Source organism: Mycobacterium sp. C31M (genome assembly GCF_053345865.1).
This window is the reverse complement of the sequence record NZ_JBKFAX010000002.1, coordinates 1-56247: the sequence shown is the minus strand read 5'-3', so window position 1 is coordinate 56247 and position 56247 is coordinate 1. Positions and strand designations below refer to the sequence as shown.

Annotated in this window: 56 protein-coding genes, 1 tRNA gene and 1 other RNA gene (1 of these 58 only partly in view); 25 read left to right on the top strand and 33 right to left on the bottom strand. The window is 66.8% G+C overall.

Annotated elements, in window-relative coordinates:
* The 4 genes in view from treS to ACLBYA_RS02685 are tightly spaced (at most 52 nt apart) and all read right to left on the bottom strand, a layout consistent with a single transcriptional unit that may run on beyond the window.
* On the bottom strand, positions 1 to 739 hold the 5' portion of the coding sequence (treS, locus tag ACLBYA_RS02700; protein WP_447707832.1) for a maltose alpha-D-glucosyltransferase. 1520 nt of this gene lie to the left of the window's left edge; the window shows 739 of its 2259 coding nt (coding positions 1-739); the start codon lies at positions 737 to 739; the stop codon falls past the left edge of the window.
* Between the two features lie 52 nt (positions 740 to 791).
* The gene (locus tag ACLBYA_RS02695; protein ID WP_447707831.1) at positions 792 to 1868 is read right to left on the bottom strand and encodes a DUF4185 domain-containing protein; all 1077 of its coding nucleotides are present in this window, start codon (positions 1866 to 1868) and stop codon (positions 792 to 794) included.
* The gene (locus ACLBYA_RS02690) at positions 1865 to 2899 is read right to left on the bottom strand and encodes an aspartate-semialdehyde dehydrogenase (RefSeq protein ID WP_447707830.1); all 1035 of its coding nucleotides are present in this window, start codon (positions 2897 to 2899) and stop codon (positions 1865 to 1867) included. Before ACLBYA_RS02690 ends, ACLBYA_RS02695 begins: the two co-directional genes overlap by 4 nt.
* 35 nt (positions 2900 to 2934) lie before the next feature.
* Complete coding sequence (locus ACLBYA_RS02685; protein ID WP_447707829.1) at positions 2935 to 4200, bottom strand: aspartate kinase; 1266 nt, start codon at positions 4198 to 4200, stop codon at positions 2935 to 2937.
* 257 nt (positions 4201 to 4457) lie between these two features.
* On the opposite strand from ACLBYA_RS02685, the gene glnT reads away from it, so the two are divergent.
* From glnT to ACLBYA_RS02655, 6 genes are read left to right on the top strand one after another with little or no spacing between them, the layout of a single operon-like run.
* Entirely contained in the window at positions 4458 to 5762 is a 1305-nt protein-coding gene (gene glnT, locus ACLBYA_RS02680) for a type III glutamate--ammonia ligase (protein WP_447707828.1), read from the top strand.
* Between the two features lie 19 nt (positions 5763 to 5781).
* Entirely contained in the window at positions 5782 to 6651 is an 870-nt protein-coding gene (locus ACLBYA_RS02675; protein WP_447707827.1) for a glutamine amidotransferase, read from the top strand.
* A complete protein-coding gene (locus ACLBYA_RS02670) occupies positions 6639 to 7322 on the top strand; it encodes a GltB/FmdC/FwdC-like GXGXG domain-containing protein (protein ID WP_447707826.1) in 684 nt (227 codons plus the stop codon). Before ACLBYA_RS02675 ends, ACLBYA_RS02670 begins: the two co-directional genes overlap by 13 nt.
* Before the next feature lie 11 nt (positions 7323 to 7333).
* Positions 7334 to 8668: an FMN-binding glutamate synthase family protein gene (locus ACLBYA_RS02665; protein ID WP_447707825.1), complete on the top strand. Its 1335-nt coding sequence runs from the start codon at positions 7334 to 7336 to the stop codon at positions 8666 to 8668.
* Entirely contained in the window at positions 8665 to 9861 is a 1197-nt protein-coding gene (locus tag ACLBYA_RS02660) for an NAD(P)/FAD-dependent oxidoreductase (protein WP_447707824.1), read from the top strand. The genes ACLBYA_RS02665 and ACLBYA_RS02660 overlap by 4 nt, the downstream gene beginning before the upstream one ends.
* A gap of 20 nt (positions 9862 to 9881) precedes the next feature.
* Positions 9882 to 10529 (top strand): helix-turn-helix domain-containing protein, encoded by a 648-nt coding sequence (locus ACLBYA_RS02655; RefSeq protein ID WP_447707823.1) that lies wholly within the window; start codon positions 9882 to 9884, stop codon positions 10527 to 10529.
* On the opposite strand, the gene ACLBYA_RS02650 is transcribed toward ACLBYA_RS02655, so the two are convergent.
* The 9 genes from ACLBYA_RS02650 to ACLBYA_RS02610 all read right to left on the bottom strand — a co-directional run bounded on the left by ACLBYA_RS02650 (position 10520) and on the right by ACLBYA_RS02610 (position 17423).
* Complete coding sequence (locus ACLBYA_RS02650) at positions 10520 to 10654, bottom strand: hypothetical protein (RefSeq protein ID WP_447707822.1); 135 nt, start codon at positions 10652 to 10654, stop codon at positions 10520 to 10522. The genes ACLBYA_RS02655 and ACLBYA_RS02650 overlap by 10 nt on opposite strands.
* Before the next feature lie 43 nt (positions 10655 to 10697).
* Positions 10698 to 11129 carry a hypothetical protein gene (locus tag ACLBYA_RS02645; protein WP_447707821.1) on the bottom strand — a complete coding sequence of 144 codons (432 nt, stop codon included), beginning with the start codon at positions 11127 to 11129 and terminating at the stop codon, positions 10698 to 10700.
* Between the two features lie 33 nt (positions 11130 to 11162).
* Positions 11163 to 11399 (bottom strand): hypothetical protein, encoded by a 237-nt coding sequence (locus ACLBYA_RS02640; protein ID WP_447707820.1) that lies wholly within the window; start codon positions 11397 to 11399, stop codon positions 11163 to 11165.
* Positions 11400 to 11570: 171 nt separating this feature from the next.
* Positions 11571 to 12383, bottom strand: a complete 813-nt coding sequence (locus ACLBYA_RS02635; RefSeq protein WP_447707819.1) for an Imm61 family immunity protein — start codon at positions 12381 to 12383, stop codon at positions 11571 to 11573.
* 153 nt (positions 12384 to 12536) lie between these two features.
* On the bottom strand, positions 12537 to 12926 hold the full coding sequence (locus ACLBYA_RS02630) for a hypothetical protein (RefSeq protein ID WP_447707818.1): 390 nt from the start codon (positions 12924 to 12926) through the stop codon (positions 12537 to 12539).
* 55 nt (positions 12927 to 12981) lie between these two features.
* Entirely contained in the window at positions 12982 to 13542 is a 561-nt protein-coding gene (locus ACLBYA_RS02625; protein ID WP_447707817.1) for a hypothetical protein, read from the bottom strand.
* 14 nt (positions 13543 to 13556) lie between these two features.
* The gene (locus tag ACLBYA_RS02620; protein WP_447707816.1) at positions 13557 to 16118 is read right to left on the bottom strand and encodes an ADP-ribosyltransferase; all 2562 of its coding nucleotides are present in this window, start codon (positions 16116 to 16118) and stop codon (positions 13557 to 13559) included.
* A 235-nt stretch (positions 16119 to 16353) separates the two neighbouring features.
* Positions 16354 to 16644 carry a WXG100 family type VII secretion target gene (locus ACLBYA_RS02615; RefSeq protein ID WP_447707815.1) on the bottom strand — a complete coding sequence of 97 codons (291 nt, stop codon included), beginning with the start codon at positions 16642 to 16644 and terminating at the stop codon, positions 16354 to 16356.
* The gene (locus ACLBYA_RS02610; RefSeq protein ID WP_447707814.1) at positions 16644 to 17423 is read right to left on the bottom strand and encodes a WXG100 family type VII secretion target; all 780 of its coding nucleotides are present in this window, start codon (positions 17421 to 17423) and stop codon (positions 16644 to 16646) included. The genes ACLBYA_RS02615 and ACLBYA_RS02610 overlap by 1 nt, the downstream gene beginning before the upstream one ends.
* A gap of 235 nt (positions 17424 to 17658) precedes the next feature.
* Between ACLBYA_RS02610 and leuA the strand changes: the two genes are divergently transcribed.
* Complete coding sequence (leuA, locus tag ACLBYA_RS02605; protein WP_447707813.1) at positions 17659 to 19503, top strand: 2-isopropylmalate synthase; 1845 nt, start codon at positions 17659 to 17661, stop codon at positions 19501 to 19503.
* Positions 19504 to 19506: 3 nt separating this feature from the next.
* Here the strand turns inward: leuA and ponA2 are convergent, their stop codons facing one another.
* The 3 genes from ponA2 to ACLBYA_RS02590 all read right to left on the bottom strand — a co-directional run bounded on the left by ponA2 (position 19507) and on the right by ACLBYA_RS02590 (position 23918).
* Positions 19507 to 21951 carry a transglycosylase/D,D-transpeptidase PonA2 gene (ponA2, locus tag ACLBYA_RS02600; protein WP_447707812.1) on the bottom strand — a complete coding sequence of 815 codons (2445 nt, stop codon included), beginning with the start codon at positions 21949 to 21951 and terminating at the stop codon, positions 19507 to 19509.
* 71 nt (positions 21952 to 22022) lie between these two features.
* Positions 22023 to 22907 carry a PE-PPE domain-containing protein gene (locus ACLBYA_RS02595; protein ID WP_447707811.1) on the bottom strand — a complete coding sequence of 295 codons (885 nt, stop codon included), beginning with the start codon at positions 22905 to 22907 and terminating at the stop codon, positions 22023 to 22025.
* Between the two features lie 21 nt (positions 22908 to 22928).
* Positions 22929 to 23918 carry a DEDDh family exonuclease gene (locus ACLBYA_RS02590; protein WP_447707810.1) on the bottom strand — a complete coding sequence of 330 codons (990 nt, stop codon included), beginning with the start codon at positions 23916 to 23918 and terminating at the stop codon, positions 22929 to 22931.
* Between the two features lie 74 nt (positions 23919 to 23992).
* Between ACLBYA_RS02590 and ACLBYA_RS02585 the strand changes: the two genes are divergently transcribed.
* Positions 23993 to 25213, top strand: coding sequence for a MurT ligase domain-containing protein (locus ACLBYA_RS02585; RefSeq protein WP_447707809.1), 1221 nt, complete (start codon positions 23993 to 23995; stop codon positions 25211 to 25213).
* Positions 25210 to 25914, top strand: coding sequence for a type 1 glutamine amidotransferase (locus ACLBYA_RS02580; RefSeq protein ID WP_447707808.1), 705 nt, complete (start codon positions 25210 to 25212; stop codon positions 25912 to 25914). Before ACLBYA_RS02585 ends, ACLBYA_RS02580 begins: the two co-directional genes overlap by 4 nt.
* On the opposite strand, the gene ACLBYA_RS02575 is transcribed toward ACLBYA_RS02580, so the two are convergent.
* The 3 genes from ACLBYA_RS02575 to ACLBYA_RS02565 form a co-directional block, all read right to left on the bottom strand.
* Positions 25911 to 26828, bottom strand: a complete 918-nt coding sequence (locus ACLBYA_RS02575; protein ID WP_447707807.1) for a hypothetical protein — start codon at positions 26826 to 26828, stop codon at positions 25911 to 25913. The genes ACLBYA_RS02580 and ACLBYA_RS02575 overlap by 4 nt on opposite strands.
* 105 nt (positions 26829 to 26933) lie before the next feature.
* Positions 26934 to 27545 (bottom strand): recombination mediator RecR, encoded by a 612-nt coding sequence (gene recR / locus ACLBYA_RS02570; RefSeq protein WP_447707806.1) that lies wholly within the window; start codon positions 27543 to 27545, stop codon positions 26934 to 26936.
* 1 nt (position 27546) lies between these two features.
* Positions 27547 to 27882 (bottom strand): YbaB/EbfC family nucleoid-associated protein, encoded by a 336-nt coding sequence (locus ACLBYA_RS02565; RefSeq protein ID WP_447707805.1) that lies wholly within the window; start codon positions 27880 to 27882, stop codon positions 27547 to 27549.
* A 109-nt stretch (positions 27883 to 27991) separates the two neighbouring features.
* Here ACLBYA_RS02565 and ACLBYA_RS02560 point away from each other — a divergent pair, with 109 nt between their 5' ends.
* Entirely contained in the window at positions 27992 to 28741 is a 750-nt protein-coding gene (locus tag ACLBYA_RS02560; RefSeq protein WP_447707804.1) for an Rv3717 family N-acetylmuramoyl-L-alanine amidase, read from the top strand.
* Here the strand turns inward: ACLBYA_RS02560 and ACLBYA_RS02555 are convergent.
* Positions 28738 to 29175: an SRPBCC family protein gene (locus ACLBYA_RS02555; protein ID WP_447707803.1), complete on the bottom strand. Its 438-nt coding sequence runs from the start codon at positions 29173 to 29175 to the stop codon at positions 28738 to 28740. The two genes, ACLBYA_RS02560 and ACLBYA_RS02555, sit on opposite strands and share 4 nt — an antisense overlap.
* A gap of 70 nt (positions 29176 to 29245) precedes the next feature.
* On the opposite strand from ACLBYA_RS02555, the gene ACLBYA_RS02550 reads away from it, so the two are divergent.
* Both ACLBYA_RS02550 and ACLBYA_RS02545 read left to right on the top strand, forming a co-directional pair.
* The gene (locus ACLBYA_RS02550) at positions 29246 to 30625 is read left to right on the top strand and encodes an FAD-binding protein (RefSeq protein ID WP_447707802.1); all 1380 of its coding nucleotides are present in this window, start codon (positions 29246 to 29248) and stop codon (positions 30623 to 30625) included.
* On the top strand, positions 30622 to 31929 hold the full coding sequence (locus ACLBYA_RS02545; protein WP_447707801.1) for a class I SAM-dependent methyltransferase: 1308 nt from the start codon (positions 30622 to 30624) through the stop codon (positions 31927 to 31929). The genes ACLBYA_RS02550 and ACLBYA_RS02545 overlap by 4 nt, the downstream gene beginning before the upstream one ends.
* On the opposite strand, the gene ACLBYA_RS02540 is transcribed toward ACLBYA_RS02545, so the two are convergent.
* From ACLBYA_RS02540 to ffs, 4 genes are all read right to left on the bottom strand, one after another.
* Positions 31868 to 32929 (bottom strand): GGDEF domain-containing protein, encoded by a 1062-nt coding sequence (locus tag ACLBYA_RS02540; RefSeq protein WP_447707800.1) that lies wholly within the window; start codon positions 32927 to 32929, stop codon positions 31868 to 31870. The genes ACLBYA_RS02545 and ACLBYA_RS02540 overlap by 62 nt on opposite strands.
* A gap of 141 nt (positions 32930 to 33070) precedes the next feature.
* A complete protein-coding gene (locus ACLBYA_RS02535) occupies positions 33071 to 34987 on the bottom strand; it encodes a DNA polymerase III subunits gamma/tau (RefSeq protein ID WP_447707799.1) in 1917 nt (638 codons plus the stop codon).
* A 28-nt stretch (positions 34988 to 35015) separates the two neighbouring features.
* A complete protein-coding gene (locus ACLBYA_RS02530) occupies positions 35016 to 36296 on the bottom strand; it encodes an aminotransferase class I/II-fold pyridoxal phosphate-dependent enzyme (RefSeq protein ID WP_447707798.1) in 1281 nt (426 codons plus the stop codon).
* 42 nt (positions 36297 to 36338) lie between these two features.
* Positions 36339 to 36435: signal recognition particle sRNA small type (gene ffs / locus ACLBYA_RS02525), an RNA gene on the bottom strand.
* Between the two features lie 70 nt (positions 36436 to 36505).
* Between ffs and ACLBYA_RS02520 the strand changes: the two genes are divergently transcribed.
* The 4 genes from ACLBYA_RS02520 (at position 36506) to ACLBYA_RS02505 (ending at position 39586) form a co-directional block, all read left to right on the top strand.
* A tRNA-Ser gene (locus tag ACLBYA_RS02520) sits at positions 36506 to 36591 on the top strand.
* 74 nt (positions 36592 to 36665) lie between these two features.
* Positions 36666 to 37376, top strand: coding sequence for a hypothetical protein (locus tag ACLBYA_RS02515; RefSeq protein ID WP_447707797.1), 711 nt, complete (start codon positions 36666 to 36668; stop codon positions 37374 to 37376).
* 96 nt (positions 37377 to 37472) lie between these two features.
* Positions 37473 to 38495: a S1C family serine protease gene (locus tag ACLBYA_RS02510; RefSeq protein ID WP_447707796.1), complete on the top strand. Its 1023-nt coding sequence runs from the start codon at positions 37473 to 37475 to the stop codon at positions 38493 to 38495.
* An 827-nt stretch (positions 38496 to 39322) separates the two neighbouring features.
* Positions 39323 to 39586: a hypothetical protein gene (locus tag ACLBYA_RS02505; protein ID WP_447707795.1), complete on the top strand. Its 264-nt coding sequence runs from the start codon at positions 39323 to 39325 to the stop codon at positions 39584 to 39586.
* Here the strand turns inward: ACLBYA_RS02505 and ligD are convergent.
* The 7 genes from ligD to ACLBYA_RS02470 are packed head-to-tail and all read right to left on the bottom strand — an operon-like array spanning position 39583 to position 46292.
* On the bottom strand, positions 39583 to 40635 hold the full coding sequence (ligD, locus tag ACLBYA_RS02500; protein ID WP_447707794.1) for a non-homologous end-joining DNA ligase: 1053 nt from the start codon (positions 40633 to 40635) through the stop codon (positions 39583 to 39585). The two genes, ACLBYA_RS02505 and ligD, sit on opposite strands and share 4 nt — an antisense overlap.
* A gap of 1 nt (position 40636) precedes the next feature.
* Entirely contained in the window at positions 40637 to 41719 is a 1083-nt protein-coding gene (locus ACLBYA_RS02495) for an ATP-dependent DNA ligase (protein ID WP_447708214.1), read from the bottom strand.
* A gap of 42 nt (positions 41720 to 41761) precedes the next feature.
* On the bottom strand, positions 41762 to 43126 hold the full coding sequence (locus tag ACLBYA_RS02490) for a TRAP transporter large permease (RefSeq protein WP_447707793.1): 1365 nt from the start codon (positions 43124 to 43126) through the stop codon (positions 41762 to 41764).
* The gene (locus ACLBYA_RS02485) at positions 43123 to 43641 is read right to left on the bottom strand and encodes a TRAP transporter small permease subunit (RefSeq protein ID WP_447707792.1); all 519 of its coding nucleotides are present in this window, start codon (positions 43639 to 43641) and stop codon (positions 43123 to 43125) included. Before ACLBYA_RS02485 ends, ACLBYA_RS02490 begins: the two co-directional genes overlap by 4 nt.
* A complete protein-coding gene (gene dctP / locus ACLBYA_RS02480; protein WP_447707791.1) occupies positions 43638 to 44717 on the bottom strand; it encodes a TRAP transporter substrate-binding protein DctP in 1080 nt (359 codons plus the stop codon). Before dctP ends, ACLBYA_RS02485 begins: the two co-directional genes overlap by 4 nt.
* Position 44718: 1 nt before the next feature.
* Positions 44719 to 45516, bottom strand: coding sequence for a carbon-nitrogen hydrolase family protein (locus ACLBYA_RS02475; protein ID WP_447707790.1), 798 nt, complete (start codon positions 45514 to 45516; stop codon positions 44719 to 44721).
* Positions 45513 to 46292 carry an HpcH/HpaI aldolase family protein gene (locus tag ACLBYA_RS02470; protein ID WP_447707789.1) on the bottom strand — a complete coding sequence of 260 codons (780 nt, stop codon included), beginning with the start codon at positions 46290 to 46292 and terminating at the stop codon, positions 45513 to 45515. The genes ACLBYA_RS02475 and ACLBYA_RS02470 overlap by 4 nt, the downstream gene beginning before the upstream one ends.
* A gap of 94 nt (positions 46293 to 46386) precedes the next feature.
* Between ACLBYA_RS02470 and ACLBYA_RS02465 the strand changes: the two genes are divergently transcribed.
* The 4 genes from ACLBYA_RS02465 (at position 46387) to ACLBYA_RS02450 (ending at position 49108) form a co-directional block, all read left to right on the top strand.
* Positions 46387 to 47085, top strand: a complete 699-nt coding sequence (locus ACLBYA_RS02465) for a GntR family transcriptional regulator (RefSeq protein WP_447707788.1) — start codon at positions 46387 to 46389, stop codon at positions 47083 to 47085.
* Positions 47086 to 47287: 202 nt separating this feature from the next.
* Entirely contained in the window at positions 47288 to 47734 is a 447-nt protein-coding gene (locus ACLBYA_RS02460; protein ID WP_447707787.1) for a DinB family protein, read from the top strand.
* Complete coding sequence (locus ACLBYA_RS02455; RefSeq protein WP_447707786.1) at positions 47731 to 48414, top strand: alpha/beta fold hydrolase; 684 nt, start codon at positions 47731 to 47733, stop codon at positions 48412 to 48414. The genes ACLBYA_RS02460 and ACLBYA_RS02455 overlap by 4 nt, the downstream gene beginning before the upstream one ends.
* Positions 48415 to 48421: 7 nt before the next feature.
* Positions 48422 to 49108, top strand: coding sequence for a GntR family transcriptional regulator (locus ACLBYA_RS02450; protein ID WP_447707785.1), 687 nt, complete (start codon positions 48422 to 48424; stop codon positions 49106 to 49108).
* Here the strand turns inward: ACLBYA_RS02450 and ACLBYA_RS02445 are convergent.
* Positions 49096 to 50745 carry an alpha-keto acid decarboxylase family protein gene (locus ACLBYA_RS02445; protein ID WP_447707784.1) on the bottom strand — a complete coding sequence of 550 codons (1650 nt, stop codon included), beginning with the start codon at positions 50743 to 50745 and terminating at the stop codon, positions 49096 to 49098. The two genes, ACLBYA_RS02450 and ACLBYA_RS02445, sit on opposite strands and share 13 nt — an antisense overlap.
* Positions 50746 to 50855: 110 nt before the next feature.
* Here ACLBYA_RS02445 and ACLBYA_RS02440 point away from each other — a divergent pair, with 110 nt between their 5' ends.
* Positions 50856 to 51926, top strand: a complete 1071-nt coding sequence (locus ACLBYA_RS02440) for a threonine aldolase family protein (protein ID WP_447708213.1) — start codon at positions 50856 to 50858, stop codon at positions 51924 to 51926.
* Here the strand turns inward: ACLBYA_RS02440 and ACLBYA_RS02435 are convergent.
* Complete coding sequence (locus ACLBYA_RS02435) at positions 51923 to 53230, bottom strand: aspartate aminotransferase family protein (RefSeq protein ID WP_447707783.1); 1308 nt, start codon at positions 53228 to 53230, stop codon at positions 51923 to 51925. The two genes, ACLBYA_RS02440 and ACLBYA_RS02435, sit on opposite strands and share 4 nt — an antisense overlap.
* 19 nt (positions 53231 to 53249) lie before the next feature.
* Between ACLBYA_RS02435 and ACLBYA_RS02430 the strand changes: the two genes are divergently transcribed.
* The 4 genes from ACLBYA_RS02430 to ACLBYA_RS02415 form a co-directional block, all read left to right on the top strand.
* On the top strand, positions 53250 to 54341 hold the full coding sequence (locus tag ACLBYA_RS02430; protein WP_447707782.1) for an ATP-dependent DNA ligase: 1092 nt from the start codon (positions 53250 to 53252) through the stop codon (positions 54339 to 54341).
* Positions 54342 to 54407: 66 nt separating this feature from the next.
* Positions 54408 to 55052 carry an MBL fold metallo-hydrolase gene (locus ACLBYA_RS02425; protein ID WP_447707781.1) on the top strand — a complete coding sequence of 215 codons (645 nt, stop codon included), beginning with the start codon at positions 54408 to 54410 and terminating at the stop codon, positions 55050 to 55052.
* Complete coding sequence (gluQRS, locus tag ACLBYA_RS02420; RefSeq protein ID WP_447707780.1) at positions 55049 to 55915, top strand: tRNA glutamyl-Q(34) synthetase GluQRS; 867 nt, start codon at positions 55049 to 55051, stop codon at positions 55913 to 55915. The genes ACLBYA_RS02425 and gluQRS overlap by 4 nt, the downstream gene beginning before the upstream one ends.
* 65 nt (positions 55916 to 55980) lie before the next feature.
* Positions 55981 to 56247: transporter substrate-binding domain-containing protein (locus ACLBYA_RS02415; RefSeq protein WP_447708212.1), on the top strand; the 267-nt coding region annotated here is incomplete at its 3' end.

The following is a 56247-nucleotide window of genomic DNA, read 5'->3' as shown; positions in this document are numbered from 1 at the left end:
CCGCGGGCACCGCCGGTAGCTGATCCCAGTCCTGCGGATCGATCTCGACCATGTGGTAGATGCCGGGATAGTCGGCGTATTTCATCTCGGCGAGCCGGAAGTCCGCACCCTTGCCGGTGTGCCCGGGGACGATGTCGTCGATGATGGTGCCGCCGTACCAGTTGGCGGTACCGCACATCTGGCGGAACTCGTCCTCGGTGCCGAACGCCGGGTCGATCTGGGTGCTGATGCGGTCGAAGTGCCCGTCCACGCTCGGGGTGAGTTGCCATCCGGAGATGCCGCCGGCCCGTTTCACCGGGCCGGTGTGCACGGCCTGAATTCCGATCTCCGCGAACGCCTTCCACATCTCCTCGTCGGCCATCGCCTTGAGGAACGACTCGTCGGGTCGGGTGATCAACGACAGCGGGTACGCCGTGAACCAAACCGATGCGGTGTCGACGGCTGCCCGCGGGTTGGGTCGGGCGAACGGGTTCTGCCACATCGAGCCCTGACCGGAGAACTGCTGGCTGATCTCGTTGGCGTCGGCCAGCATCGACTGCGACAGCAGCCAGGAGACATAGGCCGGGTTGTCGCCGGTGGGTGAGCCGTCCTGGGACAGCGACCGCCGGACGAACGGGGTGCGCACCCGGGGCCGCGACCGCAACGTCCGCGGCCTGGCCGGGTGCAGATGTTCATCGAAGGTGATCTCGGCAGGCTCGTTGACCTGCCCGTCCGCTGGCTCAGCTGCCTGCGATGACATCTGTCTCCTTCCGCGCGCATCGGCCACCACCTGACACCCTGTATTGCCATTCTTACCGGGCGCTGAAACGTGTCGCTGGTTTCACCGGGTTCACCGCGTACTGCAGCACCCGGTACGGCGTGCCCCCGCGTGGTGTCGTGTTCCACTGGCTGACGAACACCCGCAGCTCGTCGAGCGTGGAGGCCGGGGAGATGTAGCCGCCGTACGGCTGGGCCAACCGGTTGTCGTGCGGCGCGGGCAGATCCTCGGGCCGGTCCGGCCAGGGCCCGGCGAGTACCACGGTGGTCACCGGAGCGGATCCGAGCTGGGTCGGGTCGTTGGCGACCCGCACCTCCATGTTTCCGGTGCCTGCGTTGAAGTACGACAGCACGGTCCTGCCGTCGATCTGCCGGATGCTCATCTCGCCGACCGGGTCAGTCCACAGCGGGGTCGGCGGGTGACCCCAGCCGTCCACCGTCGACCAGCCCTGCCAGGCGGCCCGGTCGGTGAAGTCCTGCGGCGCCACCCGGTACAGGGTGACCGGAGCACTGCGGTCGAAGTTGTCGGCGACGATGTACACCCAGCCACGTTCGGAATCCGGGGTCGGGACGGGGTCGTAGTAACCACTGATCTGCGACTGGTCACCGCCGGTCCGTTCGGAGTCGGCCACGGTGGGCCAATTTCCTTTGGCAGCATCGGCTTTCACCAATCTCGAGCCCGTCGGTCGGAGCTGGTTGGTGGTTGTCACCAGCAGGTAGTTCTCCCGGTTGATCGACACCACCCCGGCGGGCAACTGGGAGGCGCCCGGCGGGGTCGGGTCCGCCAGCAGCGGCTCGTCGACGCCGGATACCCCGGTGATCCGCAGATCGCCGGTGATCGAGTCGGGGTCGACATGCAGCGCCACCGGCGAGTACCAGCCGCCGAACCCGACGGCCTGCCCGGCGAAACTGTCCCCGCACACCTGCAGGAGCCGGCTCGGAAACTCCATGAACTCACACAGATCGGTAGCGCCGATCCCGTAATCACCGGTGGACGTGCCGGTTCCGGCGACAGGACCGAGCATGACCACCTGGCCGGGCGCCAGCTCGGCGTGGGCCGGTGGAGCGAGCAGCACGGCAGCCACCAGAGCCGCTGCCGCGCCGCGGATCACAACTGGGCGGCCAGCAGCTCGGCGATCTGGATGGTGTTGAGCGCGGCGCCCTTGCGGAGGTTGTCACCGGAGACGAACAGTGCCAGACCGCGTCCCTCGGGCACACCCGGGTCCTGCCGGATGCGACCGACCAACGAGTCGTCGGCACCGGCGGCAGCCAACGGGGTGGGCACGTCGACCAGGCTCACGCCAGGGGCAGCAGCCAGGATCTCCCTGGCCCGGGCCACCGAAAGCGGTTGGGCGAACTCGGCATTGATGGACAGCGAGTGCCCGGTGAAGACCGGAACACGCACACAGGTACCGCTGACGGCCAACTCGGGGATGCCGAGGATCTTGCGGCTCTCGTTGCGCAGCTTCTGGTCCTCGTCGGTCTCACCGGAACCGTCATCGACCAGGGCGCCGGCCAGCGGGACCACGTTGAAGGCAATGGGCGCAACGTATTTCACCGGCGCCGGGTAGTCCAGCGCGGATCCGTCGTGCACCAGTTGCTCGACACCGTCGATAACCGCGCGGGCCTGGCCGGCCAGCTCCTCGACACCGGCCAGTCCGGACCCGGACACGGCCTGGTAGCTGGACACGATCAGCCGGGTCAGGCCGGCCTCGTCGTGCAGCGGCTTGAGCACCGGCATCGCGGCCATCGTGGTGCAGTTCGGGTTGGCGATGATGCCCTTCGGACGCACACCGGCGTCGCGCGCGAAGTTGACCTCGCTGACGACCAGCGGGACCTCGGGATCCTTGCGCCACGCCGAGGAGTTGTCCACCACGACGGCACCGGCGGCGGCGAACCGCGGCGCCTGCACCCGCGACATCGTCGCGCCGGCGGAGAACAGGGCGATGTCCAGCCCGGACGGGTCGGCGGTCTCGCTGTTCTCGACCTCGATCTCCTGGCCACGGAAGGTCAGCTTCTTGCCCTCCGAGCGGGCCGAGGCGAAGAACCGCACCGAACTCGCCGGGAAGTTGCGCTCTTCGAGCAGCGCCCGCATGACCTGGCCGACCTGTCCGGTCGCGCCCACCACACCGATGTTCACCACTTTATTCACCCCGTCGCTTCGCTCGCTCCACGGTCCTAGATCCCGGTCCCCGCGTACACCACGGCTTCCTCGTCACCACCGAGACCGAAGGCCTCGTGCAGCACGGCGACGGCCTTGTCCAGATCGGTGTCCTTGATCAGCACCGAGATGCGGATCTCGGAGGTGGAGATCAGGTCGATGTTGATACCGGCCTCGGCCAGCGTCTCGCAGAAGGTGGCGGTGACGCCGGGGTGGGTGCGCATACCCGCGCCGACCAGGGACACCTTACCGATGTGATCGTCGTAGAGCACCTGGGTGAAGCCGATCTCGCCCTGCAGCGAGGCGAGCTTCTGCACCGCGGTCGGGCCGTTCTCCCGCGAGCAGGTAAAGGTGATGTCGGTCTTGCCGTCCTCGATCTTGGAGATGTTCTGCAGCACCATGTCGATGTTCACGTCGACATCGGAGACCGCGCGGAACACCTTGGCGGCGTATCCGGGTACGTCGGGCAGCCCGACGACGGTGACCTTGGCCTCGCTGCGGTCGTGGGCGACTCCGGTCAGAATGGCGTCTTCCATGGGGATGTCCTCGATCGATCCGTTGACGATGGTTCCGGGCTTATCCGAGTACGACGAGCGGACGTGTATCGGAACGTTGTAGCGGCGCGCGTATTCCACGCAGCGCAGCATCAGCACCTTGGCGCCACAGGCTGCCATCTCCAGCATCTCCTCGAAGGAGACGCGGTCCAGGTGGCGGGCGTTGGGCACGATGCGCGGGTCGGCGGTGAAGATGCCGTCGACGTCGGTGTAGATCTCGCAGACGTCGGCGTTCAGCGCGGCGGCCAGGGCGACGGCGGTGGTGTCCGAGCCGCCGCGGCCCATGGTGGTGACGTCCTTGCTGTCCTGGCTGACGCCCTGGAAGCCGGCGACGAGCACGATGACGCCCTCGTCCAGCGCATCGCGCAGGCGGCCCGGGGTGACGTCGATGATCTTGGCGTTGCCATGGGTGCCGGTGGTGACGATGCCGGCCTGCGATCCGGTGAACGAGCGGGCCTGCGCACCGAGGGACTCGATGGCCATCGCGACCAGGGCGTTGGAGATCCGCTCACCGGCAGTCAGCAGCATGTCCATCTCGCGGGCCGGCGGGGCCGGGGACACCTGGCGGGCCAGGTCCAGCAGGTCGTCGGTGGTGTCCCCCATCGCCGAGCAGACCACGACGACGTCGTTACCCGCCTTCTTGGTTTCGACGATGCGCTCGGCGACGCGTCGGATCCGGTCGGCGTCCGCCACCGAAGATCCGCCGTATTTCTGCACGACGAGCGCCACTGTTTACCTCTCAACCAGCCGGGGATGTCCTGACAAGGATAAGGGGTCGACGCGCATCGTTAATTCGGCCCGTCGGGGCCAATGCAGGTCCGAGGATGCAGTCGACCGTTTACGCAGCCGAAACGCGGCGATGCCCCGCCCGTAACGGCGGCATCGGTTACTGCCTATGGCAGCTACGCCGGTGAGCCTCGTCGGCTCGCATGAGTTTCATACTGTGATACCTTGATTCCTAACAAGAGACGAAAGTTCCGGTACCCATGACCTCCGAACTCGCCACCCTGGCCGAACAGACCGGCACCCGCTTCATCCTCGCGCTGTTCGTCGATCTGCGCGGAAAGCCTTGCGCCAAACTCGTTCCCGTCGAAGCCGTCGAGCAGCTGGCCACCGAGGGCGTCGGCTTCGCCGGCTACGCCGTCGGCGCCATGGGACAGGAACCCAAGGACCCGGACCTGATCGCCGTGCCGGACCCGTCCTCGTTCACCCCCATCCCGTTCATCAAGGACGGACTGGCGCTGGTGCATTGCGACCCACACGTCGAGGGCAAGCCGTGGCCGTTCGCGCCCCGGGTCATCCTCAAGAACCTGGTCGCCCAGGCTGCGGACGCCGGATTCGAACCGTGGGTGGGTGCTGAGGTCGAGTACTTCCTCCTGCGTCGCGCCGCCGACGGTTCCCTGGTGACCGCCGATGCCGATGACACCGCCGCGCAGCCCTGTTACGACGCGCGCGGGGTCACCCGGATGTACGAGCACCTCACCGATATCTCGGTGGCGATGAACACCCTGGGCTGGTCCAACTACGCCAACGACCATGAGGACGGCAACGGCCAGTTCGAGCAGAACTTCGCGTTCGCCGAGGCTCTGGTGACCGCGGACCGGGTGGTGACGCTGCGCTATCTGCTGTCGATGATCGCCGCCGAACGCGACATGATCGCCACCTTCATGCCCAAGCCGTTCGGTGACCGCACCGGCAGCGGCCTGCACTTCCACCTGTCGCTGACCAGCGGCGGCAATCCGGTGTTCCCCGCCGAGTCGGATGAGAAGGGCCTGGGTCTGTCGGAGACCGCTTACGGTTTCATCGCCGGGATCCTGGACCATGCGTGTGCGCTGCAGTCGGTGATCGCCCCGACGGTCAACTCCTACAAGCGAACCGGGGCCACCACCACCGCCTCGGGGGCGTCATGGGCACCGCGTAAACCCAGCTACGGCGGCAACGACCGTACCCACTACATCCGGGTGCCCGATGGCCAGCGCGTCGAACTGCGCGGCGGGGACGGTTCGGCCAACCCGTATCTGGCGATCGCCGCCGCGTTGGGTGCCGGCCTGGACGGCATCAAACGCAGCCTGGACCCCGGCGCCGTCGGCGCCCAGGGACCGTCGAACCTGCCGCCGACCCTGCTGCACGCGATCGACGAACTGGATTCCGATCCGGTGGTGGCCGGCGTGCTCGACGCCGCCGGTGACGGTGTGGCCGCGTACTTCGCGAACATCAAGCGCGAGGAGTTCTTCACCTACCACGGCCAAGTCACGCCGTGGGAGATCGATTCATACCTGACGGCATTCTGAGAAGGGGAGACAACAACGTATGTGCGGGATCGTGGGGTTGCACCTGCGCACCCCGGAGCTGTATCCCCGGCTGGGGGAACTGCTTTCGGAGATGCTCGGGGAGATGTCGGACCGGGGTGCGGACTCGGCCGGGATCGCGGTGTACGGCGATCCGGTGTGGTCGCCACCGGGGCGTGGCTGTGTCTCGGTGACCGATCTCGCCGAAACCCCGGACCTGGGGCCCGATGTCGATGTGGTGGCCGTTGATTCGACCTATCTGTTGTCGGCCGAGGCTTCGTCGGAGGATCTGCTGGCACGGGTGCGCAGCGGCCATCCACAGGCCCTGATCGCCGGGTTCGGCGCGGATCTGGCGGTGCTCAAAGGTGTCGGACATCCGCGTGCGCTGACCGAAGCCTGGGGGCTTGCCGGCGCGCAGGGCTGGCAGGGTGTCGGGCACACCCGGATGGCCACCGAGTCGGCGGTGACGCCGTCGGGATGCCACCCCTATACCGTCGGTCCGCAGCAGTGCCTGGTGCACAACGGATCGTTCGCCAATCACGCCACCATCCGCCGCGACCTTCGTCGCGAGGGCGTGGTGTTCGACAGTGAGAACGACACCGAGGTCGGCGCCCGGTTCGTCGCACAGCAGTTGGCGGCCGGCCGCGATGTGGAGACCGCGCTCAAGGAGTTGTGCGCCACCTTTGACGGCTTCTACACGCTGCTGGTGTCCAACCACGATTCGTTCGCCGTGGTACGCGACGCGATCGCATGCAAGCCCGCCGTCATCGCCGAGACCGCCGACTGGGTGGCGATGGCCAGCGAGTACCGGGCCCTGTCCGGGCTGCCCGGTGTCGAGTCGGCCAAGATCTGGGAACCGGAGCCGGAGGTGGTGTACGCATGGACGCGGTAACTGGATTCGATTTGGCCACCACAGGGTTGCGTGAGGTCAACGCGGCACTGCACAAGCCGGGCATCACCGGATCCTTTGTCATCGACAAGCCCGCCGGTGCCCACAATATCGCCGTCGGCGTCAACGCACCTGTGCAGGTCACCGTCAACGGACATGTCGGTTACTACGCCGCCGGGATGAACCAGCACGCCGAGATCACCATCAACGGCAACGCCGGCACCGGGGTCGGCGAGAACATGATGAGCGGCACGGTCCGCGTGACCGGCAACGCCTCACAGTCCGCGGGCGCCACCGCGCACGGCGGCCTGTTGGTGATCGAGGGTGACGCCGCGGCACGTTGCGGTATCTCGATGAAGGGTGTCGACATCGTCGTCGGCGGCAGCATCGGACACATGAGCGCGTTCATGGCCCAGGCCGGGCGCCTGGTGGTGCGCGGCGATGCCGGAGAGGCCCTGGGTGACTCGATCTATGAGGCACGCCTGTACGTGCGAGGTGCGGTGGCCTCCTTGGGTGCGGACTGCATCAAGAAGGACATGCGGCCCGAACACCATGCCGAACTGGCCGAGTTGCTCACCGCCGCAGGGTATTCCGATGACACCGCGGAATACTCCCGCTACGGGTCGGCCCGCAACCTCTATCACTTCCACGTCGACAACGCCGGCTCCTATTAGAAAGCCACCCGATGACAAGCATCTCCGATCAGCGCGCCCAGCAGGGCCTGCGCGAATCCGCCACCTTCGACCGCACCACGATCGCCGCGATCCAGCGGGCCGCCGAGACCGGGATCTACGACATCCGCGGCTGGGGCGCCAAGCGTGCACTGCCGCATTTCGACGATCTGCTGTTCCTGGGCGCCTCGATGTCGCGCTACCCGTTGGAGGGCTACCGGGAACGCTGTGGCACCGATGTGGTGCTCGGTGGGCGGCACGCCAAACATCCACTGCACCTGGATATTCCGGTCACCATCGCGGGCATGAGCTTCGGTGCGCTGTCCGGTCCGGCCAAGGAGGCCCTCGGGCGCGGGGCCAGTGAGGCGGGCACCTCGACAACCACCGGTGACGGCGGCATGACCCCGGAGGAGCGCGGTCAGTCCAAGAACCTGGTGTACCAATACCTGCCGTCGCGCTACGGGATGAACCCCGATGACCTGCGCAAGGCCGATGCCATCGAGGTCGTGCTGGGCCAGGGCGCCAAACCCGGCGGTGGCGGCATGTTGTTGGGGCAGAAGATCTCCCCGCGGGTCGCCGGGATGCGCACCCTGCCCGAGGGAATCGATCAGCGCAGCGCGTGCCGGCACCCGGACTGGACCGGACCCGACGATCTGACCATCAAGATCAACGAACTGCGTGAGATCACCGACTGGGAAAAGCCCATCTACGTCAAGGTCGGTGCCACCCGCACCTACTACGACGTGAAACTCGCCGTGCACGCCGGTGCCGATGTCGTCGTGGTCGACGGGATGCAGGGCGGCACCGCCGCCACCCAGGAGGTGTTCATCGAACACGTCGGCATCCCCACCCTGGCTGCGATTCCGCAGGCCGTGCAGGCGCTGCAGGAACTCGACGTGCACAGAAAAGTTCAGTTGATAGTCAGCGGCGGCATCCGCAACGGCGCCGATGTCGCCAAAGCGCTGGCCATGGGCGCCGATGCGGTCGCGATCGGTACCGCCGCACTGATCGCGTTGGGCGACAACCACCCTCGTTATCAGGCCGAGTACGAGAAGATCGGCTCCGCGGCCGGGTTCTACGACGATTTCCAGGACGGGCGCGACCCGTCGGGCATCTCCACCCAGGACCCCGAACTGGCGGCCCGCTTCGACCCCATCGAGGGCGGCCGACGGTTGGCCAACTACCTGCGGGTGCTCACCATGGAGGCCCAAACCATCGCCCGTGCCTGCGGCAAGGCCCACGTCACTCATCTGGAGCCCGAGGACCTCGTCGCCGTCACCATCGAGGCAGCCGCCATGGCCCGGGTACCGCTGGCCGGCACCAACTGGATCCCGGGAGCAGGGCTTTGAGCACCACAGCCGACGTCGTCATCGTCGGCGGCGGACTCGAGGGAGCTGCGACAGCCTGGGCATTGAGCCAGCGCGGTGTCACCGATGTCTTTGTCGCCGAACGCAGTACCGTCGGCGCGGGGATGACCGGCAAGTCCAGCGGGATCGTGCGGTGCCACTACGGGGTCAGCTCACTGGCCGCGATGGCAACCTCCAGCCTGGACGTCTTCGAGAAGCCGCAACAGTTTCTCGGCGACGAGGCAACCGATATCGGCTTCCGCCAGACCGGCTACGTCGTCGGTGTCGGTGAACCCAATGTCGACGCGCTGCGCAAGAGCCTGGCCGCACAGCGGTCCGTCGGCGTGCAGACCGAGGAGATCGACAAGGCCGAGGTCGCCAAGATGTGGCCGACTGCCGACCTGAGCCCGTTCGCGGCCTTCGGTTGGGAATCCCGTGGCGGATACGGCGACGCGTATCAGACGGCACAGGCCTTTGCGGTGTCCGCACGTAATGCCGGCGTACGAATCAAGCAGGGCGCCAACGTCACCGACCTGCTGTTCGACGGCGACCGGGTCACCGGCATCCGGCTCGCCGATGGTTCCGAGGTGTCGGCGGGGACCGTCGTCGTCGCCACCGGGGTGTGGACCAAACCGTTCCTGGCCCGCTACGGGGTTGACGTGCCGATCCGGGTGGTCCGCGAACAGATCGTCACCATTGCCCCCGGGATGGAGCTCGGCCCGGTGCCGGTGTTCTCCGATCTGGTGTCGCTGCAGTATGTGCGGCCCGAGCTCGGCGGCGAGATCCTTTTCGGGAACAGCGATCTCGCGCACTGCGAGGACGCCGACCCGGACGACTACCTGAACCGGGCCACCGACAGCTTCGTGGATCTGACCGTCGAGAAGGTGGGCACCCGGTTCCCGGGGCTGACCGATGCGGCGATCACCGGCAGCTACGCCGGCTGCTACGACGTCACCCCGGACTGGAACCCGGTGATCTCCGCCGGCGGGCCCGACGGGCTGATCGTGGCGGCCGGGTTCAGCGGCCACGGATTCAAGATCGCACCCGCGGTGGGGCGCCTGACCGCCGACCTGGTGACCGACGGTGCCAGCTCCGACCCGCGCATTCCGGAGACCGACTTTCTGCTGTCCCGGTTCGCCGATGGCACACTGCTCAGAAGCCCGTATCCGTACGTCGGTGCCGGGGAGATGCGTTAGACGAGCGTTGGGGGTCGGCCTTGAGTGACGTTCCACTCCTCCGTAACCAGTCCGGGACCGCGCGTGAGCGGGACCCGCACGAACCGGTCGAGGAGCTGGAGTTCGAGGCCGCGATCGGGCGCAACGTGCGTCAACTGCGGCAACAGCACGGTCTGACGGTGGCCGAGATGGCGGCGCGGGTCGGCATCTCCAAGGCCATGATGTCCAAGATCGAGAACGCCCAGACCAGCTGCAGCCTGTCCACGCTGGCGCTGCTGGCCCGCGGTCTGGACGTCCCGGTGACCAGCCTTTTCCGCGGGGCCGACGTGGAGCGGCCCGCGGCGTTCGTCAAGGCCGGCACCGGGCCCGAGATCGTGCGCAACGGCACCAAGCAGGGGCACGAATACCAGCTGCTGAGCTCCCTGCGCGGGGAGCACAAGCGGCTCGAATGCCTGCACGTCACGCTCACCGAGAAGAGCCAGACCTATCCGCTGTTCCAGCATCCCGGCACTGAGTTCATCTACATGCTCGAAGGTGTGATGGACTACAGCCACAGCCGGTCGGTGTACCGGATGCATGCCGGGGACTCGCTGCAGATCGACGGGGAGGGTGCGCACGGGCCGGTGGACCTGGTGGAGCTACCGATCCGGTTCCTGTCGGTCATCGCGTTCCCGGACTCTCAGGTATAGAGCTTGGCGGCCGCGACCGCCAACTCGACGGTCTCCTCGCAGTCCAACGTGTCCGACTCCACCGAAACCGCGGGCCGCATGTCCGTGGCACCACCGGAGGAGTTGCCGTCCGGCGACCGCTGCATCAACTCCGGACCCACGAAAGCATGGGTGGCACAGAAGTACTCGTCAAAGATCAATTCGATGCCGTCGCGGTAGATCCCCCGAGAGCACCTCGCACGGGTTCCGCTCGGCGAGCGCAACCGGGTAGGCCGATGCACCGTCGCGCAGGGACAGCTCGAGATCGGCGACCAACGGTGCGACCGCCTCCACCACCCGGCGCACCGACCGGCAGTCATCCGCGGCGTACGCGTCGACGCGCACAATCGGCGGCGCCCACTCCGGGGCGCGCGGAGCGTCCGGTAGGTCGGACATCGCCAGCGGCATCTCATATACGCACTCGCCTGGATAGATGTCGTGCACGGGCACACCGCCGGTCGAGAACGCGACCGGCTCGTCGAGCAGTCCGAAGGTCAACCCGATACCGAGGAAGAGTGTTTCGCGTTGACCGGACACGCGCAGTTCGACTCCGCATTCGTCGAAGGAGACCAACGTCCCCATCGCGGTGATCTCGCCGATCTCGGTGAACCGCTCCTAGTCGACGAAACCGCACGGGTCGATACGCCGAATGGCCTGCTCGTAGGCCAACATGTCGAGTTCGTCTCGGCTGAGATCGAATCCGTATGTCTCGACCTGGCCTTCGAAGAATCGTGCGGCGTTGTCGGTGGGCGCGGCGGCCCGCGCGGCGCCGTCGACGGCCCGGGTGCACCCGGACAGCATCAGGATGGCGATCAGCATCGCGGCGGCCACGTGTCCCGGACGTTGACTCACCGGTCCAGCCTTTCACATGTTGCATACGCAAGGTTATTCACCCGGCAGCCCGCTGATACGACCGAGTCGAATCACAATGTACGGCTGACAGCCGAGCTACGCATATATCGACGTACCGACGCTGTCAGCAGTACATTGCGACGGCTGCGATGCCGTACAAGGGCCACGGGCTCAGACCGGTGTGCCGCGATTCCAACCCGGCTTCAGAATGAGTCGACTGTCCTGTTCACGCCGACGGCATGACTCCGCGAACTCCACTGCTGACCGTTCGTTCGCCAAAAACTCGTCGTAGTCGTCCTGAGACAGTTCGTAGTACTCCTCGTACCCCACGGCACTGCTGGTCACGGGGATGGACAGGTACCGTCTCGCCGATGCGGTGTCGGTGCCGATCGAGTATCGATTCTCCCGAGAGAAGAAGTCGTCATGAAAGCGCCTTGGCACCGGCGCGTTACGGCTTTGGCGCTCCGCGCGAACGAAAAGCGGTCGGCCTTCGGGATCCTCGTACGAGCGCTTGATGTCCTCCAACGGTGAGGCGATCAGGTGCGACAACTCGACAAGAACCCCGACTCCGCCGAGTCCACCTCGATCGCTAGCGAGAAGGGTCCCCGCGACACCAAACAAGTGGATGTATCCGGCTGAGTCCTGGTCGCTTATCCAGTGGCCGTCGGCGATCTCTTCGCGTCGGCAGGGCATCTCCAACCTCGGCAAGCGATGCCGCGATCGTACGGAGTGATGGAAGATCCCGAACAGATGCCGTTCCATTACCTCCATCGACACCGCTGCCAGTTCGAACTGCTCAGTCCCCGCACGTTCGGAACTTGTCATGGTGATGCCGCCGCTGGCGTTTCGCCTTAGGTAGAAGCGAATCTCGCCGCCGGGGTTCGACCAGAACAATGCTGCGCCCGAGCCGTCCTCCGGGGTGAGCGAGTAGCGGGCGCTAAGCGCCAGTTCCACAAGCCGCTCTGACACCACGGGCGTGGTCATGAGGAGGAGAAACGGCGCATTCGTACCAGCAGGGGTTGACTCCGTCGAGGAACCGCCATGGACACTGTCACTGCAGAAAGCCTATCTTCGCCAAGCGCCGAATCAGATCAATCATCAAGTCGCACTGGGTCATCTAATTCCGACCTAACACGACTAGGAACGCCGCGGTGAGAATCTTCCCGGCGACGTGACAGTTACTGGATTGCTCTGCAAAGCCGCAGACACTTGCTCGTCCACAAAGCGCCTAAGCTCTTCCTTGGTCTCCGGCAGCCCGGGTGCTGAACCGGTCTCAGCAAGTAGCACTACCGGATTCGGCAGTCCGGCAACTTCCACATGGCCGACGGGCAACAGCAACGTTCCGGGAAGGAGCGCAATCTCTTGCTCCTCCGGATGGCGCGACAAGGCCGCAATCGAACGGCCGGTCACCGTGACAATCGCAGCGACGCGTTCGGCGCTGAAATTCTCACTCGCAGTTCGCGCGTCAGCCGAGGTCGGTAATATTGCTGACAGCGTGAAGGATGTCGTGGGGGCCGGCCCGGACATGCCTCTGTACGTTATCGATGGAGTCGCCGGAAGCTGAGCGATTGCGCTCTCCAGACTAGTCGGCATTATCCGCCTCCCTTGCGCCTATCGCAGCTAGCGTCGCAGCTGCCGCACGATGGATGAACTCGCTATCCCGAGCTTCTCCATGCACTCCCCATTGCCAACTTCCAACGTACGTCTTGCCGCGATCCGGAAGGCCGGGAAACCCGACCTGAACTACGTCGGTGTTCGGGGTCGCTGGCACCGGCTGCGAGCTCGATTCAATGAGCTTTACGACAACCTCCGGCGAGTTTCCGGTGTAGCGGGCTTTCTTGTCCCCCACCTGCCCGACCGCATAGGCATCGGGCGGTCCGTCGCCGCGGATACTGCGATTGGCGGCAACCCACAGTTGAGGCTCCATGTCGCCGACCACTACGCCGGCATCTGCCTTGACCAGCGGGCGGCCAAGTCCGATGAGACCCTCGCTGAGCACTTGGATCCCGTCGTAGGGAAAACTGCGGAGTGAATGCGTTGCGGCGCAGCCGCCTATCTCCCATTTCCGCGCATAGGGAACAGAGGGCTCCAGTCCCTTCTTTATTGTGGACCGGAGAGCTGCTGCGACCTCCGGGGTGCTCAACAGTCGACCGGAGCTCAAGGTTGCACCTGCCTCAGGAAAATACGCATGACACCATCTTCTCCCAGCTCTCTGGAGATCACTTCGAACTCCGACCCTCGCGGAAACAGGATCTCGGCCTCATCCGCATAGCGGGACAAGGGTGCCACATCGACTCCGTTGTGACCTTCGATCGAAAGCAAGGTCGGCGTTCGCCCTGGATCGGCCGTCAACGCAAACTGTTCCGCCACTCTCGAATCGGTCGATGTACTGAGGTATGCAGAATCTCTGAAGATATCTCCTTGCTGCAACTGCGCGAGTAAGTCGTCAGACGCATGCAAACCCCGCCACGTGGTCGACATGAGGTCAGTCGGATCGGCTCGATAGGGAGGAAGCGACGCGAGACCTTCGTCGGTGTTCACAATTCGCTGCTCCCACGAAGCTCGCTGATCGTCGGTCATATTTGCGATCGAGTCAGAACCGAGTATTGACTGTTGCTCAGGCGACAGTGGATCAACGTCACGAAGGTAGGGATTCATGCCCTGGTAGTTCTCGGTCGTGTAATCGTAGACGCCGGCTACGCCCTCACTGCTGATGTTCGGATAAGCATCAGCGACTTGCTGCGTCCACTCATCAAAGCGATCCGGATCGACAGCCCCACTATCTAAACGGAACTCGTCGTTGATCGCCGTCAGGTCTGGTAGTTGCCCACCGACCTCGCCGTGGTTTGCGGGTGGGTCACTAAGTCCAGTGTGCGGGGGGTTATGCCCGTGATCGCCGGACTGAGAATCCACTGGATCGGAAACTTGGTCACCCGGCTGCGACGTCGGATCCGTCTCGTTGGGAGTGGACAGCCGACCTCCGTCATCGATGCCGCCATGACCTGTTGGCGTTTCACCGCTTACCTCATCCGACTTCTGGGAGATTTCGTTGCCGGAATCGCCGTTGCCCGAACCTGCCCCACTACCGGCGCTAGTCCAATCGTTCGCACTCTTGTCGCCACTCGACGACGGTCCCGGACCGTCGTCGCCACCAGGCTTACTCGGTCCACTCGGCCCCGGCGACTCACTAGGTGAGCTAATCGACGGGGACGATTGCGAGCCACCCGAAGGTGCGTCTCCGCCGCTCGGACCGGGCGAACCACCCGTCGGGACAGGACCATTCGACGACGGGCCGTCGCCGCCACCGGGGCTGGGCGAGCCACCCGTCGGCGCCGGCCCACCGGAGGACGGGCTACCGGGGCCGGCCCCGACGTCGGGAGACCCATTGGGAGACGGGCTGGTCGGCGACGGACCACCGGGATCGCCGCCCTGCGGCCGAACCGGCGCATTGCCGTTCGGAGACCCCGGGGCACTCGGCGAACCCGGCCCGGCACCCGAGGGATTCAGCACCGAACCCGGAATACCAGCCGGCGGGGTGAACTCCGGAACATGGGGCACACCAGGTGCATCCGGAAGCTCGGGCATATCCGGCGTACGGTGGCCACCGAGACCGGGCAGCCTGGCGAGCGGACCCAGATCGCCCTTCTCCAACAGGTTGCGGGTGAAGTTCAGCCCCTTGGCCACCGACCCGCCCTTGGCGAACGCCCCACCGGGGATGAAGAGTGATCCGATGTTGCCGAAGGCCTCGCCGACACCTCGGGCCGGGTTCTCACCGGTGAGTTCATCCCATGCGATGAACTCACCACCGGCCTGCAGCAGCACATCGTCGATCTTCGTCGGGTCCTTGGCGATCATGACCGCGGTATCGGCGAGCCCCTTCCACGTGGCCGGGTCCGCCAACGCCACCGTGCCGGACACCAAGCCGATCACCGCTGCCCCGAGGCCCACCTCGAAGTCGGTGTAGAGCTCCAGCCCATCCGCGATCAGATTGCCGGCGTCATCGCCGAACGTGGCCACCAGAATCGGGCGCGCCCACTTGTTGAACGCATCAGCGGCCTCGCCGAGCAGTGTGGCCAGCTCATCCAGCAGCCCCAGCACACCCTGTACCTGGTTCTGGAAGTTCTCCAGCACGTTGCCGACATCGTTGGCGATCTCGCGCAGGATATCCATGCCCTCACCGGTGAAGAATCCGGTGACGGTGTCCACCAGCCCACCGAACGACAACCGGTCCAGCAGACGCCGGATCGAATCCTGCGTCTCCTGCACACCGCGCGCGAAATCGGTGATGGCGGTGCCGATCCCGTCAGCGACGGCGGCAAGTTTGGTGGCACCCTCACCGATGTCCTTGAGAGCCTGCGTGATCTGGCCGACCTCGGGAATGTCCTGCGCACCCGCTGCCATCGATGCGGCCTGCAATGCCGGTTCGAAGACCTTCAGACCACGACCGATGTTGGTCCATTGCGCCGCAGTCACGTTCATCATTCCGGAATCACCGGTGGGCCACGTCATCGCGACCCCGAACAGCGGAATCATGTTCAGCAGCGGCTGGATCAGCCACCAGTTCGGCGGCGGCGGGACCAGACTCATCACCGGCGCATACGGCGCGTCACCGGCCTTCGTCTCGGCCTGCTCCCCGCTGACAGCGCCCGTGGGCCCCGACCCACCGGCGGTCGACGCCTGGTCGGAGTGCTGATAGTTGAGCCCGGTGGCCTCCAGCATCAGCCCGACGCTCTTGAACGAGTTGGCCAATTGCGCCAGATACGAACCGAAATCGTCGGCCTGGCGGCCGTAGCTGATCCCGAAGTTCAGGCCCGCGGCGTCCGTTCCCGATGCGATTCCGCCCGAGAGCACCTGACTCATCGCATCCGACAGCGCGCCGAGCTGTGTCCCCAGTGAGCCGACCTGCTTGCCGGCGCCGATCAGCTCCTGCGGCTCTACCTCGATCCGCACGAACTCAGCCCGCCCACATCTCTTTGTTCTTGGCGACCGCGTCGGTGTAGTTCTTGTGTGCGCCCTCGGCGACCTTGCGCAGCTGCTCCAACGATGTCTTCATCGTCTCGGCGCCGTCCTCCCACTGCTGCTGGGCCTGCTCCTGGGTATCGGAGGCCTGCCCCTCCCAGTTGGCCCGCAACGCCGCCATCGCCTGATCGATCTCTTCGAGCACCTCTGCGACCTCGCGGCCGAACTCGGCCATGTGATCGATGGCGCCCTGCAGCTGCGGGAAGTCCACCACCAACTTCGTCATCACAGACTCCGGACGGTCGAATCGGCGGCACCGGGCTCATCCGGCAGCGGCTCGGCCGGCGCGGCACCGGCCGCGTCGGCACCACCTGCGGCCCCGTCGGAATGTTCGGGCTCGCCCTCCGCGCGCTCGGCCGCGTCCGCTGCGGCCGACTGCTGAGCCAGCTCGATTCCGGCCTGCACCGCCTGCTGCGCCGCGCCCGCCGCGATCTGACCCGCCTGCACCAGGCCGGCGGTCAACTGCCCCGCCATCTGTGCGGGAATGGCGCCGAGCTGCGACAGCGGCTGCAGCACCTGGCCCAGGTTCATCTGGTCGGCGAGGCTGCCCTGCCCACCGCTCGAACCGGAACCACCCGAACCCGAACCACTCGCTCCGGAACCGCTGGATCCGCCGGCACCCGACTGACCGGCGGTTTCACCGCCGGCGCCGGAACTCGCAGCCCCACCCGGGGACGCACCGGAGCCCGAACCCGCGCCACCCTGCATGGTCGACCCGATCGCCTGGCCACCCTGCTCATCGCCTGCCGCATAGTTCTGCGCCGCGGTGTCCAGGGCCTCCGACATGGTCTGCAACGCGCGGACCACCTGACCGGCACCCTTGTGCCACTGATCCCAGTACTTCTCGAACGCGGTGGCGGCCTCACCCTTCCAGCCGGATCCCAGCAGGTTGCTGGTCTCCAGGTCGACCGCCGACAGGCCGTCCTGCAGGCGCTGCCCCGAGGCGCGCAGACGGTCCGCCGCGATATGCAGTTCCGAGGTGACGACCTCGACCGACCCGCTCATGAAACCCCCGTTTTCCTCGCCTCTCTAGCACCCTAAGCCGGGTTCGCCGCCCCCACTTGCACCAATTCGCCCACCGCCGTTTTGGCTGCGGCCGCACCCGGAGTACAGTTGCCCACGTGCAGCGGGTGCTCCTCCTCGGACGCCGCGACGGGGTCTGATCCAGACTGGCCTCCCGTCGCGGGTCTTCGCGATGCGCCGGTCTGAAGTCAAAAAACAAGACCCCGGAGCCACCACAATGACCAGCTTCAGCAAGTCCTCAGTAGATTCCCCCGACGCCTTCGCGTCCGTGCGCAGAATCTCCACTCCCGCCGGAGCCCCCAATCCCGGCCAGCCCGCCTGGAACACCCAGCGCGCGACCTCGATGCCGGTGCACCGGTACCGCTCCTTCGCCGACGAGGTCCCGGGCGGGAGCCCGGCATCAGGCGCTGTGAACGTTCCGCCTTTCGACCGCACCTGGCCCGACAAAGTCATCGACGTCGCACCCGGGTGGTGCGCGGTGGACCTGCGCGACGGCAACCAGGCGCTGATCGACCCGATGAGCCCGGCCCGCAAGCGCCGCATGTTCGACCTGCTGGTCCGGATGGGCTACAAGGAGATCGAGGTCGGTTTCCCGTCGGCCAGCCAGACCGACTTCGACTTCGTCCGCGAGATCATCGAGCAGGGCGCCATCCCCGACGATGTCACCATCCAGGTGCTGACCCAGTGCCGCCCGGAGCTGATCACCCGCACCTTCGAGGCGTGCGCGGGCGCCCCGCGCGCGATCGTGCACTTCTACAACTCGACGTCGATCCTGCAGCGCCGCGTCGTTTTCCGGGCCGACCGCGACGCGGTCAAGGCCATCGCCACCGACGGCGCCCGGATGTGCGTCGAGGAGGCCAAGAAGTACCCGGACACCCAGTGGCGTTTCGAGTACTCGCCGGAGTCCTACACCGGCACCGAGCTGGAGTACGCCGTCGACGTGTGCAACGCCGTCGCCGAGATCGTCAAGCCCACGCCCGCGGTGCCGCTGATCATCAATCTGCCCGCCACCGTCGAGATGGCCACGCCGAACGTGTACGCCGACTCGATCGAGTGGATGAGCCGGCATCTGACCCCGCGGGACTCCATCATCCTGAGCCTGCACCCGCACAACGATCGCGGAACCGCGGTCGCTGCAGCCGAACTGGGCTACCAGGCCGGCGCCGACCGGATCGAGGGCTGCCTGTTCGGCAACGGCGAGCGCACCGGCAACGTATGCCTGGTGACGCTGGGACTGAACCTGTACAGCCGCGGCGTCGACCCGCAGATCGACTTCTCCAACATCGACGAGATCCGCCGCACCGTCGAATACTGCAACCAGCTGCCGGTGCACGAGCGGCACCCCTACGGCGGCGACCTGGTCTACACCGCGTTCTCCGGCAGCCACCAGGACGCCATCAACAAGGGCCTGGATGCGATGAAAGTCTCTGCCGACGAACAGGATTCCGACGTCGATGACATCCTGTGGCAGGTCCCCTATCTGCCGATCGATCCCAAGGACGTCGGGCGCACCTACGAGGCCGTGATCCGGGTGAACTCGCAGTCCGGTAAGGGCGGCGTCGCCTACATCATGAAGGCCGATCACGGTCTGGCCCTGCCGCGCCGGCTGCAGATCGAGTTCAGCCAGGCCATTCAGCAGATCACCGACGGAGAGGGCGGCGAGGTCTCCCCCAAGGAGATCTGGGACGCCTTCTCCGAGGAGTACCTGCGCCCGATCGTCCCGCTGGAGCGGATCCGGCAGAAGGTCGACGCGGCCGAGGTCGACGGCGGCACCGACACCATCACCGCGGTCGTCAAGGTCGACGGCGAAGAGCGCGAGATCGTCGGCGCCGGCAACGGGCCACTGGCAGCGTTCTGTGATGCGTTGGCCGCCATCGGTTTCGAGGTCAACGTGCTGGACTACTCCGAGCACGCGATGTCCGCGGGCGAGGAGGCCCAGGCGGCCGCCTATGTCGAGGCATCCATCGACGGCAAGACGGTGTGGGGTGTCGGTATCGCCACCTCGATCACCACGGCGTCGCTGCGTGCGGTGGTCTCGGCGGTGAACCGCGCCGCACGCTGACCCTCACGCCGGCGGCAGCGGAGGTGGCGGGGCCGGCCACGGCAGCACGATCGGCGGCAGCCCGGGGATCTGAATGATGTTGGGCGGCGGCGGCGGTGGCACTTCCGGTGGCGGCGGCGCTCCCGGTGGAGGAGGCTGGTAGATCGGCGCCGGGGCGATCCCATTGCTGGTGTTGATGGTGATGATCGAACCGGGGATGGTCTTACCGCTCGGCGTCGTGCCCACAACCGCACCCTTGTCGGCGTAGCTGTTGACCGCAGTCGGTTGCGCTGCCACCTGGAAACCCGCTTCTTCCAACCGCTTCCGGGCCGCGTCGAAACCCAGCTGGGTCACGCTGGGTATCTCGCTGCCCGGTCCGCCCTCGACGTAGCGGGGGTCGGTCGGCGGCATCGTCACTTCACCGAAGCGGTCGGCGATCGGTTCCATCGCCAGATACCAGGTGCGGGCGGGCTCGCTGCCGCCGTAGAGGTCACCGTCACTGCACTTGCGCAGTGGGTACGAGCACAGGCTCGACGGTGAGGCGGAGTCGTCGAAGATGTAGTTCGCGGCGGCGTAACGATTGGTGAAACCGAGGAAGCCCGACGACCGGTGTGACTCGGTGGTGCCGGTCTTACCCGCCATCGGTAGGTCCCAGCCCACCGAACCCGCAGCGCCGGTGGCTGTCCCGCCGATGTGGTCCTTGCTGAGCGCATTGGCCAGCGTGTTGGCGAGCCCCTCGGGGACGACCTGTTCACAGGGGTCCGTATCCAGTACCACCTCGACGCCATTGCGATCGAAGACCTTGTCGATCGGGTTCGGTGCACACCACATACCGCCGGAGGCGAGCGTCGCAGCCACGTTGGACAATTCGAGTGCGTTGAGTTCGAGCGGCCCGAGGGTGAACGATCCCAGGTTCTGCCGCTTCACGAAATCGGCGAGGCTCTCGTTGGTGCCGGGTTCATAGGCACGCGCGCTCCCCGGCTCCGCGTACGACCGCAAGCCCAGCCGGACTGCCATGTCCACCGCGCGCGGTACGCCGATCTGGGCGATCAGTTTCGCGAACGCCGTATTGGGCGATTTCGCCAGCGCATCAGTCACGTTCATCGAGCCCGCGAACCCGGAGACGTTGCGCACGCACCAGGTCTTCGCTGGACATCCCGGCTCGGAGCTGCTGCCCAGCCCGGTCCCCCGGAATGTCGCAGGGACGTCGAGTTTGGCGTCGATGCCCATCCCCATCTCCAACGCCGCCGCCGTGGTGAAGATCTTGAAGATCGAACCGGCGCCGTCCCCGACGAGCGAGAAGGGCTGCGGCTGCAGCGTCTGCCCGGCGTCGAGGTCCAGGCCGTAGGTACGGCTGTCGGCCATCGCCACCACACGGTGGGTGTCCTTGCCCGGTGTGATGACACTCATCACGCTGGCAACCCCTTCCGTCCTGGGATCGGCCACCTCGTCGACAGCCCTCTTCACGCTGTCCTGTGCCCTCGGGTCCAGCGTCGTGCGGATCAGATAGCCGTTACGGGCCACCTCGGCCCGGTCCAGGCCGGCATTGGCCAGGTACCGCATCGCGTACTCACAGAAGAACGCACGGTCGCCCGCGGCGATACACCCCTGCGGCAGCGGATCGGGCTGCGCCAGTACCCCCAAAGGTTGAGCCCTGGCCGTTCTCAGTTCTTCCGCCAGTTCGGGCAGATTCTCGATCAGGGTGTCCAGCACGAGGTTGCGCCGCTGCAGTGCGGCGTCGGGGTTGGTATAGGGATCGAGCACACTGGTGGAGCGCACCATTCCGGCCAACAGGGCAGCCTGCTGCCAGTTCAGTTCGCCCGCGTTGATGCCGAAGTAGGTCTTCGCGGCGTCCTGAACACCGAACGCCCCGTTCCCGAACGACACCAGGTTCAGATAACGCGTCAGGATCTCTTGCTTGGACAGCGCGGCATCCAGGGCGAGTGCCGCGCGGATCTCGCGCAGCTTCCGGGCCGGACTGATCTCCACGGCGGCGCGTCGTTCCGCGTTGGTCTGCGCCTTCACCAGCAGGTTGAAGTTCTTGACGTACTGCTGCTCCAGCGTCGACCCACCACGTGTGGATTCGTCACCCCGCAGGTACCCGGTCAGGCCCTGCAGGGTGCCCGGCCAGTCGACGCCGTTGTGCTCGCCGAACCGCTTGTCTTCGATCGAGATGATGGCCAACTTCATGGTGTCGGCGATCCGGTCACCGGGAACCACCCAGCGCCGCTGGTCGTACAGCCACGCAATGGGATTGCCCTCGGCGTCGACCATGGTGGACACCGACGGCACCTCGCCCGCCAACAACTGTGCGGATTCCTCGGTGACCGAATCGAATACCCGCATGGCCAGTACAGCCGGCCCGCCGACGAACGGGAACAGGAGCGCGGCAACGAGCACTCCGACGAGCGCACACCAGGCGCCCAATTTGGCGACTGTCGTCCCTTTTGCCCGACGTCGGTCGTGCATGGCGCCAGCATAGGACTGCGGACGGGTCACGGTACGAAAATCGCGCGTCCACCTGTCGTCGCTACACCGGTTCAGCGATGTCCGGTATACCCGGCGTCGATCAGCCACCGCAGCGGTACGTCGACGGTGTCGATCACCGGGTTTGTCCAACTCCAGATCCGCAGCCACCGGGTCAGCGGCAGGGTGTCGGACTTGACCAGCACGTGAATGTTGGTGCCGCCCTTGCTGTTGTGCTGTGTGGTGATGATCCGGACGCGCTCCTGGGTGTCGTCGCGGTGCACCCCCTCGGCACGCTGGGCGTCGGTGGTGTCGGCCCAGGCGACCCGGTAGCCTAGGTGATCCTTCGCCGACAGCAGGGAGTTCCAGACGGCCACCAAGTTCCAGGCGTGGTCCGGGAAGTCGGCGATGCGGTCGTACTCCTGGGCCACGGTGGTCGTGGTGAACACCGTGTCGTCATCGGCACTCAGCGGCGGCAGCAGGTCGCCCATGTTGATGAAATGTCTTCGCATGAACGGCATTTCGCCGCCTGAATTGTTGGTGGGATCACCGAAGGTGATGAACTCGTAGTCTGGTCCCGGGACGGCCGGATCGTCGGGCGCCTGCGCCAGGATCTTCTTGAGCTGTTGGGCGACGGCCGCACCGAGGCTGTAGCCGATGATCGTGTCACCAGGCCGCACCGTCGCGAAGGCGTTGGCGGTGCCTTCGCGCACCGCCGCGCCGAAGGGCCGGCCGGTGTGTACGCCATCGCGACTGAACTGGATCACCGCATCGATACGGGGGTTCGGGCCCAGATCGGCGAGCCGGTCCCGGGCCTGCTCGATGGTCATCTCCGACGGCGAGTTCGCGGTGCGTCCGCCACCGAGGAACCAGGTGGTACCCGAGTCGGTGATGTCCGCGTGCGCGGACGGTGCCAGCAGCAGCGCCGCAGCCAGGGCTACGGCACCGGTGCGGATCATGCGGTGACCGTAGTCCTGCGGTCAGAACAGTGCGAACTGATCCCCGTCACCGGTGACATCGGTGAAGTCCTCGACATCGGTGCCTCCGACCACACGGGCAACCATCGCCATGAACTCGGCATCGCTGACCAGCGGTATCCCCAGCTCAGTGGCCTGATAGCCCTTCCCCTGATCCGGTGTGGGCGTGTTGCACACCACCAAAGAGGTCTGCTGGTCGACGTTTTCGGCGTACGCCAGGCCGGCATCGACGATGCGTTCGATGACCTCTTCATGGGTGTGGGTCATCTCGGCGGACAACGCCACCCGCATGCCCTGCACCAGCGGCCGGCCGGCGACATAGGGCCCCGGATTCTGGTACGTGCAGGGCATCCGCGCGGCCAGCACCTTCAGCGGCCGCAACTCGTCGTGGGTGACCTGCCCGCTGGGCCAGATCCGGCGGCTCACCGACCGGATCGGCAGCCACGCCTTGCGTTCCCGGGCCTGTACCAGCGCCGGTTTGAGGATCTGGGCGAGCACCAGCGCATCATCGAGCGCATCGTGGGGGCGCAACTGAGTGGCACCCCAATGCCGAGCCAGGGTCTCCAGCCGCAGGTTCTCGGTGCCCAGGTCCAGACGTCGGGCCAGCTCCACTGTGCACATGACGGTATCGGTGGGCAGCGCAGTGCCGACGAGCTCGGCCTCGGCGGCCAGGAATGCGTAGTCGAAGGCGACGTTGTGCGCGACCAGGGTGCGGCCGTGCAGCACCTCCATCAGAGCCGGGGCGATATCGGCGAAGGTGGGTTGCCCCTCCAACATCTCGGTGGTCAGACCGTGCACGTGGGTGGGTCCGGGGTCGACGCCCGGGTTGAGCAGTGAGGAGACGCTGTGTTCGACATTGCCGTCGTCACCCACCGCCAGGGCCGCCACACTGACCACCCGTGCCTGGCCGGGCCGGAAGCCCGTCGTCTCGACATCGACGACGGCCCATCCGGCGCCCGTGTCGGCCGACGGCCGGCCCCAGCACTGGCTCATAACCCGAGGATGGCACGGGCCTCCGACAACACCGGATCGCACCGCCGCGTGTCGGGCACCTAATATTCGGTTCGATGGTGTCGACACGAGGACGCGTGGCGCTGGGCGCCGGGGCCGCCGCACGGTGGGCATCCCGGGTGACCGGGCGTGGTGCCGGGGCGATGATCGGCGGCCTGGTGGCGATGTCGATCGACAAGTCGATCCTGGGCCAGCTGGGCAGCGGACGCCGCACGGTGGTGGTGACCGGCACCAACGGCAAGTCCACCACCACCCGCATGACCGCCGCCGCGCTGGCCACGGTGGGTCCGGTGGCGACCAACGCCGAGGGCGCCAACATGGACGCCGGCCTGGTGGCCGCGCTCGCCGGGGCCCGTAAAACCGATCTGGCCGCGCTCGAGGTCGACGAGATGCACGTCCCGCATGTCAGCGATGCGGTGTCACCGTCGGTGATCGTGCTGCTGAATCTGTCCCGCGACCAGCTCGACCGGGTCGGTGAGATCAATCACATCGAAAGGACGCTGCGGGCCGGGTTGGCCCGGCATCCGGATGCGGTGGTGATCGCCAACTGTGACGACGTCCTGATGACGTCGGCCGCCTATGACTGCCCAAATGTGGTGTGGGTGGCCGCCGGCGGATCCTGGGCCGGCGACTCGGTGAGTTGTCCGCGCAGCGGGGAGATCATCGTCCGCAACGGCAGCGACTGGCACTCCACCGGCACCGATTTCACACGTCCCACCCCCGCATGGTGGTTCGACGACACCACGATCCACGGACCCGACGGCTTCTCCGCGCCGATGACGCTGGCCCTGCCCGGCGCGGCCAACCGCGGTAACGCCACCCAGGCGGTCGCCGCGGCGGTGGCACTGGGTGCCGATCCGGCCGCGGCGGTACGTGCGGTCGCTGCCGTCGACGAGGTCGCCGGCCGCTATCGCACCGTACGCATCGGTGACCACACCGCCCGATTGTTACTGGCCAAGAATCCGGCCGGCTGGCAGGAGGCACTGTCGATGATCGACAAAGATGCTGCGGGCGTGGTCATCTCGGTCAACGGTCAGGTTCCCGACGGGGAGGATCTGTCCTGGCTGTGGGATGTCCGGTTCGAGCATTTCGAACAGACGCAGGTAGTAGCGGCCGGGGAGCGCGGTACCGACCTTGCCGTCCGGTTGGGCTACGCGGGCGTCGAGCACACCCTGGTGCATGACACCCTCGCCGCCATCGCGTCCTGCCCTCCCGGGCATGTCGAGGTCATCGCGAACTACACGGCCTTCCTGCAACTGAATCGGCGGCTGCCATGATCCAGATCGGTCTGGTGCTGCCCGATGTGATGGGCACCTATGGTGACAGCGGTAACGCCGTCGTCCTGCGACAGCGGTTGTCGCTGCGCGGTATTGCCGCCGAGATCATCGAGATCACACTCGCCGACCCGGTGCCGGAATCATTGGACATCTACACCCTCGGCGGCGCCGAGGACTACGCCCAGCGACTGGCCACCAAACACCTGATCCGGTACCCGGGTCTGCAACGGGCCGCCGTGCGCGGCGCCCCGGTGCTGGCGATCTGCGCCGCCATCCAGGTGCTCGGGCACTGGTATGAGACCTCGGCCGCGGAGCGCGTCGACGGTGTCGGACTGCTGGATGTGACCACTTCACCGCAACAGGCCCGCACCATCGGCGAGGTGGCGTCCACCCCGCTGCTCACCGGCCTCACCCAACCGTTGACGGGTTTCGAGAACCACCGCGGCGGAACGGTTCTCGGCACCGACGCCGCGCCGCTGGCGGCCGTCACCAAGGGCGCGGGCAACCGTGCCGGCGACGGATACGACGGGGCCGTGCAGGGCAGCGTCGTCGCCACCTATCTGCACGGCCCGTGCCTGGCCCGCAACCCGGAGCTGGCCGATCACCTGCTGTCCCAGGTGGTCGGCGAGCTTCCGCCGCTGCAGTTGCCCGAGGTGGACCTCCTGCGCTCCGAGCGGCTGGCCGCACCCCGGCGGGTCTAGGCAACCTCACTTTCTCGCCCAAACGAACAAATGGACCGAAAAGTGCGAGTAGATCCGGCCTTTTCGTAGATCTCGGTGCCGCCGCGACGGACGAAAGCCTCGCCGACCCGTCCCAGGATCTCGGATTTGGTGTCCTCTGCGATCACCCGGATCACCTCGACGCCACGTGCACGGATCTTCGGCAACCGCCGGATGTCCGTCACATACTGCTGACGGGAAGTCCGATGCTGGTCGCCGTCGTACTCGACCCCCAATCCGATCTCCCGCCACCCCATGTCCACATACGCGAACACGAAGCCGTTGGCGTCGCGCACCGGAATCTGCGTCTCGGGTACCGGATATCCGTTGTCTATCAACAACAGTCGTAACCAGCTTTCCTTCAGAGATGCGGCTCCCGGGTCCACCAACGGAACCAGTTCGCGCAGTTGCCGCACGCCGCGGACAGCACCATAGCGTTGTTCGAGTGCGGCAATCTCTGCAGGATCGAACGGCGCGGCGCGCATCAGCGCGTCGAGCCTGCCCATCGCCAGCGACCGCCTCTGATACCGGCCCAGGTCGAAGGCGGTGCGCGCCCGAGTCGCCACCGGGATGCCGTCGAGCGTGGTCCACTCGTCGGGTTGGATCCGATCCATCCGCACCTGCAGGCCGGGTTGTCGCCGGCGCTGCGCTGTCAGGATCTCGATCGGCTCGTCGTCGTCGACCCAATCGGCTCCGTGCAGCGCAGAAGCCGCCACGCCGGTGATCACGCCGGTGCGATCGGAGGCCAGCCATGCCGCCATAGTGCGGTCCGCCAGTGTCAGGGCAGCGCGCTTCGGTACATGAACGCCGCGGAACACCGGCCGATAGAACTGTCGCAGTATCTGGCGGGGCATCCCCTCACCGAGGGCTTCTCTGCCCAGGAATATCTCTGTCATGGCGGCATCGTCGTCTCCGGGTCTGACACGGATGCCGAGGTTGACGGACGGGTGGGATCTACTCGCAAGAATCCGCCCGTTTGTTCGTTTGGGCGGGAAAGAGACCTAGACCATCGTACGACGGCCGGCCAGGGCGCGGCCCAGGGTGAGCTCGTCGGCGAACTCGAGGTCACCACCCATCGGCAAGCCCGACGCGATACGCGACACCGTCAGCCCGGGGATGTCACGCAACATCCGCATCAGGTACGTCGCGGTGGCTTCACCTTCGGTGTTGGGATCGGTGGCGATGATCACCTCGGCGACGTCGACCCCGTCGACCCGCTCCCCGATCCGGTTGAGCAACTCACGGATCCGCAGCTGGTCCGGCCCGATCCCGGACAGCGGATCCAGCGCACCGCCCAGCACGTGATACCGGCCGCGGAACTCCCGGGTCCGTTCGACGGCCTGGATGTCCTTGGGTTCCTCGACCACACACACCAGCGACGCATCGCGGCGCGCGTCGTTGCAGATCCGGCAGCGCTCCTCATCGGAGACGTTTCCGCACACGGCGCAGAAGGTGACACCGTCGCGGATCCGGCCGAGCACCGCGGTCAACCGGTCGATGTCCGGCGGTTCGACCGACAGCAGGTGGAACGCGATGCGCTGGGCGCTCTTGGGCCCGATACCGGGCAGCTTGCCCAGCTCGTCGATCAGATCCTGGACAGGTCCCTCGAACAAGTCACATTCCCGGCATACCGAGGCCACCCAGCCCGCCGGCCAACGGACCCAGCCGGGTCTGCGCCAGGATGGTGACCTGTTTGGAGGCGTCGGCAAGCGCGCCGACGATCAGATCCTGCAGGGTCTCCGGATCCGACGGATCGATCACCTTGGGGTCGATGGCCACCGCGATCACCTCGCCGCTGCCCTTCATGGTGATCTGAACCAGACCGCCGCCGCCCTGGCCGTGCACCTCGGCGTTGGCCAGCGCCTCCTGCGCCTCCATCAGCTGCTGCTGCACCTGTTGGGCCTGCGCGAGCAGTGCCGACATATCGGGCTGACCACCACCGGGCTGCATAAGGTTCCTTCGACGTGTTGATTGCGGCCCGGTCTCGACTTCGTTGCGCTACGAGCCCAAGGCGCTGTGCACTTTCAACACTAGCCGTCTGCGCGACTACCGTGGCGGCGTGCACGTCCCCAACAGCTTGCGTGTCGGCGCGGCCACCGCGACCGCCGTGCTGGTGGCCGCCGTTTCCGTCGGCGCCCCACCGGCCGCCGCAGCGCCGGGCAGCATCGCCGGCAAGATCGTGTTCCTCGACCCCGGCCACAACGGGGCCAACGACGCCTCGATCAGCCGTCAGGTGCCGACCGGCCGCGGCGGGACCAAGGACTGCCAGGCCAGCGGGACGGCGACCAACTCCGGCTATCCCGAGCACACCTTCAACTGGGATGTCACGCTGCGGGTCCGCGCGATCCTCGATGCCAACGGGGTCCGCACCGCGATGTCACGCGGCAACGACAACGCCCTGGGTCCGTGTGTGGACGAACGCGCCGCGATGGCCAATGCGCTGCGCCCGAACGCCATCGTCAGCATCCATGCCGACGGCGGCCCGGACACCGGGCGCGGATTCCACGTGCTGTACTCGTCGCCCCCGCTCAACCCCGTGCAGGCCGGCCCCTCGGTGCAGTTCGCCCAGATCATGAAGGATCAGCTGCAGGGCTCGGGGATCCCGCCGGCCAACTACATCGGCTCGGGCGGGCTGAACCCGCGCTCGGATATCGCGGGCCTCAACCACGCCCAGTTCCCGTCGATCCTCGTCGAGCTGGGCAACATGAAGAACCCGGCGGACTCCGCGCTGATGGAGTCCGAGGCCGGGCGGCAGAAGCTGGCCGAAGCGGTGGCGCGTGGTATCGCCACCTGGCTGGCCAACAGTTAGCTTTCGAGCTCTTTCTTCAGGTTCTCCAGCACCTCGGCCTGGATCTTGCGCAGGCCCAACGGCGCGAAGGTCTTCTCGAAGAAGCCCTTGATCCCGCCGGCCCCGGTCCACGACGTCTTCACCGTGACGGTGGAACCGGTCCCGGCCGGTGCCACGGTCCAGTTGGTGACCAGCGACGAGTTGGCGTCCTTCTCGATGACGGTCTTGCCTGCCACATCGATGCCGGCCTTGACGTCGCGCGAGCGCGACTCGGTGGCCTGCAGCTTCCAGGTGACGACGGTGCCCGCGCCCTGCCCGCCCTCAAGCACCGCATAGTTGCTGTAGTGCGAGGAGAGGATCTTCGGCCGCACCGTCTGGTAATCGGCGACCGCGGCGAGCACAGCGTCCGGCTCGGCGTTGATCAACACAGTGCTGGAGGCGCTGACCTGTCCCATGAGTGCAAAACTCCCGTCATCACGTATCTGTGCGGTCGCAAGGTCAGCGACCGAGGACTAGCGTATATGTGTGTCTGTCGGTGCGACTGACGCACAAGCTGTACACGAGGCGGGCGTGCAGCGGCTGCTGGACAGCTACCGCGCCATCCCTGCGTCAGCGACCGTGCGGCTGAGCAAACCCACGTCCAACCTGTTCCGGGCGCGGGCGCCCTCGGCTGCCAAGGGCCTCGACACCTCGGGGCTGACCGGTGTCATCGCGGTGAACGCGAACACCCGCACCGCCGATGTGGCCGGGATGTGCACCTACGAGGACCTGGTGGCCGCGACGCTGCCCCATGGCCTGTCCCCGTTGGTGGTCCCCCAACTCAAGACGATCACCCTGGGCGGCGCGGTGACCGGCCTGGGAATCGAATCGGCATCGTTCCGCAACGGACTGCCGCACGAGTCGGTGCGTGAACTCGACATCCTCACCGGGGCAGGCGAACTCGTCACCGCCAGCCGTACCGAGAACTCCGACCTGTTCCATGCGTTCCCTAATTCCTATGGGACGCTGGGCTATTCGGTACGTCTACGGATCGAGCTGGAACCGGTTCAGCCGTTCGTCGCGCTACGGCACCTGCGATTCGGATCGACGTCTGAGCTGATCGCCACGATGGACCGCATCATCGAGACCCGTGGCCACGACGGGATCCCGGTCGATTACCTGGACGGCGTGGTGTTCAGCGCTGCTGAGAGCTATCTGTGTCTGGGCACCCAGACGGCCACACCCGGGCCGGTCAGCGACTACACAGGTGCCGATATCTACTACCGGTCCATCCAGCACCCGCGCGGCGAACTGCACGACCGGCTCACCATCGCCGACTACCTGTGGCGCTGGGACACCGACTGGTTCTGGTGTTCACGGGCTTTCGGCGCACAACACCCGGTGGTGCGCAGGTTGTGGCCGCGGCGGCTGCGGCGCAGCAGCTTCTATTGGAAGCTGATCGGCTACGACCGGCGCTTCGGGATCGCCGACCGGATCGAAAAACGTCACGGCCGGCCACCTCGGGAGCGTGTCGTGCAGGACGTCGAGGTACCCATCGAGCGCTGCCAGGAGTTCCTCGACTGGTTTCTGGCCGAAGTTCCGATCGAGCCGCTCTGGTTGTGCCCCCTGCGACTTCGCGACGACACGAGCTGGCCGCTGTACCCGATCCGGCCGCATCAAAGCTACGTGAACATCGGCTTCTGGTCGTCGGTACCAGCCGGCCCCACCCCCGGCCACACCAACCGGCGCATCGAGTCCGCGGTCACCGACCTCGACGGTCACAAATCGCTGTACTCGGAATCTTTCTACGGTCCCGACGAGTTCTACGGGCTGTACGGCGGCGAGGCCTACAAGTCGGCCAAGAAGATCTACGACCCGGACACCCGGCTGTTGGATCTGTATGCGAAGGCGGTGCAGAACAAGTGACGACATTCAAGGGCCAATCCCACGATCAGGGCCGGCTCAGCCTCGCCGAGATCCTGGAGATCTTCGCCGCGGGCCGACTGCCACTCAAATTCACCGCCTATGACGGCAGTTCCAGCGGGCCCGATGACGCGACCGTGGGGCTCGACCTGCGCAGCCCCCGCGGCACCACCTATCTGGCCACGGCGCCCGGCGAGCTCGGGCTGGCCCGCGCCTATGTGGCCGGCGATATCGAGCCGCTCGGTGTCCACCCCGGCGACCCGTACGACCTGCTGCGCGCCATGGCCGCCACATCGGCCTTCAAACGACCACCGGCGCGGGTGCTGGCCAACATCATCGCCTCGATCGGCCTTGAGCACCTGCTGCCGATCGCCCCGCCGCCACAGGAAGCCCAGCCGCGCTGGCGACGCTTCGCGGATGGTGTGCTGCACAGCAAGACTCGTGACGCCGAGGCCATCCACCACCACTACGACGTGTCCAACACCTTCTACGAGTGGGTGCTCGGCCCGTCGATGACCTACACCTGTGCGTGCTACCCAGACGAGGACGCGACGCTGGAACAGGCGCAGGACAACAAGTACCGACTGGTGTTCGAGAAGCTACGCCTGCAACCCGGCGATCGCCTGCTCGACGTCGGGTGCGGTTGGGGCAGTATGGTGCGCTACGCGGCGCGCCGCGGGGTGAAGGCACTGGGTGTGACGCTGTCCGCAGAGCAGGCCGCCTGGGCGCACCGTGCCATCGCCGCCGAGGGACTGTCTGACCTGGCCGAGGTACGACACGGCGACTACCGCGATATCGAGGAGTCCGGCTTCGACGCGGTGTCCTCGATCGGTCTCACCGAACATATCGGCGTGGCGAACTATCCGGCGTACTTCGCCTTCCTGCAGGCCCGGATGCGTACCGGCGCACTGCTGCTCAACCACAGCATCACACGTCCGAACAATCGCACCGGCACGACCGCCAGCTTCTTCATCGACCGGTATGTCTTTCCCGACGGCGAGCTCACCGGGTCGGGGCGCATCATCACCGAGGCCCAGGACGTCGGGTTCGAGGTGCTCCACGAGGAGAACCTGCGCCACCACTACGCCCTGACCCTGCGGGACTGGTGCCGCAATCTGGTCGAGCACTGGGATGAGGCGGTCGACGAGGTGGGCCTGCCCACCGCCCGGGTATGGGGGCTCTACATGGCCGGTTCACGCCTCGGATTCGAGTCCAATGTGGTGCAGCTGCACCAGATCCTGGCGGTCAAGCTGGACGATCACGGCGATGACCGGGGCCTGCCGCTGCGACCGTGGTGGATTTCGTAGCGTAGACGACGCAGGTAGCGCCACCGGAGCGTTTCGCTTCGTACATGGCGGCATCGGCGTGGCGCAGGACGTCGTCGACGCTGAAATGCGGATCCGCGACATCGAGGGTCGCGATACCGATGCTCGCGGTGAGCGCCATACCCTCGACGCGGGTGTCGGTCAGCGGGCGCAACCGGTCGATCAAATCATCGACGGCCACACGCGGCGCGGTGGTGAAGGCAACGAGGACAAGCTCATCACCGCCGATGCGGGCGGTGAGTTCGTCGGGTGATGCCAACGCTTTCAGCATCCGGGCCATCCCCGCCAGCGCGATATCGCCGACGGCGTGTCCCGCGCTGTCGTTGAGCTGTTTGAACCTGTCGATATCGCACACTGCGGCAATGACAGTGGCGTGCGCATCGACACCGGCAAGGGCCGCGTGGACGGAGGCGTACATGCCGCGGCGATTTCGCAATCCGGTCAGCGGATCGTGGTGCGCTGAGCGCGCGGTCTTTCGCAGCGCTTTGCGGCCATTCTCGACCAGCAGGCCTCCGCATACGGACACGATCACGACCCAGGTGACGGTCGGCAGCAACACCGGGATCGTGTCCCACAGCGTGGCACGTCCGGTGAGAGCGCCGTGGCCGACGATGACCACAATGACCGTGCTGCAGAACGTGAGATGGGCGACGAGAGGCCGCCAGCCGAGCAGAAAGGCGACGTACACGCCGTTGACGCTGAGGAAGGCGGCGACACAGAGGGCAGCAATCGGCGTAGACATCGTGACGGCCGCTGCGGCAATTGCGACATCCAGCCACACCGCGAAGGCCGTGGCCTGTAGGTGGGTCGGCCAGCGTCCGTGCACCCAGCGCACCCCCACCGCCACCGCAATCAGGGCGATGACGACATGGAGCACTCGGGCGCCGACAACGCCGGGGCCGGCGGGATGGAACTGGAATACGACCAGCAACCCGGCCAGCGCGAAACATCCGGCTCCCGCGATCCAGGAGAACAACCGCATGAAGCGACCCTCCCGAAGGGCGCTGGTCGCGAACCGGTAATTCCGGCCACCCCAACGTTCAGCAACCGGTTTACTCACTGACAGCCTCTCACTATCTTCGGATTGAGCAAACAGCTTAACCCGACTCGATAGATTCGTCAGCTAACTCTTTTCGATGCGGCGGGCACCCAGCTCGGTCTGCAGCAACTCGATCGCCACTTCCTCGGGGTCCCGGCGCAACACTTCCGAAGTATCGGCGCTGGCCTCGGCCAGCATGCGCTCCTCCTCGGCTGCCGGATCGGGCTTGGCCGCAGATCCGGCGTCCGACGGTGCCGGCTCGCCGGTATCCGGCACACAGCGGATCTGCCAGTTGACCCCGAGGGCATCCTTGAGCGCCTCGCGGATGACATCGACATTGCGGGCTTCGTTGAGACGCTTGGCCAGCGGTGGGGCTCGGTGGCTGAGGACCAGCACGTCACCGTCGACGGCGCGCACAATCGCGTCGGCGAGCATGGCGTTCACCGGCTTGCTGCGGGCATTCACCTTCTCGCGCACCGTATCCCACATCGATCGAACCGCGGCCGCGTCGGGTTGACCCAGCGCCGGGGCGGGCGCCGGCTCAGGCTCGGGAACCGGTGCCGGCGTCGGAGCCGGCGGAGGTGGTGTCACCGGTTCGGGCGCCGGGGCGGGTTCGGGCTGCGGCAGTGGTCGGGGCGCGGGCTCCGGTTCGGGAGCCGGTTCGGGCTCGGGAACCGGCTCCGGCTGTGGTTCGGGCCTGGGCGGGGGCGCCGGTGGTGGCGGTGGTGGCGGAGGTGGTGCAGTCTCGGTCTGAGCGGCCTGCGCACGACTGGCCCGGACGAACTGGCGGGCCGGGGCCGGTGGCGCCTCGGCCGTGGCCGCACCGGGCATCGCGGCGGGGATGGCCATGTCGAGCCGGGTCTCGATGCGCTCGATACGTTGCAGCAGCGCCGATTCGGTGTCATGGGCCGAGGGCAGCAGCAACCGCGCGCACACCACCTCCAGCAGCAACCGCGGTGCGGTGGCGCCGCGCATCTCCCCCAGACCGGCGTGCACCACCTCGGCATACCGGGCCAGGGTGGCCGCCCCGAGCCGGCCGGACTGCTCGCGCATGCGGTCCAGCACGCTCTCCGGTGCATCGACCACACCGCGGTCGGCAGCGTCCGGAACCGCCTGCATGACAATGAGATCGCGGAAACGTTCGAGCAGATCGGTGGCGAACCGGCGGGGGTCGTGGCCCGCGTCGATGACTGCTTCGACGGCGCCGAACAGGGCGGCGGCGTCCCCGGCGGCGAGTGAATCGACGGCATCATCGATCAAGGCCACGTCGGTGGCGCCCAGCAGCGAGAGTGCCCGCTGGTAGACCACCCGGTTGCCGTCGGCGCCGGCGACCAACTGGTCCAGCACCGACAGGCTGTCGCGCGGCGAGCCGCCACCGGCGCGGATCACCAGCGGGTAGACGGCGTCGTCAACCGTCACGCCCTCGTCGGCGCAGATGCGCTCCAACAGCCCCCGCATCGTCTTGGGGGCCAGCAGCCGGAACGGATAGTGATGCGTGCGAGACCGGATGGTCGGCAATACCTTTTCCGGTTCGGTGGTGGCGAACACGAAGATCAGGTGGTCCGGTGGCTCCTCGACGATCTTGAGCAGCGCGTTGAAGCCGGCCGTGGTGACCATGTGCGCCTCATCGACGATGAAGATGCGGTATCGCGACTGGGCCGGCGCGTAGAACGCCCGGTCCCGCAGTTCCCGGGTGTCGTCCACACCGCCGTGGCTGGCGGCGTCCAGTTCGACGACGTCGACATTGCCGGGCCCGTTGGGCGCCAGCGCCACGCACGAGTCGCACACCCCGCACGGCGTCGGGGTGGGGCCCTGTTCGCAGTTGAGCGAACGGGCCAGGATGCGAGCCGACGATGTCTTACCGCAGCCGCGCGGCCCGGAGAACAGGTAGGCGTGGTTGATGCGGCCGGCCGACAGCGCGGTCGACAGCGGTGCGGTGACATGCTCCTGGCCGACGACCTCGGCGAAGCTAGCGGGTCGGTACTTGCGGTAGAGCGCCACGGTCGCCCAGGTTACCCAGCGGGGCTGACTAGTCGCGCGCCAGCAGCGCTTCGGTGGCCGACAGCAGCGCACACGTCGACAGACCGTCGATCGCCGAACGCAGGTCGGACTCCGAGGGGAAGCTCGGGGCGATCCGAATGTTCTTGTCCTCGGGGTCATTTCCGGACGGGAACGCCGCTCCCGCGGCGGTGACGGCGATTCCGGCCTCCTTGGCCAGCGAGATGGTCCGCTTGGCGGTGCCGGGCAGCACGTCGAGGCTGACGAAGTAACCACCCTTGGGATCGGTCCAGGAGGCGATCTTCGAGTCGCCGAGACGGTCCTGGAGGATCTCGGCGACCAGCGCGAATTTCGGCGCCAGCAGCTCGCGGTGCTTCTGCATGTGCCGGCGCACGCCGTCGGCGTCACCGAAGAACCGCAGGTGCCGCAGCTGGTTGACCTTGTCCGGGCCGATCGACTTCTTCGCGGCGTGCTGCAGGTACCACGCGATGTTGTCCTGCGAGCCACCGAAGAAGCTCACCCCGGCCCCGGCGAAGGTCATCTTGGACGTGGAGGCGAACACCAGCGGTCGGTTGGCGTTGCCGGCGTCGGCCGCCAGCCCGAGGATGTCGATCGGCTCGACGAACTCCGGTGTCAGGGTGTGCGCGATATAGGCATTGTCCCAGAAGATCCGGAAATCGGGCGCGGCGGTGTGCATCTGCACGAGCCGGCGGACCTTCTCCCAGGAGTAGGTGGCGCCGGTGGGGTTGGAGTACACCGGCACACACCACATGCCCTTGACCGCCGGATCGTGGGCGACCAGTTCCTCGATGAGGTCGACATCGGGACCGTCCTCGTGGATCGGCACCGGGATCAGCTCGATGCCGTAACTCTCGGTGATCGCGAAGTGCCGGTCATAACCCGGTGCCGGGCAGAGGAATTTGACGCCGGGTTCCTGGGACCACGGCCGCGGCGAGTCGACGCCGCCGTGCAGCAGCGAGAACACCACCGCGTCGTGCATGAACTCCAGGCTGGCATTGTTACCGGCGATCAGATTGGGCACCGGGATGCCGAGCAGCTCGCCGAAGATGGCGCGCAGTTCCGGCAGGCCGTGCAGACCGCCGTAGTTGCGGGTGTCGGTGCCCTCGGCATCTCGGAACGCGGTGGAGCCGGGCAATTCCAGCAGCGCGTTGGAGAGATCGAGCTGCGCGGGCGACGGCTTGCCTCGGGTGAGGTCGAGCGCGAGGCCCTGGGCTTTCAACTCGGCGTAACAACGCTCTTGCAGCTCGTGCTGCGCAGCCAGCTCGTCACGGCCGAGGGACTCAAACGACACTGAGGGCCTTTCAAAAAAAGACGCTATCAACAAGCTGTGAACATGAAGGGGACCCCGCGCACCCGCCAGAGCCCATTGACCCTTGCTGCCTTCCGGCCCTGGGGGAGTTCACAGGATGGACGCCGCGCGGGGTCCGATTGTCGAGTGTAGTACCCGCCCCGAACCATGGGTGGTCGGGAGTCTCCCGTCAGTCGGCTACCATTGCCGACGGAGGATTCGCCTAGTGGCCTATGGCGCTCGCCTGGAACGCGGGTTGGGTTAACAGCCCTCAGGGGTTCAAATCCCCTATCCTCCGCCGTTGGTCCGGGGCGTGACCGGTGATCGATTCCAGGTCACGCCCCGCCGACCACAAACTCGCCGAGGAGGGATATGCGACGCGGTATCGCCTCGCTGTGGCACGCATCGTCGCTGGTTATCGCCGGAGCCCTCTACTTTCTCTTCGTTCTGCCACGCTGGTTCGAACTGACCGGACAGTGGCCGACGACGCTGGGCACCGTCATGCGCATCGTGTGCGGGGTGCTGATCGCCCTGACCGCGCTGCCGGTACTGCTGACGCTGCGACGCACCCGCAAACCAGAACTGGGTACGCCGACGCTTGCGCTGCAACTGCGGGTGTGGTCGATCGTCGGGCATGTAGCGGCCGGGCTGCTCATCGTGGGCGCCGGGATCAGCGAGATCTGGCTGGACCTCGACGACGCCGGCCAGTGGCTGTTCGGCATCTACGGTGCCGCCGCGGCGCTGGCACTGCTCGGTGCGTTCGCCTTCTACCTGGCGTTCGTGGCCGAATTGCCGCCACCGCCGCCGAAACCGCTCAAGCTCAAGCCCGAACCGCGCGGCCGAAGCACGGCCGAGGACGAGTCGGATGCCGCCGAAACCGAGGATTCCGAACCCGAAACCGAGGATTCCGAGGATTCCGATGACCCCGTCGAAGAGACGGTGGTCGCCGACGCCTCCGACCCGGTCGCAGACGCCGAACCGGCCGAGGAAAAGTCGGCTGACGAGGGCAAACTGCGTAACCACCGCCCCAGCGGCAAGACCCGTCGTATTCGCACCCGCGGCGGCGTCGCGACCGAGGGCTGACACACCCTGCGCGCATTGGCGTCGACAGTTCGCGCTGCCACCGCCAATATTGATAGGGACACCTCTGGGGGGCGGAAGGCGGCGAATGGGCGGCATATGGGGATAGTCCGAGTTCGGCGGTCGTTCACGGTGCTGTCCACCGCCCTGTCGCTGGCCCTGCTCGCCGCCCCGGCCACCGCCTGGGCCGAACCCGTCGATCTGACCCCCGCGGCGGACCGGGTGGAACCCTCGGTGGTCCGCATCGACACCGTCGTGGACTACCAACACCTACTCGGCACCGGGACAGGGATCGTTCTCGATCCCCGCGGCCAGGTGCTCACCAATTATCACGTGGTGCAGGGCGCCGATGTCATCAATGCGGCGGTGGGTGGCGGCACCTTCGGCGCCGACATCGTGGGTTATGACCGCGGCCGCGACATCGCCGTCCTGCAGTTGCGCGGCGCCGGTGGGCTGCCGGTCGCACCGCTGGGCGATCCCGCCCAACTGGCCGTCGGTGCGCCGGTTGTGGCGATCGGCAACGCACAGGGCAGTGCCCGCGCGCTGACCCGCGAGTTCGGCACGGTCACCGCGTTCGGACGGACCATCAGCGCCGAGGACGAACTGAGCGGCACCGCGACCGAGATGGCCGGGTTGATCGAGTTCGCCGCACCCGTGCGCGCCGGTGACTCCGGCGGGCCGGTGGTCAACGCTGCCGGAGAAGTGGTGGGCGTGACGACGGCGGCCTCGGTGAACTTCCGGATGGGCCCGGGCGGCGAGGGTTACGCAATTCCGATCAACGATGCGATGAACATCGCCAACCAGATCCGGTCCCGCATCCCGTCGGACACCGTGCACATCGGCCCGCCGACCCTGCTGGGCGTCGGCGTGAGCAATGCCGAGCAGCACGAGTCCTTCCCCGGGGTCCTGGTCCACGAGGTGATGGCCGGTGGTCCCGCCGCGGGTGCCGGGCTGGCCAACGGTGATGTCATCCTCACCATCGACGGCACGCCGATCGAGTCCGCCAACAACCTCACCCAAGTTCTGGACCGGCACTATCCCGGTGATGTCATCGAGCTGACATGGGTCGACCGCGCCGGCCAACACCGCCTCGGCAAGGCAACGCTGACGCCTGGTGCCTGAGCCCCGTTCGGGTCGTATTTCGCCGATTCTTCGCTGTGCAACTGCTCAGAAACCTGCACGACACGTGTCACGATGAAGTTTCAACAATATTCGGATCGCACCCCGGCGTCGACTTTGCGGAGTTGCTCGCCGCGACATCGGCGACAGGTAGTGACAACCGCGACAATTGCGCCCGAACTGTGTCGGCGGACACACCGCCCCGCCGTTTGCCGGGTGCCGGTCGAACGCCTCGGCGCGAGTTTGCCCGTTTCGGCGTCAACTCCCGGCATCGTTCACGTTACGTGCACGCGCCCGGGCAACCGACGCGGTCATGCGCGCGCGGCGATGAGCAACGGCCGGCCGCGCCACCAGTCCGCCGAGGCGAACGGGCAGCGCACGACAACCAAAAAGCCCAGCAAATACCCAGTGCCGGTCGGGCTATCGAGGGGCGGCGCCCGGTCCACACCGGCCACCAGGGGCCTTGCCGATACGGCCCATGCGATACCACCCGAGTGCTCGGGGGCACCTCGCCGAGGCACCCGACCGGGCCGATTGCGCCGGCCGCCGGGCCCGTATCCGGGACCGCCGGTACCCGTCCGAGCCGTCCGAAGGTGGCCTTTCGAGGGGCCGCGCGGCGGGTTAGCCTCGGCTAACAAACGACCCCGCTCTGGCAACCACCTGTGAAGTTGCTGGGCCGCGTTTATGGTCCTTGACCTGGCAAATGGTGGCAAACCTGGAGCGCTTCCAGGTCTTCCGCCATGATCGGGCGGAGGTTACATTTAGCTGAACATCAGCGCCCAGGCTTGTGGTTCGCACAATCCGACCCGCCGATGAAGGGGGGAGACACCGTGGTCCAGACGACAGTCGTCGCGTACCTGATCGGTTGGGTTGTCAGTACAGCGATCGTCTATGTGGCCAGCCGGCGACTCAACGACCCCAACAGCCCGGCCTCGCACGGCTTGGTGCTCAGCGCGGTGGCCGCCACGCTGTGGCCGCTGCTGTTGCTCGGCGCGGTCGAGTTCAGCTCCGTCGCGGTCGCCTCGAGTGCGGCCAACCATCTCAAGTCCGAGCCGGCGGAACTCGTCGGCGCCGGAGTCGTGCCTTTCCGCTAATCGGCGACGCGGTTCCCGTCGGCATCCCAGTGCTCGGCGACCTTCTTGCTCGGCTGCACCCGTGGCGGTTCGCCCGGCATCTTCGGATAACTCGGCGGGTACGGCAGATCACCGAGACCGCGCTCGGACTCATCGGCGGCCACCAGCTCGAGTAGGCGCGCCAGCGAGTGTGCGGTGTCGTCGATTCCCGCCCACGGATCGGCCCGGTCGGCGACGATCCCGGGCACGGTCGTGATGGTGTAGTCATCGGGGTCGGCGTCGGCGAGCTCAGCCCAGCTCAACGGCATGGACACCGTGGCGATCGGCGTCTTGCGCACCGAGTACGCCGAGGCGAAGGTGCGGTCCCGGGCGTTCTGGTTGTAATCGATGAACAACCGCTCGCCGCGCTCCTCTTTCCACCAACTGGTGGTCACCGCGTCGGGAGCCCGCCGCTCGACCTCCCGGGCCAACGCTATACCGGCGCGGCGCACCGCGATGAAATCCCAGTCGGGCCGGATCCGCACAAACACGTGCACCCCGCGCCCGCCCGAGGTCTTGGGATAGCCGACCAGACCCAGCTCGTCGAGTACCGGTTTGAGGACATCGACCGCGATCTCGCGGGCCTGGGTGAAGCCGGTGCCGGGCTGTGGGTCCAGGTCGATGCGCAGCTCGTCGGGATGTTCGGTGTCGGGGCAGCGCACCTGCCACGGGTGCACGGTGATGGTGCCCATCTGCGCCGCCCAGGCGATGGCCGACGGGTGGGTGACCTTCAGCGCGTCGGCGGTGCGACCGGACGGGAAGGTGACGGTGCAGGTTTCCAGATAGTCGGGATGCTTCTGGGGCACCCGCTTCTGGTAGATCTCCTCCCCCTCGATACCGTCCGGGAAACGCTGCAGGTGCACCGGGCGGTCCCGTAACAACGCCACCATCGGCCCTGCGACGGCCAGGTAGTAGTCCACGACCTTGCCCTTGGTACCCGCCGCGCCGAGCTTCGGGAAGTACGGCTTGTCCGGGCTGGTCAAACGAACCTTGACGCCGTCGACATCGAGTTCTGTTGCCGTGGATGCCATTTCACGCCCCTTTCCCATTTCCCGTCGCTTCGCTCGCCCCGGCCAACACGTCACGCAGGTCGTAGTTCAGTGGCACGTCGAGCTGCTCGAAGGTGCAGCTCGACGGGTCCCGGTCCGGACGCCAGCGCAGGAATTTCACCGCGTGCCGGAACCGCACCGCCCCGGTGTTGCCCTCCATCTGGTCGTAGGCGACCTCGCACACCTTCTCCGGCCGCACCGGGATCCAGCGCTTGTCGGCCGCGGAATTCCACCGACTCGGATCCCCGTCGCGGACATCGTCACCGATGCGCAAGGGTTCCAGATCCGCCAACAACGTCAGACGGGCTTTCGCCGTGAATGATGCTGCGCCGCCGACCATCTGCAGTTCACCGTCCTCGCGGTGCAGGCCGAGCAGGATCGATCCCACACCATCGCCGCTCTTGTGGATCCGGTAGCCGATGGCCACGCAGTCGGCATCGCGATGGTGTTTGACCTTGATCATCTCCCGCTTGCCCGGCAGATACGGCCCGTCCAGACGTTTGGCGATCACACCGTCCAGTCCCGCGCCCTCGAACTCCTGCAGCCACCGCGCGCCGAGTTCGGCGTCCTCGGTGGTACGGGTGACGTGGCACCACTGCTTCTGGCGCACCGCGTCGAGCAGGTGCCGGCGGCGCTCACGGAACGGTTCGGCCATCAGCGAGATGTCCCCCACCGCGAGTGCGTCGAAACCGATGAAATGCGCCGGGGTCTCGGCGGACAGCTTGTTGATGCGGCTCTCGGCGGGGTGGATGCGCTGGCTCAACGACTCCCAGTCCAGCCGGGTCCGGTCGGCGATGACGCGCGGGACAACGATCTCCCCGTCGAGCACACACCGGGGTGCGAGCTCATCACGGACGGCGTCGATGACCTCCGGGAAGTAGCGGCCCAGATCCTTGCCGCTGCGGGAGAGCAACACGACGTCGTCGCCGGAGCGGAACACCACGGCCCGGAAGCCGTCCCATTTGGGTTCGAACGACCACGCGCCGGGATCGTCGGGCACCTTGGTGGCGGCCTTGGCCAGCATCGGTTCCAGCGGGGGCATGACCGGGAGGTCCATGAGCTCCATAGTCACGTAGACCCGGTTCGGTGGGCAATCTCATCGCACCGGCTACTTCGCCCCGGACATCGACGGCAGGAAGGTGATGACCTCCGGAAAGACGATCAGCAGCGCGACGACCACCAGATCGGCCACCACGAACGGCACGATGCCGCGGAACACCCGGTCCAGCCCGGCCTCGCGGACCGCTCCGGAGTAGACGAACGCATTCATGCCCACCGGCGGGGTGATCAGCGCCATCTCGGCGACCTTCACGATCAACACACCGATCCAGATGCCGTCGAACCCGTAGCCGGTGAGGATCGGGTGCAGCAGCGGCGCGGCGATCAGGATCATCGAGATGCCGTCGAGGAACATCCCGAGCGGCAACAGCACCGCCAGACAGGCCACCAGCACCACGTACGGCGGCAGGTCCGCGGCCGTCACCGCATTCACCAGCGAGGTGCTCGCGCCACTGAGGGCCAGCACGTAGGTGAACACCCCGGCGCCGACCATCAGCAGGAAGGTCATCGCCGTCAGGCCGACCGCCTCGCGTAGCGACTCCTCGATATTGCGCAGCCATGCCGAGGGCCGGGAGCGCAGCAGCAGGATGATCAGTGCGGCGAAGGCACCGAACGAGGCCGCCTCGGTGGGGGTGGCCACACCCAGGTAGATCGTGCCGACCGACACCCCGAAGATGACGATCAGGTACAGCACGCCGGTGATATCGCGTGCGGTCGGCTCGGCCTCGTCATCGACATCCGTTGTGGCCGAGCCGGACCCGGTGCCGACGAGCGCATCGGCCCGGTCGGCCACCCGGCGCCGCTGCCAGGCCACCAGCGACATGATGGTCACGGCGTACACCGCGATGGTGAGCAACCCGGGCCCGATGCCGGCGATGAGCAGCTGCCCGATGCTCTCCTCGGTCACCACGCCATAGAGCACCAGCACGATCGACGGCGGGATGAGCACACCCAGCGTCCCGCCGGCGCAGACGACCCCCGCGGCAAGCCGGATGTTGTAGCCGGCCCGCACGATCGCATCGGTGGACACCCGGGCCATGGTGGCCACGGTGGCCACGCTGGAGCCGGTCACCGCGGCGAACATGCCCGATCCCGCGAGCGACGCCAGCGCGGGGCCGCCCGGGAGCTTGCGGAACGCAGAGGTGGCCAGGTCGAAGGCGGCCTGCGCCAGCCCCGCCTTGACCGCGAACACACCCATGACGATGAACAGCGGGATGATGGTCAGCGAGTACTCGGCGGCGGTGGAGAACGGCTGATTCGAGACCGTGCTCACGCCGGCTCCGGTGCCGCGCAGGATCAGCACACCGACCAGCGCCGACAGCATCAGCGCCAGACCTACGTGCAGCCGGATCGCCAGCAGCCCGAAGAACAGCACCAGCACGACGATCAGTGCACCGATGGTGGTGGCGGTCATCGGATCGCTCCGCTCTGTTCGGCGCGGGTGGCCGCGAAGGTGAGGAACTCCCGCCAGACGGCGACGACGAAGAACGCCGCGAAGGAGATCAGCAGGACGACCTTGGCCGGCCAGGTGGGCAACCGCAGGATGTCGTTGGTCGTCTCACCACGTTCGGCGGCACTGATCAGCACTTCGGTCAGCCCCCACGTCGTCAGTGCGCCCAGACCGACCAGCAGCGCCGCGCGGATACCCGAGAAGACCAGTCGCGCACGGGCTCCCAACCGGTTCTCGATGAGCTCGACGGACACGTGGCGTCCGTCGGCCTCGGCCGAGGCCAAGCCCAGATAGGCGGTGGCGACCAACAGCATGGTCGTGATGTCGACAGTGCCGACGATCGAACGGTCGCGCAGGTTCCGGCTGATCACGTCCGCGACGGTCAGCAGGATGATCAACAGCAACAGCACGCCGGCGGCAATGCCGAGACCCCGGATGAACAGGCTCAGCGCGCGCGGCAGGGTGATTTCCTCACTCATCGGTTCTGCCCTTCCAGACATGCGATGAACGGATCGGCATAGTTCGACCGCGCGGATTCCTCGTCGACGATCCGGCGGTAGTCGGCGAGCACGCCCGCGGCGTCGTAACCGCGTTCGGTGTATCGGTCGACCCACTGATCGGCGATGCCGGACTGCTGTTTCCAGGCCTGCACCGCGTCGTCGGGCATCGAGGACAGCTCGGTACCGGACTCGGTGAGCTCCTCACATGCGCGATTGCCCAGCTTGTCCATCTCCTCCAGGCCGGTGGCGATGGCGTTCTCGGAGGCCTGCGCCAGGGCGTCCTGGTACTCCTGCGGCATGCCGGCCATCAGTTCGGAGTTGATCACCACGATCGACGATCCGTAACTGCCGATGCCCGGGTCGACGAGATACGGCGTGTTCCGCGCGAGGCCGAAGGTCGGCAGGTTGGCGATGGCCAGCGACGTATAGCCATCGACGACACCACGTTCCATGGATTCGTAGACGTCGGTGGCCGTCATCGCGACGGGGTTGGCGCCGACGGTGAGCAGCGCCTCCGAGGTCAGCCCGCCCGACCGGATGCTGCGGCCGGCCAGCTCGTCGGGGACCGCGGCAGGTTCTTGGAGTCCGACCACCGCGATGCCGAGCGGCAGCGGGAACAGCAGGTTGACACCCTGGCGGTCGAAATCGTCACGGTAGGTGTCATTCTCGTTGTAGAGGCGGTCGATGGCCGTCATCTGCACCTCGGGATTCTTGGTCTCGAAGGGCAGCTCGATAACGGTGTACATCGCCAGATCGGAAGCGGCGTACAGAGATCCGACCTGTGCCAGGTCGGCCCGGCCGTCCAACGTGGCCTGCACCGACTCGTCGGCGCCGACCAGGCTCTGCGAGTAGTGGAACCGCACCTGGACACCACCGTCGGTGAGTTCCTCGACATCCTTGGCCCATCGCTGCACGGTGAGGGACTGGTCCGAGGTCGGCGACGAGTACGTCGTGTAGTGCAGGACGTACTCGCCGTCACGCTGGGCGCAGGACACCAGTGCCGACGTGGTCAGCGCGGCCAGCGCGACCGCTGCCGCGCGCCGTGCCGGGAGCATCTCAGGCCCCCGGGGTGACCCGGTAACGCCGCAGCGTCAGGGCCGGGTTGATGGTGCGGACATGGTCGATGCGGTCGCGTTCCAGCAGCGCCACACCGACGCCGGCCACCTCGCCGAGTGCGGCCAGCGGGATTCCCATCGGATCGAGGATGACACTGTTACCCGATCCGGCCGGCGAGATCTGGTCAGCCGCAAGCACATAGACGGTGTTCTCGATCGCCCGCGCCCGTAGCAGCGTGTTCCAGTGGTACTCCTTGAGCGGACCGGGCACCCATTCGGCGGGCAGCGCGATGACATCGGCACCGGCGTCGACGAGGGTGCGGGTCGTCTCCGGGAAACGCAGGTCGTAACACGTCTGCATGCCGATCTTGAACCCGTTGATCTCCAGCAGTTGCGGGGTCGACGGGTCCGCGGCGATCACCCGGTCGGACTCCCGGTAACCGAACGCGTCGTACAGGTGCACCTTGCGATACACCGCGGCCACCTGCCCGTCCTGGATACCGACCAAGGTGTTGTGGATCTTGCCGTCCGGACCGGACTCGTTGATCCCGGCGATGACCGCCAGTCTGAGCTCGGCCGATGCCGCGGCCAGCCGGGCCACCGACGGGCCGTCGAGCGGTTCGGCACTGGCGACGAAGCGGTCGTCCATCGCCGGGACGGTGAAGATCGCGTACTCGGGCAGCACGACGAGCTGTGCACCCCGGGCAGCGGCCTGCCCGAGCAGGCCGATCATGGTGTCGAGGTTCGCCGCCTTGTCCTCGGACGGGGCGAACTGGGCGATCGCGGCGGTCAGGTTCATCGGGTGCTCCCCACTTCGGCCTGGAAATCGCGCAGGTTCTGCCGGGTGGCGGTGAAACCGGCCAGCATGGCGCCGTACTGCATCGAGGCGACGATCGTATGCGCACCCTCGGCGATCGCGAGCTTCTGCTCGGCGGGGCTCCAGGCCGGCAGCACCCACGGCTTACCGGCGGCCCGCGCGGCGCGGGCCAGGCGGGCGATATCGGCGAGGTCGGCGTCGGTGACCGAGTAGGCACCGCGGTCGCGGCGCAGTGACAGATCCGACGGGCCGATGAAGATGCCGTCGACCACCGGCAGCGCCAGGATGGCGTCGATCTCGTCGAACGCCGAGGCATCCTCGATCATCGGGTAGCAGTGGGTGTTGCGGTCCTGCGCTGCGACCCAGTCATCGCTGAATCCGCGGTAATCGGAGGTCCGGCCACCGGCAAAGGACCGGTCACCCAGCGGCGGGAACTTCGCGAAACCGCAGATCTTGGCCGCGTGCTCGGCGGACTCGATATGCGGGATGGCTACCGCGTCGGCACCTAAGTCGAGGGCCTGCTGGATCGGGCCGCGCTCCGGGCCCAGCACCTTGGCGATGACGCGCATGCCCTTCGCCCGGATGAACGGGATCAGTGCGTCGAGTTCACGCAGGTCGAAGCAGCCGTGCTCGATGTCGAGCACCACGGTGTCGTAACCGGCCAGGCGCCCCATCTCGACCGACGCCGCCGAGGGCTCGGTGAGCCAGATCGCGGTGTGTGGATCCGGCGTGGTCGCCGTGCTTGCAGGCTCTGTCATCCTGGGCTGCCTCCTGGCCGAACTAAAAAACACAACTTGTGGACACCTTGTATACATGAAAAATGCACAACGTGTAAATGGTTGAATGGCAGCTATGTCCTCACCAACGCCCGGCACCTCGGTGCGGCCGGCCCGCACCTCCGCGGGGCAACGGGCCTACGAGCAGATCCGCGATGCGATCCTGCGCGGCGACTACGCCGAGGGAGAGTTCCTCGACGAGGTGGCGTTGGCCGAGCGGGTCAACACCTCCCGCACTCCGGTCCGCGAAGCACTGCAACGCCTGCAGGTCGAACGCTTCATCGACCTGATGCCCCGACGCGGTGCCCAGGTGCGGGTTCTCACCGCGGTCGAGATGAGCGAGATCTACCAGGCCCGGTTTCTCCTGGAGTCCGACGCGCTGCGCACCATCTGTCTGCGCCGCGCGGGGGCACCGGAGGCGTTGGCTGCGCTGATCACCGGGATGGACGAGGCCGGCCGGGCCCGCGACTGGAACCGGTTCGCCCAACTCGATCAGGTCTTTCACGCCGCGATCGTGCGGCACCAACGCAATTCCGTCATCGCCGACATGTATGACGCGCTGCAGCCCCGGCAGGTCCGGCTGGGCACCCGCACCCTCATCGAGGCGCCGGAACGGCTGGCCACCATCGAACGTGAACACCACGAGCTGATCGCCGCGCTGCAGAACCACGATGCCGACACGTGCGTCAGCGTGCTGCAGACACATCTACGCGTTGTTCCCGAACTGGTGAATGCCTTTGGCGGCAACGAAACTCGACCAACCAAGGCCGTCTAAGTTCCACTCCAGGGTTTACAGCGGGGCGTCGGCGTTCCATACTCGTGGCAGGCGGCCGCGTGACGGCTCGTCATTCTCGCCGAAGCTTCGGCACCTCTCCCCCGCATGACCTCGGCATTGCGCCGAGGTCTGCCCCATGCACCCCTGTTACGGAGCGAACACCTTGATCACCAATGGCGATGAACGAACACTTCTCGACCACATGCTCGACAGCAACCGCGCAGCGCTCGTGGACACCGTGCGCGGGTTGTCCCACGACGATGCCCGCCGCCGACTCGTCTCGTCCCTGACCACCCCCATCTCGTTGATCAAGCATGCCGCTGCCGCGGAACGTATCTGGTTCCAACGGTTCTGGGCGGGTCTGGACGAGTCGCAATGCGATGGCTACTCGCGGCGCGACGAGGGCACCTTCAGCGTCGACGCGGGCGAGACGCTGGCCGATGTCATCGCCGAGTTCGAGCGTGCCGGTGCGCGCTCCCGCGAGATCGCAGCCGGATTCGATCTCGATGCCACCAAACACAATCCGCGCGAGGGCGTGGTCAGCATGCGTGCGACGCTGCTCCTGATGATCCAGGAGTTCGCCCGGCATGCCGGCCACGGCGATATCCTGCGCGAACAGATCGACGCATCCCGGGAGCCAATCGAGTGACAAACTTCCTGCTCATACCCGGCGGCGGGTCCGACCCGTCGTACTGGCAGTCCGTGGTGACCGAGTTGGCCGCGCGTGGCCATCACGGGGTGCCGATCGACCTACCGTGCGAAGACGATTCCGCGGACCTACTGACCTATGCCGACGCGGTGGCCGCCCAGTGCCCCGACGACGGGACAGCGCCGGTGGTGGTCGCACACTCCCTGGGTGGGTTCACCGGTGCACTGGCCTGCCCACGGGTTGATGCCGCCGCCCTGGTGTACGTCTCGGCGGTGATCCCCCGCCTGGGCGAACCGCCCGGCGATTGGTGGGAGGCCACCGGCTGCGCCGAGGCGCAACGCGCCGCAGCGCAGGCAGGCGGGTACGACCCTGACGACATGGATGCGCTGTTCTACAACGGCGTCGATCCGGCGGTGGTCGCGGGCGTGGTGGAGCGTGATCAGTCGGAAACGCCGATGGCCGCCCCCTGGCCCGGCGATGCGCTTCCGCAGGTCCCGACGCGGTTCGTACTGTTCGCCGACGACCGTTTCTTTCCCGAACCGTTCATGCGTCGTACGGTGGCGCAGCGTCTGGGTGTCGAACCCGAGGTGATGCCCGGCGGTCATATGGCGATGCTGTCGCATCCGGGCGATCTCGCCGATCGGCTCGTTGAAGCCTTATCACGCGACAATAGAATATAGTCGATTGATGGCGGTAGACGGGGCGACGCAACGACCCAAACCTCGTGGGCCGCAGCGGCTCAGTGATATCGCCGCCCACCACGTTCGCGAGCTCATCATTTCCGGGCAGCTCGCCGGCGGCGAGTTCATCCGGCCCGAAATGGTTGCCGAAGATCTCGGGATCAGCGCCACACCCGCCCGCGAAGGACTCCTGCAACTGCAGAGCGAGGGCTTCCTGACCGTCGAACCCCGGCGTGGTTTCGCCGTCTCCGCGCTGTCCAGTGAGGACGTCGGCGACATCTACGACGCGCAGGCGCTGCTCGGCGGCGAGTTGGCGGCACGCGCGGCCACGGTGTGCGGTCCCGAGACCATCGCCTCGCTGGAGGGCATCCAGGACCAGCTCGAAAAGGCGGCGGCCCAACACGATTACGACTCGGTCGAACGACTCAACCACCAGTTCCACTCGACGATCTACCGGACCGCCGGTGCCCGCCGCATCCAGTGGCTGCTCAAGCGGACCCTGGCATTCGCGCCGCGGAAGTTCTTCGCCGCGGTCGAGGGTTGGCCCGAGGCGTCCGCGCACGATCACCGCCAGATCATCGAAAGCCTGCGAACCGGCGACGCCGAGCAGTCACGTGCCGCGATGGCCACCCATATCCGTAATGCCGGCAAGTTACTGGCCCAGCATCTTTCGGTGTCCGATCAGCTCAGGTGATACAGCGTCGCCAGGCTGTCGTGCAGCTTGAGCGGCAACTCCGGGGAAACGTAGGGTTCGGTGATCACCTCGATATAGGCGGCCGTGTATTTGTCGCCGGCGACCTTCATTGCCATATCCAGTTCCGCCGGTGTACGCACCGTGGCGGTGAACCAATCCTCACAGCCCAAAGCGTGTGGCAACTCGGCGTAGTTCCACCGTGCGACATCGTTGTAGGCGCTGGCCGGATCGGCACACAGCATCCGTTCGATCAGATAGCCGGAGTTGTTGAGCACGAACACCACCGGGGTCAGACCACGCCGGTGGAACTGACCGATCTCCTGGGCGGTCAACTGGTGTGATCCCTCGCCGGTGATCAACACGATCCGCCGTTGCGGGGCCGCGACCGCTGCTCCGAAGGCTGCCGGAGTTGCCCAACCGATGGCACCCCATAATGTCTGATTGTGGAACTCTGCGCCCTCGGGCAACTGCGCGAACGCCAGACCCATTGAGCAGGTACCGGTTTCGGCGACAACAACATCGCCGGGTTCCAGGAATTCGGCCCACCGCGGATACAACGCCTCGGCCGTGATGGTCTCGGCGTCGATGATCGGCCCCACCCCCGCCGGCCGGATCTCGGGAACGCGGTCACGATGGTCGACCTTGGCGGCGACACCGCGTAGCACGTCGGCCATCTGGACATCGCGGTACACCGTGGTGCCGACGGTCGTGCTGTGCAGACCCATGTCGATGAGGCGGCTTTGTTCTAATCCGGAGGTGAAGGCGCCGGTGTTGAAATCGGTCTGCCGGGTGCCGACGAGCAGAACGGTATCGGCGGACTCGACAAAAGCGCGGACATCCTCGTCCATCAGCGTGCCGTCATACATCCCGATGTACTGCCGATGTTGTTCCCCGAGAACAGATTTGTCGGCGAACATGGTGGCGTACGGGATGCCGGCGCGTTCGACGACGGCGGTCGCCGCGGCCTGCAAACCCAGACCCCGGATCAGCAGCCCGGGAAGCATGACCGCCGAGTCTGCCGCATCGAGTGCCTTGACGACGGCGGCGACGGCGGCGGCCAGCACGGCCGGTTGACTGCCCGGCCGATCCAGTGGACCCGCCCAGGCAATGACCGGTTCGTCGACGATATCGCTGGGAAACGCCAGGTAGACGGGGCGGCGGTTGCCGAGCGCCTCGGCGATCAGGCGTTCGGTCTCGGCGACGGCGTTGGCCGGGGTGAGGATCGCGCTGGCGCCTACCACGTGATCGGCCATCTGCCGGAACAGGTCGAACTGACCGGTGCCCAGGGTGTGATGGACCAGTGCATGCTCGGCCTGCGCGGTCTGAGTCGGCATCCCGACCAGGTGGAAGACCGGAAGATGTTCGGCGAAGGCGCCGGCGATCCCGCTGATGGCGCCCAGTTCACCGACACCGAAGGTGGTGCTGACGGCACCGACACCCTTGATGCGGGCGTATCCGTCGGCCGCGTAGGCGGCATTGAGTTCATTGCAGCAGCCGACCCACTCGATGTCCGGGTCGGCGAGGATGGCGTCCTCCACCGGGAAGGCATAATCGCCCGGGACCCCGAAGATATCGGTGACGCCGATGTCCTTGAGCCGCCGAAGTACGTACTGGATCACGGTCGGGTTGGTGGTCATCGTGGGGTCCTTCCGGTCCGGGCATCGTGTCTTCGATGGTCGTCCCGTTGCGGCGGCATTTCGACGGTGCCAGCGGCCAACGTCGCCTACCGGGTAGCGGTAAGTGCAGGATGGGTTGCGTGCCTGTACCCACGCTTCACGACCAGCACCACCGCGGCTTCGCCAGCGACAACTACGCCGGGATCCATCCGGAGTCCCTCGCCGCGATCGCGGCGGCCAATGGAGGTCATCAGATCGCCTACGGCGAGGACGCGTACACCGCTCGCCTGGCGGAGGTGGTACGCCATCATTTCGGCCCCGCTGCGCAGACGTTTCCGGTGTTCAACGGCACCGGCGCCAATGTGGTCGGGCTGACCGCCATGTTGCCGCGCTGGGGTGCGGTGATCGCTGCGGAGACCGCCCATATCAACACCGACGAGGCCGGTGCCCCGGAGCGGGTGATGGGCCACAAGCTGCTCACCGTTCCCACCCCGGACGGCAAGCTGACCCCAGAGCTCATCGCCCGGCAGGCCTTCGGCTGGGGCGATGAGCACCGTGCGCAGCCCCTGGCGGTGAGCATCACCCAGACCACCGAACTCGGCACGATCTACACCCGGGACGAGATCCGGGCGATCGCCGACTACGCGCACGGGCACGGCATGGCGGTCCACACCGATGGTTCCCGGTTGTGGAATGCCGCTGCAGCACTCGGACTTTCGTTCCGAGAGTTCAGCACCGACGTCGGGGTGGATGTGCTGAGTCTCGGTGGCACCAAGAACGGCCTGCTCGGCGCCGAGGCCGTGGTGGTGCTCGCCCCGGAGCGCGCCGAGGGTTTGGTGTACCTGCGCAAGCTATCGATGCAACTGGCCAGCAAGATGCGCTTCGCCTCGGCACAGTTGCTCAGCCTGTTCGACGACGACCTCGGCCTGCGCAGCGCCCAGCATGCCAATGCGATGGCCCAACGGTTGCGAGAGTCATTGGAGCAGGCCGTATTACCCGGCTTGGCCTTCAGCCAGCCGACCCAGGCCAACGCGGTGTTCGCGACGATTCCCAACGAGGTGGCCGACCGCATCCGCGAGCGGGTCCGGTTCTACGACTGGGACCGAGCACGCGGCGAGGTGCGCTGGATGACTGCATGGGACACCACCGCCGAGGATGTCGACCACTTCGTCACCGCCATCCGCGAGGAACTGCGACGCTAGAGCACGCTGCCCAACGCGTCGTCGAGAATCTCCAGCCCCTCGTCGAGTTCGGACTCGGCGATGGTCAGCGGCGGGGCGATCCGGAAGATTCCACCCATCCCCGGCAGCTGGACGATGTTCATGTGCAGCCCGCGCTTGAGGCAGGCCGCAGTCACCTCGGCACCCAGCGCATCGGCCGGTGCCTTACTCGCCTTATCGGCGACGAGTTCCATACCCTGCAGCAGACCACGGCCACGAATATCGCCGACCTGCTCGTAACGCTGTTGCATACCGGCAAGTCCGGCCCGCAGCCGCGCACCGAGCCGCGCCGCCCGTTCGACCAGCCTGTCACGTTCCACGACGGTGAGCACCGTCAGCGCCACGGCCGCGGCCAGCGGATCGGACACGTGAGTGGTGAAGAACAGGAAACCCCGTTCATGGCAGACACTTTCGATCTCGGCACTGGTGACCACCGCCGCGACCGGGAGTCCGGCGCCCAATGTCTTGGACAGCGTCAGCAGGTCGGGCACCACCCCGTCGCGTTCGAAGGCGTACATGGTGCCGGTGCGGCCCAGCCCGGTCTGGGCCTCGTCGAGGATCAACAGCATCCCGCGCTCGGCACACAGTTCTTTGAGCCGGCGAAGATAACCGAGCGGGGGCTCGATGATGCCGCCGGAACTCAGGATCGGCTCCACCAGACAGGCGGCCAGGCTGCCCGCCGACTGGGCGTCGATCATCGCGAACCCGTAGTCGAGCTCTGCTGCCCAGTCGTAGCTGCCGTCGGCGTGCCGGAACGGGGATCGGTAGGCGTTCGGGGTCGGCAGCGTCAGGTTGCCCGGCATCGGCGGCCCATAACCGCGCCGGCCGGCACTGAACGTGGCCGATGTGGCGCCCGCGGTCATCCCGTGCCACGACCGGTCCAAGGACACCACCTCGTAACGGCCGGTGTAAAGCTTGGCCATCTTGAGGGCCGCCTCATTCGACTCCGCACCGGTGGTGAGCAGCAGCACCTTGCTCAGCGAGCCGGGCAGCGTGCCGGGCAGCGTGCCGGCCAGGGTCTGGGCGAACTCGACGACGGGTCGGCTGAGCATGCCGCTGTACAGGTGGTCCAGGGTGGCCATCGATTGGTTGACGCATGCCACCACGTCGGGGTGCGAATGGCCGAGGACCGAGCTCATCTGGCCGGAGGTGAAGTCCAGCATCGCCGCGCCGGTCTCGTCGTACACGTGTGCACCCTGGGCCCGGCTGATGATGCGCGGGACGAACGCCGCGCCGTAGCGCACCAGGTGGTTGTCAGCCGCTGACCAGAAATCGCCGGTGTCCATACCTCTATCTTGGAGCACGATGCGATTGCCCATCACACCGCCGGTGTCGCCGATGCTGGCCAAACCCGTCGCGGAGATCCCCGCCGGGGCCTCGTACGAGCCCAAATGGGATGGGTTCCGTTCCATCCTGTTCCGCGACGGCGCCGAGGTGGAGTTGGGCAGCCGCAACGAGCGCCCGTTGACCCGATACTTTCCCGAGCTGGTGGGCGCGGCGCTCACCGAACTGCCGCCGCGGTGCGTCATCGACGGTGAGATCATCATCGCCGGCGAGTCCGGGCTGGACTTCGAGGCCTTACAGCTGCGACTGCATCCGGCGGCGTCGCGGGTGGCGAAACTGTCGATCGAAACCCCGGCGGCATTCGTTGCCTTCGATCTGCTGGCCCTCGGCGACATGGATTACACCTCGCGCCCGTTCGCCGAGCGCCGCGCGGCGTTGGCGCAGGCGCTGGACGGCGCCGGCCCGGTCTTCCACCTCACCCCGGCGACCACCGATCCCGTGGTCGCGGCGCGGTGGTTCACCGAGTTCGAGGGTGCCGGCTGCGACGGTCTGATCGCCAAACCGCTCGACGGCGTCTACCGACCAGACAAACGAGTCATGTTCAAGGTCAAGCATTCCCGCACCGCGGACTGTGTGGTCGCCGGATACCGACCGCACAAGTCCGAGCCCGAGGCGGTGGGATCTTTGCTGCTCGGGCTGTACCGCCCCGATGGCACGCTGGCCTCGGTCGGGGTGATCGGCGCCTTCCCGATGGCCAAGAGGCGGGACCTGTACACCGAATTACAGCCACTAGTAACCACATTCAACGATCACCCATGGAACTGGGCGGCGCACATGCCCGCCGATACGACCCACAACACCAACTCCCGCTGGAACCCTGACAAGAGCCTGTCCTTCGTCCCACTGCGACCGGAACGTGTGGTGGAAGCCAAGTACGACCGAATGGAAGGGCGCCCCGTGGGCGAGCGAAGCGACGGGGGACAACTCAGATTCCGGCACACCGCCCAGTTCGGCCGCTGGCGGCCAGACCGCGACCCACATACCTGCACCTTCGAGCAGTTGGAGACACCGACGACCTTCCGCCTCAGCGAAATTCTCCCAAAACTCACTTGACCTCAACCTTGGTTGCGGTTGCAGGCTGGGATGCAAGACGCTGACCCAGCAAAAAAGGAGGCCCCTATGCGGCAGATCCGCACCGACCTGTGGGAGACCCGAACCGACAACCCGTTTCCCGGCCTGACCACCCACGGCTACCTGTGGACCGGTGGCAAGGAAGGCAACGTGCTGTTCTACAGCACGGCCACCGACGCCGATTTCGACGACATCGCGGGCCTCGGCGGCATAACCCACCAGTACCTGTCCCATCAGGACGAGGCCGGCCCGCAGCTGGCCCGCATCGCCGAACGGTTTGGCGCGCGGTTGCACGCCCCGGCCGCCGAGGCCGACACCATCGGCAAGCACGCGCCGATCGATTTCGTGCTGTCCACACGCCATGTCGACGCGAACGGTATCGAGGTCATCCCGACGCCGGGCCACTCCCCCGGCAGCACCAGCTATCTGGTGCCCGGCGCCAACGGTCAGAGCTACCTGTTCACCGGCGACACGGTGATCCTCGGGGAGGACGGCGACTGGTTCGCCGGCAATCTGCCCGGCTACAGCGACCCCGCGGCGCTGGTCAGCAGCCTGCGGGTACTCGCCCACGAACGTCCCGACCTGGTGATCTCCAGTGCGTTCGCGGGGCCGTCCGGAGTGCACGCCCCCGGCGCGCACCGCTGGGCCGAATGTGTCGAACAAGCCCGCGCCGGGGTTAAATTGCCTGCATGACCCGCCCACCCGGTGCGGGCCGGTTCGCGCCGAGCCCGTCGGCCGACCTGCACATCGGCAACCTGCGCACCGCAGTGTTGGCCTGGTTGTTCGCCCGGTCGACGGGGCGGCGGTTCCTGATCCGGGTGGAGGATCTCGACGATCGGACGTTCGGCAATATCGCCGTCCGTCAACTCGCGGATCTGGCCGCGATCGGCGTCACCTCCGATGACCCGCCGGAATACCAGACCGCGCACACCGACCGGTACGACGCCGTCATCGCCGAGCTGACCGAACGCGGGCTGGTCTACGAATGTTATTGCAGCAGAAAGGACATCCTGTCCGCACCGCGTGCCCCGCACACCCCGGAGGGCGCCTATCCGGGGACCTGCCGGGACCGCGCACATCCACCCGACCACGACCGGCCCCCGGCCCTGCGATTGCGCAGCGACAACAAGCCGTTCACGGTCGACGACCTGCTACACGGTGAATTCACGGGGCTGGTCGACGATTTCGTGCTGCGCCGCGGCGACGGGGTGACCGCCTACAACCTGGCCGTCGTGGTCGACGATGCCGCCCAGGGAGTCGACCAGGTGGTGCGTGGTGACGACCTGCTGTCGTCCTCACCCCGCCAGGCTTACCTGGCGCGGCTGTTGGGTTATCCGCCGGCAAGCTACGCCCACGTTCCGCTGGTGCTCAACGCCGAGGGACAACGGCTCGCGAAACGCGACGGTGCGGTCACGCTGGCCGAACTGGGTGTCGAGCAGGCGATCGGTCTGATCTCCGCCTCGCTGGGCTACCGGGCCCGGACCGTGGCCGACATGCTCACCGAGTTCGACCCCGCGGTGTTACCGCGCGCACCCTGGGTATACCGCCCGGTGTGAGCGAAACCCTGTTCCCGGCGGGCAAGCGTTGCTACGGTCCGGCCGTGTTCGGAAATCTTCGGCAGGTGCTGCTCGCCGCCCTCCTCGGTGTCCTGGTCATCGCCGGTGTCGCCGCCTGCGGCTCATCCGGCGATGCCGGTGACGACCCGATCAAATCGGCCGGTGTGCTGCGGGTCGGCACCGAAGGTGTCTACTCACCATTCAGCTACCACGATCCGGCGACCGGCGAGCTCGTCGGCTATGACGTCGACGTCGCCCGGGCCGTCGGCGAGAAGCTGGGTGTACCGGTCGAATTCGTCGAAACCCCCTGGGACTCGATCTTCGCCGCTCTG

Excerpts from the sequence above, each read along its gene's own strand:
- glnT (WP_447707828.1), top strand. The coding sequence starts at position 4,458 with ATGACCTCCGAACTCGCCACCCTGGCCGAACAGACCGGCACCCGCTTC.
- ACLBYA_RS02675 (WP_447707827.1), top strand. The coding sequence starts at position 5,782 with ATGTGCGGGATCGTGGGGTTGCACCTGCGCACCCCGGAGCTGTATCCC.
- ACLBYA_RS02670 (WP_447707826.1), top strand. The coding sequence starts at position 6,639 with ATGGACGCGGTAACTGGATTCGATTTGGCCACCACAGGGTTGCGTGAG.
- ACLBYA_RS02665 (WP_447707825.1), top strand. The coding sequence starts at position 7,334 with ATGACAAGCATCTCCGATCAGCGCGCCCAGCAGGGCCTGCGCGAATCC.
- ACLBYA_RS02650 (WP_447707822.1), bottom strand. The coding sequence starts at position 10,654 with ATGCAGCGGTCGCCGGACGGCAACTCCTCCGGTGGTGCCACGGACATG.
- ACLBYA_RS02645 (WP_447707821.1), bottom strand. The coding sequence starts at position 11,129 with ATGGGGACGTTGGTCTCCTTCGACGAATGCGGAGTCGAACTGCGCGTG.
- ACLBYA_RS02635 (WP_447707819.1), bottom strand. The coding sequence starts at position 12,383 with ATGACCACGCCCGTGGTGTCAGAGCGGCTTGTGGAACTGGCGCTTAGC.
- ACLBYA_RS02630 (WP_447707818.1), bottom strand. The coding sequence starts at position 12,926 with ATGTCCGGGCCGGCCCCCACGACATCCTTCACGCTGTCAGCAATATTA.
- ACLBYA_RS02620 (WP_447707816.1), bottom strand. The coding sequence starts at position 16,118 with ATGCTGGAGGCCACCGGGCTCAACTATCAGCACTCCGACCAGGCGTCG.
- ACLBYA_RS02615 (WP_447707815.1), bottom strand. The coding sequence starts at position 16,644 with ATGACGAAGTTGGTGGTGGACTTCCCGCAGCTGCAGGGCGCCATCGAT.
- ACLBYA_RS02610 (WP_447707814.1), bottom strand. The coding sequence starts at position 17,423 with ATGAGCGGGTCGGTCGAGGTCGTCACCTCGGAACTGCATATCGCGGCG.
- leuA (WP_447707813.1), top strand. The coding sequence starts at position 17,659 with ATGACCAGCTTCAGCAAGTCCTCAGTAGATTCCCCCGACGCCTTCGCG.
- ponA2 (WP_447707812.1), bottom strand. The coding sequence starts at position 21,951 with ATGCACGACCGACGTCGGGCAAAAGGGACGACAGTCGCCAAATTGGGC.
- ACLBYA_RS02595 (WP_447707811.1), bottom strand. The coding sequence starts at position 22,907 with ATGATCCGCACCGGTGCCGTAGCCCTGGCTGCGGCGCTGCTGCTGGCA.
- ACLBYA_RS02590 (WP_447707810.1), bottom strand. The coding sequence starts at position 23,918 with ATGAGCCAGTGCTGGGGCCGGCCGTCGGCCGACACGGGCGCCGGATGG.
- ACLBYA_RS02585 (WP_447707809.1), top strand. The coding sequence starts at position 23,993 with ATGGTGTCGACACGAGGACGCGTGGCGCTGGGCGCCGGGGCCGCCGCA.
- ACLBYA_RS02580 (WP_447707808.1), top strand. The coding sequence starts at position 25,210 with ATGATCCAGATCGGTCTGGTGCTGCCCGATGTGATGGGCACCTATGGT.
- ACLBYA_RS02575 (WP_447707807.1), bottom strand. The coding sequence starts at position 26,828 with ATGACAGAGATATTCCTGGGCAGAGAAGCCCTCGGTGAGGGGATGCCC.
- ACLBYA_RS02565 (WP_447707805.1), bottom strand. The coding sequence starts at position 27,882 with ATGCAGCCCGGTGGTGGTCAGCCCGATATGTCGGCACTGCTCGCGCAG.
- ACLBYA_RS02555 (WP_447707803.1), bottom strand. The coding sequence starts at position 29,175 with ATGGGACAGGTCAGCGCCTCCAGCACTGTGTTGATCAACGCCGAGCCG.
- ACLBYA_RS02540 (WP_447707800.1), bottom strand. The coding sequence starts at position 32,929 with ATGCGGTTGTTCTCCTGGATCGCGGGAGCCGGATGTTTCGCGCTGGCC.
- ACLBYA_RS02515 (WP_447707797.1), top strand. The coding sequence starts at position 36,666 with ATGCGACGCGGTATCGCCTCGCTGTGGCACGCATCGTCGCTGGTTATC.
- ACLBYA_RS02510 (WP_447707796.1), top strand. The coding sequence starts at position 37,473 with ATGGGGATAGTCCGAGTTCGGCGGTCGTTCACGGTGCTGTCCACCGCC.
- ligD (WP_447707794.1), bottom strand. The coding sequence starts at position 40,635 with ATGGCATCCACGGCAACAGAACTCGATGTCGACGGCGTCAAGGTTCGT.
- ACLBYA_RS02495 (WP_447708214.1), bottom strand. The coding sequence starts at position 41,719 with ATGGAGCTCATGGACCTCCCGGTCATGCCCCCGCTGGAACCGATGCTG.
- ACLBYA_RS02490 (WP_447707793.1), bottom strand. The coding sequence starts at position 43,126 with ATGACCGCCACCACCATCGGTGCACTGATCGTCGTGCTGGTGCTGTTC.
- ACLBYA_RS02485 (WP_447707792.1), bottom strand. The coding sequence starts at position 43,641 with ATGAGTGAGGAAATCACCCTGCCGCGCGCGCTGAGCCTGTTCATCCGG.
- dctP (WP_447707791.1), bottom strand. The coding sequence starts at position 44,717 with ATGCTCCCGGCACGGCGCGCGGCAGCGGTCGCGCTGGCCGCGCTGACC.
- ACLBYA_RS02475 (WP_447707790.1), bottom strand. The coding sequence starts at position 45,516 with ATGAACCTGACCGCCGCGATCGCCCAGTTCGCCCCGTCCGAGGACAAG.
- ACLBYA_RS02470 (WP_447707789.1), bottom strand. The coding sequence starts at position 46,292 with ATGACAGAGCCTGCAAGCACGGCGACCACGCCGGATCCACACACCGCG.
- ACLBYA_RS02465 (WP_447707788.1), top strand. The coding sequence starts at position 46,387 with ATGTCCTCACCAACGCCCGGCACCTCGGTGCGGCCGGCCCGCACCTCC.
- ACLBYA_RS02460 (WP_447707787.1), top strand. The coding sequence starts at position 47,288 with ATGCTCGACAGCAACCGCGCAGCGCTCGTGGACACCGTGCGCGGGTTG.
- ACLBYA_RS02450 (WP_447707785.1), top strand. The coding sequence starts at position 48,422 with ATGGCGGTAGACGGGGCGACGCAACGACCCAAACCTCGTGGGCCGCAG.
- ACLBYA_RS02445 (WP_447707784.1), bottom strand. The coding sequence starts at position 50,745 with ATGACCACCAACCCGACCGTGATCCAGTACGTACTTCGGCGGCTCAAG.
- ACLBYA_RS02440 (WP_447708213.1), top strand. The coding sequence starts at position 50,856 with ATGGGTTGCGTGCCTGTACCCACGCTTCACGACCAGCACCACCGCGGC.
- ACLBYA_RS02435 (WP_447707783.1), bottom strand. The coding sequence starts at position 53,230 with ATGGACACCGGCGATTTCTGGTCAGCGGCTGACAACCACCTGGTGCGC.
- ACLBYA_RS02430 (WP_447707782.1), top strand. The coding sequence starts at position 53,250 with ATGCGATTGCCCATCACACCGCCGGTGTCGCCGATGCTGGCCAAACCC.
- ACLBYA_RS02425 (WP_447707781.1), top strand. The coding sequence starts at position 54,408 with ATGCGGCAGATCCGCACCGACCTGTGGGAGACCCGAACCGACAACCCG.
- gluQRS (WP_447707780.1), top strand. The coding sequence starts at position 55,049 with ATGACCCGCCCACCCGGTGCGGGCCGGTTCGCGCCGAGCCCGTCGGCC.